This window comes from Escherichia sp. XD33 (assembly GCF_019375075.1).
In the GTDB taxonomy this organism is placed as follows: domain Bacteria; phylum Pseudomonadota; class Gammaproteobacteria; order Enterobacterales; family Enterobacteriaceae; genus Enterobacter; species Enterobacter flexneri_A.
Map to the genome: position 1 here is coordinate 1 of NZ_JAENDM010000036.1, position 44013 is coordinate 44013.

Annotated in this window: 41 protein-coding genes, 3 tRNA genes and 4 pseudogenes; 19 read left to right on the top strand and 29 right to left on the bottom strand. The window is 47.0% G+C overall.

Annotation, left to right across the window (positions count from 1 at the left end):
* The 8 genes and pseudogenes from K0778_RS18130 to K0778_RS18165 form a co-directional block, all read right to left on the bottom strand.
* Nucleotides 1-122 (bottom strand): annotated as a pseudogene (locus tag K0778_RS18130) (IS3 family transposase); the annotation flags it as partial.
* Nucleotides 92-435 (bottom strand): annotated as a pseudogene (locus tag K0778_RS18135) (IS1-like element transposase); the annotation flags it as partial. The pseudogenes K0778_RS18135 and K0778_RS18130, both read right to left, overlap by 31 nt.
* Before the next feature lie 86 nt (nt 436-521).
* Nucleotides 522-1277, bottom strand: a complete 756-nt coding sequence (locus tag K0778_RS18140) for a M48 family metallopeptidase (RefSeq protein ID WP_001290572.1) — start codon at nt 1275-1277, stop codon at nt 522-524.
* Entirely contained in the window at nt 1274-4558 is a 3285-nt protein-coding gene (locus K0778_RS18145; protein ID WP_029404125.1) for a type I restriction endonuclease subunit R, read from the bottom strand. Before K0778_RS18145 ends, K0778_RS18140 begins: the two co-directional genes overlap by 4 nt.
* Nucleotides 4559-4627: 69 nt before the next feature.
* Nucleotides 4628-6490, bottom strand: a complete 1863-nt coding sequence (locus tag K0778_RS18150) for a cold shock domain-containing protein (RefSeq protein WP_223952824.1) — start codon at nt 6488-6490, stop codon at nt 4628-4630.
* The gene (locus K0778_RS18155) at nt 6435-7118 is read right to left on the bottom strand and encodes a YecA family protein (RefSeq protein ID WP_023564282.1); all 684 of its coding nucleotides are present in this window, start codon (nt 7116-7118) and stop codon (nt 6435-6437) included. Before K0778_RS18155 ends, K0778_RS18150 begins: the two co-directional genes overlap by 56 nt.
* Complete coding sequence (locus K0778_RS18160; RefSeq protein WP_088540968.1) at nt 7115-8347, bottom strand: restriction endonuclease subunit S; 1233 nt, start codon at nt 8345-8347, stop codon at nt 7115-7117. Before K0778_RS18160 ends, K0778_RS18155 begins: the two co-directional genes overlap by 4 nt.
* Nucleotides 8337-9860 carry a type I restriction-modification system subunit M gene (locus K0778_RS18165; RefSeq protein WP_113418562.1) on the bottom strand — a complete coding sequence of 508 codons (1524 nt, stop codon included), beginning with the start codon at nt 9858-9860 and terminating at the stop codon, nt 8337-8339. The genes K0778_RS18160 and K0778_RS18165 overlap by 11 nt, the downstream gene beginning before the upstream one ends.
* Before the next feature lie 306 nt (nt 9861-10166).
* Here K0778_RS18165 and K0778_RS18170 point away from each other — a divergent pair, with 306 nt between their 5' ends.
* The 6 genes from K0778_RS18170 to K0778_RS18195 all read left to right on the top strand — a co-directional run bounded on the left by K0778_RS18170 (nt 10167) and on the right by K0778_RS18195 (nt 17933).
* The gene (locus tag K0778_RS18170) at nt 10167-11399 is read left to right on the top strand and encodes a hypothetical protein (protein WP_113418564.1); all 1233 of its coding nucleotides are present in this window, start codon (nt 10167-10169) and stop codon (nt 11397-11399) included.
* A 506-nt stretch (nt 11400-11905) separates the two neighbouring features.
* Complete coding sequence (locus tag K0778_RS18175; protein ID WP_001734868.1) at nt 11906-13036, top strand: hypothetical protein; 1131 nt, start codon at nt 11906-11908, stop codon at nt 13034-13036.
* Nucleotides 13037-13179: 143 nt separating this feature from the next.
* Nucleotides 13180-14307 carry a site-specific integrase gene (locus K0778_RS18180; protein ID WP_032174631.1) on the top strand — a complete coding sequence of 376 codons (1128 nt, stop codon included), beginning with the start codon at nt 13180-13182 and terminating at the stop codon, nt 14305-14307.
* Between the two features lie 150 nt (nt 14308-14457).
* Complete coding sequence (locus K0778_RS18185) at nt 14458-14658, top strand: AlpA family transcriptional regulator (protein WP_000281555.1); 201 nt, start codon at nt 14458-14460, stop codon at nt 14656-14658.
* On the top strand, nt 14648-15286 hold the full coding sequence (locus tag K0778_RS18190; RefSeq protein ID WP_000256731.1) for a hypothetical protein: 639 nt from the start codon (nt 14648-14650) through the stop codon (nt 15284-15286). The genes K0778_RS18185 and K0778_RS18190 overlap by 11 nt, the downstream gene beginning before the upstream one ends.
* 46 nt (nt 15287-15332) lie before the next feature.
* Nucleotides 15333-17933 carry a hypothetical protein gene (locus tag K0778_RS18195; RefSeq protein ID WP_001752625.1) on the top strand — a complete coding sequence of 867 codons (2601 nt, stop codon included), beginning with the start codon at nt 15333-15335 and terminating at the stop codon, nt 17931-17933.
* A gap of 48 nt (nt 17934-17981) precedes the next feature.
* On the opposite strand, the gene K0778_RS18200 is transcribed toward K0778_RS18195, so the two are convergent.
* Nucleotides 17982-18308 (bottom strand): hypothetical protein, encoded by a 327-nt coding sequence (locus K0778_RS18200; protein WP_000280683.1) that lies wholly within the window; start codon nt 18306-18308, stop codon nt 17982-17984.
* Nucleotides 18309-18687: 379 nt separating this feature from the next.
* On the opposite strand from K0778_RS18200, the gene K0778_RS18205 reads away from it, so the two are divergent.
* Together K0778_RS18205 and K0778_RS18210 are read left to right on the top strand one after the other, a co-directional pair.
* Complete coding sequence (locus K0778_RS18205; RefSeq protein WP_000515817.1) at nt 18688-19590, top strand: YafY family protein; 903 nt, start codon at nt 18688-18690, stop codon at nt 19588-19590.
* Nucleotides 19591-19651: 61 nt separating this feature from the next.
* Entirely contained in the window at nt 19652-20470 is an 819-nt protein-coding gene (locus tag K0778_RS18210) for a DUF726 domain-containing protein (RefSeq protein WP_000710651.1), read from the top strand.
* 610 nt (nt 20471-21080) lie between these two features.
* Here K0778_RS18210 and K0778_RS18215 read toward each other — a convergent pair.
* The 4 genes from K0778_RS18215 to K0778_RS18230 form a co-directional block, all read right to left on the bottom strand.
* Nucleotides 21081-21515: a DUF2787 family protein gene (locus tag K0778_RS18215; protein ID WP_153449111.1), complete on the bottom strand. Its 435-nt coding sequence runs from the start codon at nt 21513-21515 to the stop codon at nt 21081-21083.
* Between the two features lie 72 nt (nt 21516-21587).
* On the bottom strand, nt 21588-22121 hold the full coding sequence (locus tag K0778_RS18220) for a hypothetical protein (RefSeq protein WP_000045627.1): 534 nt from the start codon (nt 22119-22121) through the stop codon (nt 21588-21590).
* 25 nt (nt 22122-22146) lie between these two features.
* The gene (locus K0778_RS18225) at nt 22147-22518 is read right to left on the bottom strand and encodes a hypothetical protein (protein ID WP_223400808.1); all 372 of its coding nucleotides are present in this window, start codon (nt 22516-22518) and stop codon (nt 22147-22149) included.
* Nucleotides 22519-22895: 377 nt separating this feature from the next.
* Entirely contained in the window at nt 22896-24098 is a 1203-nt protein-coding gene (locus K0778_RS18230; protein ID WP_001721489.1) for a site-specific integrase, read from the bottom strand.
* An 80-nt stretch (nt 24099-24178) separates the two neighbouring features.
* Here K0778_RS18230 and K0778_RS18235 point away from each other — a divergent pair.
* Nucleotides 24179-24919: pseudogene (locus tag K0778_RS18235) on the top strand (hypothetical protein).
* Between the two features lie 241 nt (nt 24920-25160).
* On the opposite strand, the gene K0778_RS18240 reads toward K0778_RS18235, so the two are convergent.
* From K0778_RS18240 to uvrY, 6 genes are all read right to left on the bottom strand, one after another.
* Nucleotides 25161-25247 (bottom strand) — tRNA-Leu (locus K0778_RS18240).
* Between the two features lie 12 nt (nt 25248-25259).
* Nucleotides 25260-25333 (bottom strand) — tRNA-Cys (locus tag K0778_RS18245).
* 54 nt (nt 25334-25387) lie between these two features.
* Nucleotides 25388-25463: transfer RNA gene (locus K0778_RS18250), tRNA-Gly, on the bottom strand.
* Between the two features lie 151 nt (nt 25464-25614).
* Nucleotides 25615-26163, bottom strand: coding sequence for a CDP-diacylglycerol--glycerol-3-phosphate 3-phosphatidyltransferase (gene pgsA / locus K0778_RS18255; protein ID WP_001160187.1), 549 nt, complete (start codon nt 26161-26163; stop codon nt 25615-25617).
* 56 nt (nt 26164-26219) lie between these two features.
* Complete coding sequence (uvrC, locus tag K0778_RS18260) at nt 26220-28052, bottom strand: excinuclease ABC subunit UvrC (RefSeq protein ID WP_161997271.1); 1833 nt, start codon at nt 28050-28052, stop codon at nt 26220-26222.
* Nucleotides 28049-28705, bottom strand: coding sequence for a UvrY/SirA/GacA family response regulator transcription factor (gene uvrY / locus K0778_RS18265; protein WP_000611336.1), 657 nt, complete (start codon nt 28703-28705; stop codon nt 28049-28051). Before uvrY ends, uvrC begins: the two co-directional genes overlap by 4 nt.
* 141 nt (nt 28706-28846) lie before the next feature.
* Between uvrY and K0778_RS28360 the strand changes: the two are divergent.
* The 3 genes and pseudogenes from K0778_RS28360 (at nt 28847) to yecF (ending at nt 29388) form a co-directional block, all read left to right on the top strand.
* A pseudogene (locus K0778_RS28360) lies at nt 28847-28963 on the top strand (transcriptional regulator).
* A gap of 37 nt (nt 28964-29000) precedes the next feature.
* On the top strand, nt 29001-29177 hold the full coding sequence (yecU, locus tag K0778_RS18270; protein WP_000590344.1) for a protein YecU: 177 nt from the start codon (nt 29001-29003) through the stop codon (nt 29175-29177).
* Complete coding sequence (yecF, locus tag K0778_RS18275) at nt 29164-29388, top strand: DUF2594 family protein YecF (protein ID WP_000106474.1); 225 nt, start codon at nt 29164-29166, stop codon at nt 29386-29388. Before yecU ends, yecF begins: the two co-directional genes overlap by 14 nt.
* Nucleotides 29389-29455: 67 nt before the next feature.
* Here yecF and sdiA read toward each other — a convergent pair whose 3' ends face one another.
* The 8 genes from sdiA to K0778_RS18315 form a co-directional block, all read right to left on the bottom strand.
* Nucleotides 29456-30178: a transcriptional regulator SdiA gene (gene sdiA / locus K0778_RS18280; RefSeq protein WP_001154273.1), complete on the bottom strand. Its 723-nt coding sequence runs from the start codon at nt 30176-30178 to the stop codon at nt 29456-29458.
* A gap of 229 nt (nt 30179-30407) precedes the next feature.
* Nucleotides 30408-31160, bottom strand: coding sequence for an L-cystine ABC transporter ATP-binding protein TcyN (gene tcyN, locus K0778_RS18285; protein ID WP_001272994.1), 753 nt, complete (start codon nt 31158-31160; stop codon nt 30408-30410).
* Nucleotides 31157-31825 (bottom strand): cystine ABC transporter permease, encoded by a 669-nt coding sequence (tcyL, locus tag K0778_RS18290; protein WP_001158220.1) that lies wholly within the window; start codon nt 31823-31825, stop codon nt 31157-31159. The genes tcyN and tcyL overlap by 4 nt, the downstream gene beginning before the upstream one ends.
* Nucleotides 31826-31839: 14 nt before the next feature.
* Entirely contained in the window at nt 31840-32826 is a 987-nt protein-coding gene (gene dcyD / locus K0778_RS18295) for a D-cysteine desulfhydrase (RefSeq protein WP_001128215.1), read from the bottom strand.
* Between the two features lie 104 nt (nt 32827-32930).
* Nucleotides 32931-33731 (bottom strand): cystine ABC transporter substrate-binding protein, encoded by an 801-nt coding sequence (tcyJ, locus tag K0778_RS18300; RefSeq protein ID WP_001295643.1) that lies wholly within the window; start codon nt 33729-33731, stop codon nt 32931-32933.
* An 87-nt stretch (nt 33732-33818) separates the two neighbouring features.
* Nucleotides 33819-34370 (bottom strand): flagella biosynthesis regulatory protein FliZ, encoded by a 552-nt coding sequence (gene fliZ / locus K0778_RS18305; RefSeq protein WP_001373604.1) that lies wholly within the window; start codon nt 34368-34370, stop codon nt 33819-33821.
* A 45-nt stretch (nt 34371-34415) separates the two neighbouring features.
* Nucleotides 34416-35135: an RNA polymerase sigma factor FliA gene (gene fliA, locus K0778_RS18310; RefSeq protein ID WP_001087467.1), complete on the bottom strand. Its 720-nt coding sequence runs from the start codon at nt 35133-35135 to the stop codon at nt 34416-34418.
* Between the two features lie 163 nt (nt 35136-35298).
* Entirely contained in the window at nt 35299-36984 is a 1686-nt protein-coding gene (locus K0778_RS18315) for a FliC/FljB family flagellin (protein WP_000079746.1), read from the bottom strand.
* A gap of 265 nt (nt 36985-37249) precedes the next feature.
* Here K0778_RS18315 and fliD point away from each other — a divergent pair, with 265 nt between their 5' ends.
* The 4 genes from fliD to amyA all read left to right on the top strand — a co-directional run bounded on the left by fliD (nt 37250) and on the right by amyA (nt 41021).
* Nucleotides 37250-38656, top strand: coding sequence for a flagellar filament capping protein FliD (fliD, locus tag K0778_RS18320; protein WP_000146784.1), 1407 nt, complete (start codon nt 37250-37252; stop codon nt 38654-38656).
* A gap of 24 nt (nt 38657-38680) precedes the next feature.
* Entirely contained in the window at nt 38681-39091 is a 411-nt protein-coding gene (gene fliS / locus K0778_RS18325) for a flagellar export chaperone FliS (protein ID WP_000270663.1), read from the top strand.
* Entirely contained in the window at nt 39091-39456 is a 366-nt protein-coding gene (gene fliT / locus K0778_RS18330; RefSeq protein ID WP_001015023.1) for a flagella biosynthesis regulatory protein FliT, read from the top strand. The genes fliS and fliT overlap by 1 nt, the downstream gene beginning before the upstream one ends.
* A 77-nt stretch (nt 39457-39533) precedes the next feature.
* Nucleotides 39534-41021, top strand: a complete 1488-nt coding sequence (amyA, locus tag K0778_RS18335; protein ID WP_001245699.1) for an alpha-amylase — start codon at nt 39534-39536, stop codon at nt 41019-41021.
* Between the two features lie 33 nt (nt 41022-41054).
* On the opposite strand, the gene yedD is transcribed toward amyA, so the two are convergent.
* Complete coding sequence (yedD, locus tag K0778_RS18340) at nt 41055-41468, bottom strand: lipoprotein YedD (RefSeq protein WP_001295642.1); 414 nt, start codon at nt 41466-41468, stop codon at nt 41055-41057.
* A 186-nt stretch (nt 41469-41654) separates the two neighbouring features.
* Between yedD and yedE the strand changes: the two genes are divergently transcribed.
* The 3 genes from yedE (at nt 41655) to K0778_RS18355 (ending at nt 43870) form a co-directional block, all read left to right on the top strand.
* On the top strand, nt 41655-42860 hold the full coding sequence (yedE, locus tag K0778_RS18345) for a selenium metabolism membrane protein YedE/FdhT (RefSeq protein ID WP_000118901.1): 1206 nt from the start codon (nt 41655-41657) through the stop codon (nt 42858-42860).
* Nucleotides 42857-43090, top strand: a complete 234-nt coding sequence (yedF, locus tag K0778_RS18350) for a sulfurtransferase-like selenium metabolism protein YedF (RefSeq protein WP_000789493.1) — start codon at nt 42857-42859, stop codon at nt 43088-43090. The genes yedE and yedF overlap by 4 nt, the downstream gene beginning before the upstream one ends.
* A 108-nt stretch (nt 43091-43198) precedes the next feature.
* Complete coding sequence (locus K0778_RS18355; protein ID WP_000334599.1) at nt 43199-43870, top strand: SOS response-associated peptidase; 672 nt, start codon at nt 43199-43201, stop codon at nt 43868-43870.
* A 39-nt stretch (nt 43871-43909) separates the two neighbouring features.
* Here the strand turns inward: K0778_RS18355 and K0778_RS27740 are convergent.
* The coding region (locus K0778_RS27740; RefSeq protein ID WP_249539887.1) for a hypothetical protein at nt 43910-44013 on the bottom strand (104 nt) is incomplete at its 5' end.

The following is a 44013-nucleotide window of genomic DNA, read 5'->3' on the forward strand; positions in this document are numbered from 1 at the left end:
ATATAGTCCGTTATTGCGTGAGCTGCATCGCTGAAGCTTACATAGCCCGTCGCCGGCACCCATTCGTTCTTCAGACTCCTGAAGAAGCGCTCCATTGGGCTGTTATCCCAGCAGTTTCCGCGCAGACGATGACGTCACTGCCCGGCTGTATGCGCGAGGTTACCGACTGCGGCCTGAGTTTTTTAAATGGCGGAAAATCGTGTTGAGGCCAACGCCCATAATGCGGGCGGTTGCCCGGCATCCAACGCCATTCATGGCCATATCAATGATTTTCTGGTGCGTACCGGGTTGAGAAACGGTGTAAGTGAACTGCAGTTGCCATGTTTTACGGCAGTGAGAGCAGAGATAGCGCTGATGTCCGGCGGTGCTTTTGCCGTTACGCACCACCCCGTCAGTAGCTGAACAGGAGGGACAGCTGATAGAAACAGAAGCCACTGGAGCACCTCAAAAACACCATCATACACTAAATCAGTAAGTTGGCAGCATCACCGACAAATGAGCCCATTGGAATAAGTTAGAAACTACATATCTGCCAACAACATCCCAGCCATACCATCCAGTCGCTTCTTAACCTTTTCCCAGCCCGGCATAACCTGCCCCATCAGACGGTAAAACTCCTCGCTGTGGTTGTGCTCAGCCACATGGCATAACTCATGTAGCAAAACATAATCGATACATTCTGAGGATGCCTTAACCAGCCATGGATTCAGGGTCAGACAGCCTTTTGCTGAACAGTTGCCCCATTGCGTTTGCATCGCCCGCAGACGTATCGGAGGACGCTCACTGACCCAAAGGGTCTGCGGAATCAGTAAATCAAGCCTGCGCTGAAAAACATCTCTGGCACGTTCCCGATACCATTCAGCCAGCAAGGCTTTAATCTTTTCTGCCGATTTGTGTCTGACAGTCACTTCCAGACGCCCACGCAACATTTTCACTCGTTGCGGCACAGTAGCGTCTTCTGTCACTTTCAACTGATATTGCTTACCGAGATAATAATGGCTTTCTCCGCTGACATACTGACGCGGAACAATGTGTGTCTGTTGCTCCCTGAAATCACGCAGTTGCTGGTATATCCAGCGCCCTCTTTTTTTCAGCGCAGACAACAGCTCGTGCTCCGGTGTTTCTGGAGGTACAGAGACAATAACCCGGCAGTCCGGATGCACCTTGATGAGCACCCTGCCCTTTACGACCTGACGCGGAACACACTGTACGACGATGACCTCATCACCATAGACAATGCGTAACGCTTTCATTGATGGCGATTCTTTTTCACTCATGATTTCATCAAACCAACGCGCAGTATCTGGATGATGGTTTCCACAATACGGTTAACCTGATTCATTCCGGCACCAATTTCCCGGCAGGCCGTAAACAGCAGTGGTAGCAGACTTGTCTTAACGACTTTCTCAATGTCCTGGGGGTTCAGGGAGTTTTCTGCCACCGCTTTGACGATAATGTTGTCCACTTCAAAAGCCAGCTTGGTCCACTTATCCTGCACCTGAACGTCGTTTACCGCAAAAACCTCAGGTAGCTCTTTTTTAAATACACCGTAATACGCCTGAGCATGCTTGTTTACCGCCAGTGCATCCGGGATATCGCTGAGCTTACGGGCTTCAACCTGTTCTTCAAATTCACGGAACAAAAGGTACTGTTTCAGCGGATGGTCAAACAGTTTTTCAGCCTCTTCGATAGCCATACGCAGGAGTTTTGAAAATGCCTCCTGAGCATACGGGTCATCACGCAATTCCTGCTCAATCATCTTCGTCACGCGGGTTTTAATGATGTCGGTTTCATTGCGGGTTTTGTTGCTGTCCCACTCTTCGGGCTTTTCGCTCTTGCCCATTTTACCGACTTCATACACCCCATCCGGTTCACGAACCTCAACGCCGGTGACATGCTTATCCAGCAATTTTTTCACCTGCTCAGCGTAGTCGTCATAATTGACCTGCTCTCCACTTACCTGCATCGCCCACTGGCGAAGGCTGGACATCTGTTTTACGGTTTCTTTATAGAGATTTCGGTCTTGTTCCGTAAAGCTCTTGTCGGTGAAGAAGGTGGCGGACTGCAGTGCCACTTTCAGGCATCCGGCAAAGGCCGTTAACGCCTCGAAGAAATCATCACGGGTTTTCTGATGGATATCGACCATCTCTCCGTCACGTTCTTCCATTTTAGGCACCAGTACCGCACGTAACTGCTCAGTATCATTTTTGTTTTTAACACCGGCAAATATGGCCCACAGCTGGTTATATAGATGCGGCAGACGCTTGTATTCAGAGCTCATGGCGCTGTACAGCCCGTCAATATCTTTGATATCGTATCCGCCCTGAGTTCGGGAGGCGAGGTCCTGATATTTGCCGATAGTCGTGTCCAGCTCAGCCAGAATACCGCGATAATCAATCAGCAGACCGAACTTTTTTAGTGGATGCAGTCGGTTCACCCGCGCAATCGCCTGGATAAGGTTGTGGGACTTAAGCGGCTTGTCGATATACAGCACGGTATTCTTCGGCTCATCAAACCCGGTGAGCAGTTTATCAACGACTATCAGCAATTTGAGCTTCTCATCGGTATCGAAACGACTGATGATATTGCGGGTATACACAGACTCATCCTGCGTGCCGACATTATCCTTCCACCATTTCGTCACTTCCGGCAGTTTGCTTTCATCCACCTCAGTATTCCCTTCCCGGGTATCCGGCGGGCTGATAACTACTGCTGACTCAAACAACCCGGCTTCATCAAGATACTTTTTATATTTGATGGCGGAAATCTTGCTGTCGCAGGCAAGCTGGCCTTTCAGCCCCTCATCAATATTCTTCGAGAAGTGTGTGGCGATATCGAGTGCGATCAGCCGGATGCGGTCATCTGCACTGTAGACCTCACCTTTACGGGCATATTTACGCTTAAGGTCGGCTTTTTGCGCTTCGCTTAACCCATCGGTAATACGATCAAACCAGGCATCTATTGCCCGATCGTTAACCTCAAGGTCGGGAATACGTTCTTCATACAGCAAAGGTGTAACGGCTTTATCTTCTACCGCTCGCTGCATGGTATAAGCGTGGACAATCGGTCCGAATTTATTGGTGGTCTTGTCTTCTTTTAGCAATGGCGTACCAGTAAATGCCACAAAGGCGGCATTCGGCAGGGCCAGTTTCATTCGCACATGGTTCTCCCCCCCCTGGCTCCGGTGTCCTTCATCAATCAGAACGATGATATCGGGGCTGGTATTGACGCATTCAGGAAGTTTTGTCGCTGAATTAAATTTCTGGATTAGGGTGAAAATGATGCGTTCTTTACCGGAGCCAATCTGTTTCGCCAGCATCTGCCCGGATGTTGCCATTGCATTGGCTTTGTCTTTTTTCCCGGCCAACTCGCCGCCGGATGCAAAGGTATTGCTGAGCTGTTCTTCAAGATCGATACGGTCCGTCACCACCACGATACGACACCGCTTCAGGCTGTCATGAAGAATCAGCGCCTTGCTGAGGAACACCATGGTGTAAGATTTACCTGACCCCGTGGTATGCCAGATCACCCCACCTTCCCTGCCCCCGTCTGGTCTGCGGGTACTGATGCGTTCCAGCAGTCTTTTTATCCCGAACACCTGCTGATAGCGGGCAACAATTTTTCCGGTTTTTTTATCAAACAGGGTGAAGAAGCGGGTCATCTCCAGCAGACGTTCCGGTGAAAGCAGACTGATGAGCAGCTTATCCTGCCCGCTGACTGCCAGTTCCCCCCCATCGATTAACTGTTGATACCATTTGAGATCGACTGAAGGACGATGATCAAACAACGCATGAATTTGTTCAGTCGATAACTTATGGTTGCGCAGCGCATACATCTGCGCGTAAGTAATATCTTCTTCGCGCCATGCCGCCCAGAATTTCATTGGTGTATGACAGGTACCGTAGCGCCCGTCATGCCCGTTAATCGACAGTAATATCTGGCTGTAAGCAAACAGCTGCGGGATTTCGTCGTTGAGCTGATTGCGGATACTCTGGGATATCCCTTCGTCAATGGTTGGCCCTTTCTTGCCGTGACCCGCCGGGCTTTTCGCTTCAATGACGGCCAGCGGGATACCATTCACAAAACACACAATATCCGGCCTGCGGGTTTCGACACCGCCTGACCGCAATACCGTAAATTCTTCGGTAAAATGGAACTGGTTATTTTCCGGATGTTCCCAGTCGATCAGCGCAATGGTGGGGTTGACCTTCTTGCCATCGACAAACTCCGTGACGGTGATACCGTAGAGCAGATGGTTATACATCCGTTCATTGGCTTTGAGCAGCCCTTCATTCAGCGCCGGAGAACAGACCTGTGATATCAGGTTATCCAGTGCTTTTTCCGATAACTGGCAGGTTTTGCCACCCGCCATAAAGGAACGCTTCGACAGCTCTTCACGCAGAACCGGACGCAGCACCACCTCATCCTGTTTATAGCCCCGGTAATCCATAATCTGTTTCGGAGATAAAAACGTCCAGCCGAGGCTGGTCAGTAACGTCAGTGCCGGAATTTTGGCGCTGTATTCTTCCTGGAATTTAGGTTGGTAGTGCTTATCCACCCGGTAATCCTTCTTGGCTAAGAGGTGAAACTGTATGTCCTTACGGACATACTCAAAATGAACGAAGACTTATGATGAAAAGAACGGCGAGTCCCGATAAAGGCGATTGTACTTGACCTGTTCTGTTTCGCCCTTGTTTACATTACCAAATTTCTCCTGATGCGTCGTACAGCAGGAACCACAGGATGCACAAATAAATCGTCCTTCTGAACATTTTTCATGCAAATCCCTGGCGTCAATTATTTCGCTGCATTTGTAACCAATACAGTGATTAATGTAATGCCCGATACCAAACTGTTCGCACGAATGACTGGCACATTTAAAGACGGTCAGGCGATACGCGGCCTGGAAAGGTTTTTTCACAAATCCTTTCGACTTTGTATCCCAGACGCTGACTTCCACACGAGCATATTTCATATCTGGAACCATCAGCACCCCACAACTTCGGCAATGCAAGCGGGAATGTAATTCTCTGATACGATTGAAATACCCAGCCAGTTTAATTGGGAAATCCCGCTTAGAAGGTTCGCCTGCAATCAGATAGGTCATGCCATAGTGGGCAAGCCAGTCATAAATAGTGAAGTCGATGTAATCCCGACTGAGGTCGGGTAGTACCTGCGGATCATGGCAGATTTTCGAACGACAAAGGAATTTTTTCTCTATCGTTCCGTCAGGTTGTTTTGCATTCCAGTGAAATGCCTCACAGGATAATTTTAAATTCCGGGAACGAATTTTCAATGAGCTACACTGTGGGAACAATTTGAAAACAGAAGGATGGCTTACCGGGATTTTACCCGACAACACTCCCTGCCATATCTCATGCAGAATAATACTCAGAACGGACTGTTCATCGTTACGCCCAATCAGCGGTAACAATTTACTCAGAATAAAGTATTCAGGGTCAGAAGAAATTTCAGTATTCGACTCAATATCATTAACAAAACTGAAATCTTTCCTGAACATCTTCTGTTTAATCAAATACTTATTGACAAAAGGACTAATCACGGAATGTTTATAAAATTGCTCTCTCGATGAGAATTTCTGCTGATAGGCATCACGGACAAATGGTTGTATATCCATTTTATTTTTCGTGAAACTACGTCGAACAAAATTCTCTATATCATCATGCCGATGTTCAAGAATCCGCTCGCTGCTTATACAATCGTAAAATGCCAGGTAGAGAATAGCACTTATAGATATATGGCTGAGTAATTCATTGATGATGTCCGATGTTGAAGCCCCCTGGCAATCCGTAGCCGCAGAACACCTTTTCACCCAAACAGCGAACTGATCAATGTTATTATCGATAAATGACGAAGGCATGACCGCAGGAGATATTTGTTGTGCGGTCAAATCATCAAAATTCTTATCAGAGGCGAAAAGTGCAAACTGGTTATCGTAGTTACGTGATTTTAAAAATAGCGGCAAGACTTTTGTAGCAGCTATATCACTGGTAACTAACCGAATTATAGCCCTTTCGCCAAAGGACTGAGTGAGAAAATTAATAACGCAGTCACGATAACGCCAACGAGCGAAATCAACGCCCTCCTCAATAATAGCCCGGAGATATTCAATAAGGAGCTCAGCCGTCTCATCATCTGTTTTATCAAGAATGTGAACATTAAAAGCCGTAGGCTTACCATTTTTACCTGTACCTTCCCTGAACAGCACCGGTGTATTGTCAGCGGGTGTATAGTTCCGGCTTATCTCATTCTTATGAAAAAACAGCTCATTACCATTCTCTGATAAGAGAAAGCCAAAGTTATTCTCCCGATCCGTTTTGCTGTTGTAGCCTCCGAACCAGAGAACATTTCCCATGTACCACCGGGAACGATCCAGATTGTTCACTGCCATGAGCAAGCCCCCTTCCGCTTTGTCAGTGCAGGCAGCACTTTTTAAATTTTTTACCACTGCCACACTGACACGGGTCATTACGACCGGGCAGTTTTTCTGCCCCCTTCACGGGAACAGGCCGGGATGATGCCTCTGACATTCTCACCGACAACCAGTGCTGGTAAAGCGCCAGTGCCGCAGGCTGAATGAGAGTAATACTCTGTTCAAATTGAACAGGTGACATTTTCTCAACCACTGGGAAGTTCTTTTCGATACCATGAAGGGCTATCGCCTCCAGCGAGGGACGTAAGGCCTCTGGCAAGGCTGACCAGTCATCCAGAGACCGGCCTTTCATATACCCGAAACACCACTCTTCGACGATTGTATATGTCTTCCCCTTCACCTCACGTCCATTGAAAATCGGTTCAAACTGTTCAGGGGCCTCATACAGGCAGCCAGCGATATCGTTCATATGCTGAAAACACAGCCCCACAAAACGCGTCATCTCTTTTTCAGTGGTCCAGTGAGGGTAGTAGTCACCTCGCCCCCAGATAGCACTAAGCCAGGTATTAGGGGGGATCATATTCGGGCCAGAGACAATCGCTGTCAGAAAGCCATCCAGCTCAGAGAAACAGAGCACAGAGTCATCATTGCCGTATTTCAGCAACACCTCTTCCAGCCAGTCGATTTCCCGGTCAATCAGCGGCCCGCTTTTCGTCAGTTTCATTCGGCAACCGCCTCATCGACCTTAACACGACGTTTGCCAGTCAGTAGCTGCTGCATCAGGGCTTTTTTCTCATCTTTCAGGCAGGCGAGTTTTTTCTCCAGCGTGGTGATTTCGGCGTCAGCAGCGGACAGGACGGCGGAGATTTTTTGTTGTTCTTTCAATGGTGGTAGGGGCACATGAATCTGGTTGAATTCTTTCCAGCGGAGGCTTCCTCTGCGGTCAACAGAGGCATTAGTTGCTGCACCAAAGATTTGCTTATAGTGGTCCGTTTTGAGTACCGCGTACAAATATGAGTTGTCAACTTTAGTAGGCGATGCACGAAAAACTACATAAATCGGGCTAACGATACCAGTATCATAAAGGTTCTGTAGGCCAATCGAGCCTTCTTCTATATGGTTAGACGGAAAACCAAAACAACCACGATGGATCAACCGGTAGCCAGATAAGTCATCACTATAAACTTTCTTGTTAAAGTATTTCAGAGAATCGACAAAACCGTCATACTTGGAGCATGAGAGTACCGGATGATCTACAGCGGCTGAATTCTTCTCGCTAACTTGAGTACATATTTCCTTGATGGCTGGATAATCCCAATCTTTCGGGATCGAGCCATAGCGAGTAATCTTAAATTCATAGCTACCAGCGGGCAATCCCAAGCGCTTTTTCCCGGTAAGCAATTGCTGCATCAGGGCTTTTTTCTGCTGCTGACTGTTGGTGAGAAGCTTTTCCGTCACCGAAATCGCCTTATCCCAGGTTGACAGGATTTGGGCCATTTTCTTTTGTTCAGCAACAGGCGGGGTAAGCACAAATTGATTATCAATGTCTTTTTTTTGAACATGTAATAATGTTGATTTGAAACCATGAGCCTGCGCTTCAATTTTTTGAGTTATATGCAATAAAGCTAAATACAGCCAGTGTCCATGAACATTTTCATTTGCAAATACCTTGTAGATATGCTGATTCAAAACACCTTTTGGCCCATTCCAAATGAAAGGACCGAAGGATACACCTTTTGTACCTGCCCAGGAAAATAGTAACTGCCCTGGTTCAACCAACCATTTATCCTGAGGAACACCTGAAAAATAGTTATAATTATCGCTTCCATTCAAATTTTGAATTCGAATGATAGGGAGACCTTGTGTATCCCACTCATGTGGCTTGAAACTATTACCATTTTGTAACTTACAAATATCTGACACTTGGAGAAGCGTCCACCCCTTAGGCACCATAACCCAACTCCTTCAGATAACCCGCCATCTCAACTTCCAGCTTCGCCAGTTCCACCTTCAGTTGCTCACGCTCTGCTCGCACCGCCACCAGGTCAATCTCATCCTCTTCTTCAAAGGTATCGACATAGCGCGGAATATTGAGGTTGTAATCGTTGTCCTGAATTTCCTTCAGGCTGGCAAGATAGGCGTATTTCTCGACGTTATCGCCATCACGGTAGGTCTTGACGATTTTCTTAATGTTTTCTTCGCTAAGCTGGTTCTGGTTTTTACCTGCCTTGAATTCACGGCTGGCATCGATAAACAGCACCTTGTCATCAACTTTCTGCTTTTTGAAAATCAGAATCGCAGCCGGAATCCCCGTACCGTAGAACAGTTTTTCCGGCAGACCAATTACCGCATCCAGCAAATTTTCGTCGATCAGTTTCTGGCGAATTTTACCTTCGCTGGAGCCACGGAAAAGCACACCGTGTGGCACAACTACGCCCATACGGCCAGTTCCCGGTTTCAGGGTTTCGATCATATGCGAGATAAAAGCGTAATCTCCTTTAGTCTTCGGCGGTACACCGCGACGAAAACGGCCAAACTTATCGTTCTCGGCCTCGTCATGGCCCCACTTATCGAGGCTGAACGGTGGGTTAGCGGTCACGATATCAAACAGCATCAGGTCGCCATTTTTATCGAGCAGCTTCGGGTTACGAATGGTATCGCCCCACTCGATTTTATGGTTGTCTTCCCCGTGCAGGAACATATTCATTTTTGCCAGCGACCACGTAGAACCGATCGCTTCCTGACCGAACAAGGCATAGTTACGACTATCATGCCCGGAGATAATTTTACGCCCACACTTCATCAATAATGAACCGGAACCACAGGCTGGATCGCAGATGGTATCACCCGGTTGCGGATCGAGCAGTTCTGCAATCAGGTCCGAAACTTCCGGCGGGGTATAGAACTCCCCGGCTTTCTGCCCACCGCTGGCGGCAAAGTTTTTGATCAGGTATTCGTAAGCATTGCCGATAACGTCCAGCGTACCTACACGGCTTGGCTTCAGGTTGAGATCTTCACCGGCGAAGTCTTCCAGCAACTGACGCAGGATAGTGTTCTTCTGTTTTTCTTCACCCAAGCGGTCAGTGTTAAACGAAATATCCTGGAACACGCTTTTCCCGGCATCTTTCAGTTTGGTTCCGTTGGCTTCTTCGATTGCATGCAGAGCCTGATCGATACGCTCACCGTTACCCGGCTCATGGCGGCGTTCGTACAGCGCATAAAAGCTGGCACTTTTTGGCAGTACAAAACGCTCGTTGGCCATCATCGCTTCAATCAGTTCCGGCGCATCGCCATACTGTTCTTTGTATTCGTCATAGTGATCCTGCCAGACATCTGAAATGTACTTGAGGAACAGCATGGTAAGGATAAAGTCTTTATAGGTATCAGCACTGATGGTGCCACGGAACGTATCACACGCGGCCCACAGGGCTTTGTTGATCGTGTCCTGACTGATTTTGTCGTTCATGAATCATCCTGGTCTAAAGAAAAAGCTAGCGATGCAGGGCTTTGCATCTTAAAAATTGCGGTAAATGATACCGTAAGATGCCTCCCCTGACACGCCAATATCGCAGCATTCAGGTTTGCATCATCCCCGTAATATCGACATGAGACAGACTGACACAACCTGGCTCGTCACTCGCTAAAAACCAATTATCTTAGTAAGATAGCATCCATATTAGCCATGGTGTAAAACTGCCGTTGGGGTAATGATGATCCATATATCACCCGTTCTGGTGTGTGGGGCTGACATGATCCATAATCGGCAACGTTGATGCCCTTTGATAGTAATGATGACCGTCAATGTGATTCCCCTGCTGACTGGAGGTCTCCGGATAGAATGAGTATTGCCAACTGCGCTATCGGCCCACTTTATGATGAGCAAATAAAAAAAACACTTATGTATGCTGACCATAAATTCAAGCGGCTAATGAATACACGAATGTCGTTACTCGAACATTTATCACCCCACTATCACTTATCTTCCATGTTCAGCTATGAGTTGGAGGGAAGAGTTTTTCGGATTAAATTGATCAAGCCTGAGATTAAATTATCTCGCCAGCAGTTGATCTTCTCCTCACTCTTTTTAGAGCAAGATTTTCTAAAAGAATATAAAAAACACATCTCAAATACTCTACAAAAAACAATCAAACAGTGCATTAAAAAATACAAACAAAAAATCAAAATCGAGCCTTCTATTTTAGATTACATATCAGCGTCACCCCGCAATACGTCGAGTTATGTATTACATGAGATAGTTTCTCAATGTGAACATTGCGATGAAATTCGCAATATTAAAAATGATATATTGCTTGATGAACTAACGTTGAATGGCCGGATCACTAACATTTCAAAATACATTAAAAATAGTCAAGATAAAATCGTCGAACATATAGAGTTCTGGACTCATAAACTTGTCAATATAAGTCGTAAGAATCGTCACATTTTCAACAGCACCACAATCTCTGGCAGAAAACCCAACATCACTGGTGTTTTACTTTGCCTTTCAGAATTGATAAGCAATCTGCATATTTACCCAACTGCAATTAATAATATAAGTAACGCCATAATTTTAAGCATTGTATACTCTGTACTTCAACATCTTCAATCCGGAAGAGAAACAGAAAAAACCAAAACCTCTCCAGCACTGGATTTTATCCCCACCATCATCGCACCTCATGCTTTCTACCTGGCGAAACGCGAAAAATCCTCTCAATATAAATACATTGAAAAAGAATATCTTCTCGGCCAGTTACTTATATTTTTGATGTATAAAACAGTTTACTACTCGACTCATAACATCAGGGTAAGCCATAAGCACTTCTATAACGATATAAAACCAAAATTAATGGCATTAAAAAAAGAAAGCTTATTAAGCACCAATTTCATGAAAAATCGAAGTGAGATTAGAGGTGAAGTCTTTGGTGATGTTGGTAGTATTGAGGCTGATTTGAGGGAAATCAGCACACTGATTCATCGGCGGAAGGCATTATTTATTTCCTTTTAACTTTAAAACGATAAAAACAAATGAGAGACTGAATAAATATCAGCCTCTCACATAGTTAATAAGTTTCAACTTTAATATCTGAGAAATCATTCTATCTGGGCCTTGTGGACATTAATCCTCCTGGCAACATACGACTCAAAGTTTCAGCCTTGTATAGCCATCATAAATAGTACAGGATTGGGTGCTGCTCGCATGTGTCATTCTGGTATTAATACTGATCATCAGGGGTAACTTGTATGTAATTTAAAAACCATCATATCTCAAATCTCACAATGCTCATATTTTAACCATAAAAACTAACCGATTTACACCCGCCACACACCGTCATAACTTATTGTATTTAAATAGCTACAAGCCTCTAACCCACTAATTACACCATTAAATGTAAGCCATATCCTTACGCAGATTCAAGCTTACCCCTGCTGCCATTCACGTTTTAGGATTACCTCGCTAACACGACATGCTACTTTTTAAATCAGTGTAATAATTCAAACGAGGATAAAATTATGTTCGAGAAAATGAAAAACAATGTAACCCGTATACCGGGGAATTTAACCAAACTTAATCAATACCAAAAAGACATTGATCACCTGTCTAAACTATTTTCTGAACAGCAATTACTGGAACTAATGACGACTACCGAATCCGATCAAATATTGCAAATGAAGCCTGCTGTAGATATTCTTCATGTACTATCTCCATCAGCATCTACTGCTAAGCATATCAATTTTTTTCAGCACGTCCCAGTGCTCGAACAATGGTTAAAAAAGGAGTGCACTGCCTTTAATTTACTGGCAGTACATTTCTATTCACAGCAATCCCGTAAAAATGTAATTCCGAAAGAAATCTGTATGCTACTGGATGCATTTATTAAAACTGAACTTTCATCTGCGGTTAATGGTAATAATAATGCCGAACTCCTTTCTTGTTTTCAAAACACGCTGGATAAAATGTGCAATACACTAACATTTATAGACCACACAGTTACGGAACAATCAGGTCAAGTAGCAATGCTTGATTTCAGCGCAAAAATGCATGAATATACTGTTGAAATCAGGACCTTTTTGAAGTCTGAATACTGGCTAAACAAACTACCTAAGGATATTAACATTCCATCCATTGACCTATCCTGGCTTGTGTTTTGTTACTTTTGCTCTGAATATCTTTTTGTATTTATTCAAACAACGCTCAATACAATGAAGGCAGGAAAAATCATTCGTGATAACTACCTTTATCATCCTAAAATGATTGCATTGATCATTTTATCTATGCTGCCTTATGAAGTCATTCATAACGATGGATCACTGAGTGAGTTTAAAACGCCTTTAACCAGCCCTGATGAGTTCATAATCAAATCTATTTGCATTAAAGGTAAGCAAAACACTACAGGGCATAAAAAAGATATAGAACAATTGCTTCGTAAGACATATATCTATATTGCATTACTCTTAAACCCTGAGTGGGCACCATCTTCCAAGGAGTTGATTTCCTTTTTATCAGGAAAGTCCACAGTGATAAGTGGTTCACTCAACTTCCAGTCAACCTCCAGTGGTCTGGGTGTTCAAACAAACAATATCACTCTTCTTAAGAATGAGGTTTACTTCGAAAAAATAGCGAACAAGATCATGAAACTGTAGTTTCTTAATATAATGGCGACATGGAATTGTGTTGCCATTATATCCGAATCTGCGTTTTTTCACCTGATGAACTGTGAAAGCTGTAACTGGCAGACTATAACCTCACATCGTATTTTTCCAGTGTCATTTACAGGAGAAATACGATGCCTATTCTGGATCTGCGTTTCAGCAACAAATCACTTCACCAACTTCCACATCCCCTCACGGGTTGTCAGGAATACCGTGATATTCACTGCCAAAACCTGCGTGCTCTGGTGTATCCCAATCGGATCACGCTGGCCTTTCGTGCCACTATAAACAATCAGCGTATATATGAAACCCTGGGTCAGTTCCCTCAGCTCTGCGTTGAGGATGCCCGTCAGCATGTGATGAAACTGCTTGCTGATAAAAATCGTCTTGCGGTTCAGTCCCGTCGATTCACTGTGGAACAGGCCATCAATGACCTGTGGCTACCGGATTTGCAGTTGTATAAAAAGAGTCCTCAGTCAGAGTTGTCAAAACTCAACCTCTACGTTCGCCCGTTCTGGGGCAAGCGGCAACTTCGCGACATCACGGCAGGAGAACTGGAACAATATGCTGCTGGCTTACGGGAAAAATTACGTCCGTCAACAGTAAACCGTATCCTCGCAATATTGTCCAAAATATGCTCTCTGGCAGTACGTGCTGGATGGATCACGCATTCCCCGATGACACATGTCCGCTATCTGAAAGAAAATAACATTCGCTATCGCACACTGTCAGCGACAGAAATCCCGCGCTTTATTAACGCGGCAACAGCGCTGCAAACACCGGCAGCTGATTCTATATTGCTTGCTCTTTATACGGGGATGCGTATTGGTGAGGTATGTACCCTGAAATGGGAGTACTGGCACCCGGATATGCATCAACTCATACTGCCTGATACAAAGTCCGGACACCCTTTCACCTGCCCACTTGCACCTCCAGCCATTGCAGTTGTCCAGTGCCAGCAGGACCTGATGCTCAGCAAAACTTACATTTTTCCGCGACTAACCGACAATGCCCGCCCTCTGGCATATCCGCGTGCAACCTTTGCCCGTATTTGTCGGGATGCCAACATTGATAACCTGCGGATGCATGACCTGCGCCGTACCTTTGCCACCCGGGTACTACAGGCGACCGGGGATATTGCAATCGCTTCCCATCTGCTAAATCACCATTCACTCACGGCGACCCGTCGCTACGCTTTTCACAATGCAGCGACATCACACGCAGTGGTTTCTCAGGTCATAGAAAGTTATGACACAAAATGAACCTATGATCTGTGATTCGTGATTGATGCAACACTCGTTTAAGGACGGTATTGTCATTGCATGCTTCTGCAGGGCCCTGCATTAAGTCATCACAGAATGTGGATTGATATTAAATCCGCGTGGCTTCTTATTCTCTGAAACCGGAGGTTTATGTATTTAACCATTAAGCAGTTCGCAGAAAGATTTAATCTTTCTGCATCCACGGTTGCGTCAGATATATCGCGCAACCCCGGAAAACTCCCGCCCTTCATCAGAATTGGGCGGGCTATACGATTCTCTCTTGATGATATTGTTGAGTGGGAAAATGCACATCGTCAAAACAAACTTAAAGGTGATATAAATGGTTACTAAGAACACAGCAAATAATGCTAATAATGCACTGAACATTCTTCCTGAAGCAGCAAACACAGCTGTAGACAACGATGAAAAATATCTGTCCTTTGCATTAGTTCTCGCTATCACGATTATGGACAACTTAGTAAAGCTCATCGGCACAGATGGCTTCGTACTTTATACCTACACCCTGCAGGACACGGCTACTGCTCGTGCTGTTTTTAATGAATTAGCCAGGCGTCTCAAAAATTTCAATCGTCAGGAGGAAGTCTACACCACCGATTCCCTCACCTTTCGAATGAAATACATTTACGGTGTTACCCTGTTCGAACATGATAGTAAATCTATCCTTAACCTCTTTGATAAGAAGGGTTATCCGGTATTGAGTGAATCAGGAGAACCCGGTTCTCTTGATGATATGTATCTTGACATTCAAGCCCGATTACATGGCGGCTACGCCTCAAAAAAGTTTCTTCATTTACATGAACATTGTCTGTTATCTGCACACGTTACCCCGTCTGTGGAAAAGACGCAACGCGGTATCCTGATTAAAGTAGGCAGGAAACTCGTTTCCTTTATCCATGTAGATGATGAATCACACAAAACCGATATTTTCAAATCTGTAGTAAATGTTATTAAATCTTGATTCTTTATGCCGGGACACAGCTCCCGGCATTTTTTCGGAGTTAACTATGAGCAATAATTTGCAGGACATCCTCGCTGCCGCCTCGGGGTATCAGTCCGTGACTTCAGAGCCAGCGCTCAATCGTAAAAGACCTAAAACGCTTGATGATTATCCTGTGATACCACCTGCATCAAAAAAAGTATCTGTTATTTCAAGTGACCTGACACTCCATATCGGTTTTGATACCGAATATGTTTTCAACCCTGAAACACGACAGAATGATATTCTGTCATATCAGAGTTATGTTGTCTTACCCGATAATACAGGTATATCGAACATTATCTATCCACCTGACTCACAGAAAAAATCCCGGCTGTCTTTTAAGGAATTTCTCTGTCAAACGATTACACCGCTTCTTGAAACGGGTGTGATTACAAAATGGCCCGGTATTATTAATATATATGCGCATTTCATTCGTGCGGATATCGCCTCCTTTGCCAATTTCTGGTCAGACTACAAAATTCTTTTGAAAGGAATACGCGGTACTGTCAGCAGCTTCAAAAATCGTTACGGTATCGATTTTGATGAACAGCAGGAACGTCGCGTAAAGACTGAACAGATAATGTTTGACAAACGAACTTCCCCTCCGCGTTGCAGTAACGTAGCTTTCATCGATACACTGCTTATCACTCCCGGGGGTATGGGTCTGGCTGAATGTGGTGAATTACTGGGTCTTCCCAAACTCACCATTCCTGCACCTTATTCCATAACCAATATGCGTGAATATCTTCTGGGCGACAGAGCAGGGTTTGAAGCCTATGCTCTGCGGGATGCCGAGATTGCGGTTCGTTATGCTTTACAGGTTCGCAATTTTTGCGCCCGGGAGCTGATGATTGATCGTGTCCCCGCCACCATCGGGGCGATGGCAGTTTCACGGTTCACCAAAACACTTAAAGAAAACAATATGTCTCCTGAAGTCTGCCTTGGGACACACATTAAAACCCGTGAACTCTGGCTCACGGAGAAACAGGCATTCCGGACGATTAAAAACCCCGCCAGTGTTCCTTCAAGAGAGTTGTTTGAAACGTTCCCGATCAACTGTTACCACGGCGGACGCAATGAGTGTTTTATGATGGGGGTTACACCGTCTGATCACTGGTATGACTACGATCTGGCTGGAGCGTATACCACCGGGCTATTAGATATCCTCACACCCGATTACGGGAACATCCGCCTCAGTAAAAATCCGGACGATTACTGTGGGCATGTAATGGGATTTGCGCTTGTCACATTTCGGTTCCCGGAATCAGTTCCCTATCCCAGCCTGCCGGTTCGGACCGATCAATATGGGTTATTCTTTCCATTAAGTGGCGAATCATGGGCAACGGCACCTGAAATCGAACTTGCTCTGTCGCTCGGGGCAGAGATGACGATCCATAATGGGATCATCGTCCCCTGGATCTGTGACACCTCCCCACATAACAGCGAATCAACATCGGTGTTTCTTCCCTTTGTTCAACAGGTCCGTGAGAACCGTAATCGCCATATTAAAGGTTCTCTGGAGGAGAAATTCTGGAAAGAAATTGGCAACTCGCTTTATGGTAAACTTGCTCAGGGCCTTCGCGCCAAAACCGCCTTTGATACAGCCCGTGGATTAAACAGATCCCTCCCACCATCATCGGTTACTCAGCCATTCTTTGCTGCGCATGTGACGGGATTTATCCGGGCCGTTGTCGGGGAACTCATGAATGCTTTGCCTTCTGATTCATCGGTTGTCAGCGTCACAACCGATGGCTTTTTGACAAATTGCCCACTTGACAAGATAAACATGAGCGGTCCACTGTCTTCCCGCTTCCAGTCGCTGTGCGATATTGTTGATCCGGGTTCATCAATGTTGACATGTAAGCATGAGGTCAGCCAGCTTATCGCCATGAAAACCCGGGGGCAGTTAACCTATAGAGCTATTCAGGGAAAACCGGTTGTTCATGCCAGGGCTGGCGTCAAACCTCCTGCCGATATTCCACGCAGTGACTATAACGACTATATGGTAGATCTTTACCTTAATCGTTTACCCGGTCAGACGTTATCCCGAAGTACGTTGATATCAACGCGTGAGATGTGGCTCTCGGAAAGCGATCTGGTATCCCGGGAACAGGATATCCGTCTTAATCTGGAATTCGATTTCAAACGCCAGCCCGTACGGCCCGCCATGAATGAAGGGCATCTACTGATGTTTTCCCGCCCGTGGGATAATATGGAAGAGGCTCTGCAGCAGCGCTCTCTTTTCGACGACTGGCGGCAAACGCATACACTGAAGACCCTGGCTGACTGGGATGACTGGTGTGATTTTCTCTATTGCCGGACGGTGTTTTCTGATATGAAACTAAAAGTCGGAAGCAAACGTAGTGATGATATTTTAGTCAGACTATTTCTCCGGGCGCTGACTCAGTGCCAATGGGGGCTGATGCTGAAAGATAAAAAAAGTTATTCCTGTAAAGAGGTTGCTGAATGGCTGACGTCAGAAGGCTATTCAGTAACGGTGACTGATGTAAAAAATGCGGTAAGAGCAAAAATACCCCAAATGAAATTTAGTTCTGTAACACCGCGAATGAAGTCACTGATGGATATCATAGCCCGTAAATATCCGACATTCTGTCTTCCAGTCTGATAACCGTTAAATCTCCCCCAACTCCTTTAACAGAAGTTGGGGGCTTAATCACAGGCAATCGGCATCAAAACAGTGAAATAACTGCCGCGCGTCAGGATGGCCATTTACATGATAGATCCGCATGGCATGACAGGTGATACTCTGGAGATTAGCCGCCAGCCTTTTCCCCATATTCACCAGTATGCCGTGTGGTATTTTACTGCTTGTACTGTTTACTGTCAGAGTAAAACAATTTGTTTCAACGCTGACCTCAATAAAATCATTTCCAAATAATGTACCGACAACCTGCCTGATTGTTTCTTCATAATCTGTCAGATCAATGACATCACGCCATCTCGCATTTACGAGTTGATACTTTCTGATATGTAAATACATAGAACCACCTTTATGTTATTTCAACTAATATGATGTTCTCCGACATTATGAAAATATTAATCATCATTGTAATTGCTGATAACCTCTCTAACCTTCGGATCTTACGTTCCCCCCTGCCTCTCCGACTTGATGGCAAAAGTGCATGGTCAAATATGCAGCAAAAACATGTCATGTACAGGTCAGGATGATAATTATCACCCTGAACGTAAAAATACACATGGACAGGATGAGTCCACATGTTATTCGATGATTCCAGCAATGTTTTAATATATTGATAATTAATGAGTTAATTTTTTTCTCCGTCACAGTAAAAGTGGACTCATCCTGTCCGTTACTTTGCTGAAAATATCCTCTTCGCTGGCATTAATCGGATAAACGAATGGGTAAGCACGATAAACTTGGATATCGACTCGGATTGATATTAACTCGCCTGAACAATGGTGAGTCACTAGCCGTCCGGGAGTTATCTGAGGAATTTAACGTTTGCGAAAAAACTATCCGTCGTGATCTTACTCAGCGCCTGTCCTATCTTAATCTGATTCGACAAAATGGTCGCTATCGCCTGTCTGACGGTGTTCTCGGTCAACGCAGCAATGCTGATTTACGTCATTTCACGCGCATCCTGGGTATTGAAGGGCTGTTCCCTCGCTGGGATGACAGACTACTGAGTATTTTGTTAGGTAACACGAAAAACAACCCGTTTCTGATAAAACAACGTCCATACGAAAACTGCGGATCATTCATGTCAATTCTGAATGTATTATCCGATGCCATCCTGTCACAGAAGAAAGTAAATTTTAATTACAAAGATAAAGAGTTTCGGGCTGTTGAGCCATACAGACTGGTTAATGACAACGGATTGTGGTATCTCGCTGCCGCCCATGACAGTACATTAAAAAGCTTTGTTATCTCATCTGTCAAAGACGTTTGCATGAGTAATATCTCTTTCAGGATAATCCCCGAAATTAATGAAAAAATAGAAAAGACAGATGGTATCTGGTATAGCGAAGACCTTATCGAAGCTCTTATTTCAGTTTCCGCACATGTTGCTCCGTGGTTTACCCACCGTCATCTATTGCCAGGACAGGAAATAATTCATACTTCCCGGTCTGGCGATTTACTGGTGATATCACGTGTAACACACACAGATCAGATAATGCCTTTAATGAAATACTGGATACCGGATGTCGAAGTAATACAACCGGCCTCAATCCGTCAACAACTTGCTGAAGATATACAATCCGCACTGAAACGTTACACCCAGCCAAGTAACGCCCCGTAATGACACGGATAATATAATTTTCATTGAGTGCTATTTTTGTAAGCTAAAAAATGGAGTTACCATGAAAAAATGCCCGGTTCTTCTTGTTGTATCAGGGTTTCTGACCGAAAATGATATATCATGGTTTAACCGAATTAAAGCAGGGTGTGGCCTTGATGTCAGATACTATAAATGGGAATCGGCAAATCTACTATCCATATTAAGTTCTGACATAGCGAACAAGTGGGGGTTATATACTCTCTTCCCCCTGAGAACATCTCCTTTATTGTCATCAATCTCCATTCCATTTAAAGCGCGTCAGGCCTGGTATAATGCAACGAAAGCAGCAGTTAATAACAGAGAAAAATTAGCACACGTAATAAACGAGATATACGTTAAAGAAAAGCGTAATGTGATCATAATGGGTCATTCTTTAGGGACTCGATTAATAAACAATACATTACCCTATATTAAAAATGATAATATTCTCTTAACAATCTCTATGGCCGGAGCCACCCCAATAACAAGTTATACAGAGAACATAATGAAAATGGCTTACGGTTCAAAAATGGGGCATTTAAATATCTACAGTGAACATGATAAAGTACTTAACACGATATACCCTCTCGTAGAGTCAGTAACGCCAATTGGGGTTCGGGAGGTGAGATTCAGACCTGCTCGGATAATCAACTGGAAGTGGAATATTGGTCACACTGAATATATTACTTCAAACAGGATTGATTCATTAACACACTGGTTAAATGTTACCTGTGCCGATTTAGCTGATCCAGCCCTAGAAATCACTGACGACGACATGAAATCATTTCATGATATTATTAATCTTGCAAATTCAACACATCATAAAAACACTGTCGCACCTAAATTAATATCATTTGAGTAGTTAAAAAAAGGTTGCATTATAACGGGAGTATATATTTACTCCCGTTAATTTTCATATTTTATAGTATTGATATGGATTCGATTAAAAATTTCGTCTAACTCGTTCCCTTATCAAACTTGCCAGCCTTACCCTTCCAGGTGAAATAGTTTCCGTTACAGTTTCAACTCTCAACAAATCACGCTGTCCGGTTCGGCGACTGACCGCGAAACGCTGACATATATCATTAACCGATACCGTATTACCGGTATACAGTTGAAGTAATATCCAGCACAGCCTTTCTGCTATCCTTTCACCGCGAGTTTTATACATCTGTAAAACCTTCAGTTATCGTCAACGATGACATAGCCCACCTCAAAACCCACATAACTAACTGTATTCATGAACATTTATTACCGGTGTAATACTGTCGTTGGGGTAATGGATTAACCGTTATCACCCTGCTACAGGAGAATGCTCCATAGGGGGCAAAAACCACGAGGGATCTGAGATCCCCCGTGTCTGCACTTGTTTATGCGAACAGCCAGGAAAAAGAGACATCATCTCCATGCTGTGATGCACGCCACATGCAGTAGATTACAAAGCCGCCCGCTTTCTTCCTGTTCATAACGGGTCAACAACTTTCCACAGTTACCGTTACCCGGTAAATCCCCATAGAGAGATACTCCATAAAATTACGCTCCCACAGGGACCAGAGTTCATTCCTCTCTGCTGCCAGTGAAATATCCCCAATCAGATAATGGAAGACATAATTCCCCGACCAGCAAAAATCAATTTCTTTTTCCAGCTCAGGGTAGACACGCCCCATATAACTAAATTCTGTGACATAATCAAAATACCATTCATTATTCTTACGGACAAACCGTATTTCAACGGGATGAAAGCCCCCGGATTCTGCACTGTAGTCCGGATAACGGAAATTAATAACCACTGCCTCAGTTATTTTTTGTAAAACCTGATTTGCCAGAAGAGTAGTAATATGCTGCTGAAATTCTTTAGTAACAGGCAGAGTTAATCCTGCCTGTTTTAAGGCATATTGGGTTTGCATAATAAATTTTCCTTTAGAAAGTAAATAGCGGTGTGTGGTGATTTCTGGTTGTATAATAGTGCAGGAAATAAATTAATCCTCTGTAATCTTTTCCTGGCTACTGATCGTATTAAGTTTATTCAACCGCTCCCTCCAGTCCGGGTATAATACATGAGTAAATAACTTCTCTGGATGTGCCTCCAGCAGACATATATCCGGGGAGCGTAAAACAGCAGCCAGAAAACCTGCATTGTTGGCGCTTGCCCCTTTGAATAACGGCCTGAATACTCCGGATGAGAAGCCGGTAGCAGGTTGTGTTTCCAGAACGGTTGCAATCTTTGAAAGTGAGATCCAGTCCTTAGAGAACAACCCTCCACAGCCATTTGCCACCAGACGAAGATAAAGTTCATTGTCCACCTCTGATATCGCCAGTTGCCATGTCAGCATACCACTTGCCTTAGGACTGATTTTTTCTGCCTGGCCTGTTTCAATGAGCAACTGATAGTCTTTTACATCAGATAATGTTTGTTCATCTGCACTGAGATTTTCATGAATAACCTCTGCCTCATTTTTAATCTCCTTCGAAACTGACTCAACATTATTTTTAACTAATTTTGATTTACTCATTTTGCGTTCCTGGTTTTGCTTGTGTTTAATAGCGTGATTCGGCCATAGAAATTAATAAATCAATACCCTTCAGAGGGCAATCGGGGTGAAATAACAGATAAATACCGTTCCCGTTATCTTCCGTAACAGAAAGCATCAGGTAATAGTCATCTGTCAGACGGACTACAAATTCTGGATTTGCAATTAACTGATGAATCACATTTAATACCTGCGCTTTAATATCTTCAGGTACATCATCGGGCTCGACATATATTAATGTCACCCCGACTTCATCCCAGAAACTCATTGCAGAGTATTCATCTTCAAATGGGAGTACCAGCTCTGTTTTCAACAGACTCATTACTGACTCCGGAAGAGATAGTGATGGCAGACTTTGCCAGTTAGCGATAAACTTCATTAATCAATCCTTATAAGTAAAAAACCCCGATACGTTTTAAGTATCGGGGTTACATAGACAGGCTCAAGAATCTGGAATTTCCTTCAGTGGTCATCTATATTCTTTCATAATATCCACAATCCTTGCAGATCAGCACTGGCGCATTATTCCTTTCACGCTGTTCAAGGAATCTAAAGAGACGTTGTATCGCCCTGATGATTTCTTTAAGCAATTCTGGTAATTGCTCCGGGCTAATATAACCGGATGTCAATGTCAGAAACCGGTCATCGCGAGTCACCTTTGCTATATTTCCGGCAGTTTCTGTGACTGTATTCCGACAACCGCACTTAGGGCACTTTAACGGCATAATCATTCTCCACGTTTAAGAGATGCAAAAATCACTGTTCTTTACTGGTAGCTACGGGGGGTAAAAGAAGGTCGGTAACACCCTGCCCGGTCTGACGCATTCGCTCTGGTGTCAGTTTTGCGTAGCGCTCCGTACTCTGAATACTGGCATGCGCAAGCTGGGCTTTAACGTCATACAGACTGTACTGTCCGCTGGAGACAAGTAATGATGCGACGGAATGGCGCGTAGTGTGGAAACAGACTTCACTTTTATCTATCCCGCACTCTGCCAGTATTTTTTCATAGGCCCACCGGGGTTCTGATATTGGTTTTCCATTATCTTTTACGGCAAACAGATAGGGGTTGCTGCCAGCCCGTGGGATCGAATCAATAATGGATAATGCAACATCACTGAGATACACAGTTCTGCTGCGACCATTCTTAGTATAAGGAATGAATAACGACCTGTTATCCCGATCAATATGTTTGTGCATGACATTCAGCATTTCTGATTTGCGTGTACCGGTTAACAGCAGCATGGCTATCAGTCCCCCGGCTGCCTTATTGGGGTATCGTGCCGCAGCGTCGAGGATCCTTCTGATCTCATCGGCGTCAAAAAAGCGCGTCCGCTGATTATTCTCCTTCAGCAAAGGGATCTTATCGGCTTCATTCTTCTCTAAGACATCCTGTCGTAGCGCATAACGCCCCATAGTTTTCAGAATAGCCAGTGCCCTGTTACAGGTAGACGGTGCATACTGCTGGCCGTGAATACGACCCTCAAGCATGTCGAAAAGCACCTGCTGGATTTCCCGGGCCCTGAGATCGCAGTAACGTATCTTTCCCAGACGAGGTTCAATGTATTGCGTGAAACGCTGAACATCCTTATCCCAGGACTTTTTATGGCGCTTGATGAACGGAACATAGGTCTGGTGAAAAAACTCACTAAGCGTTGGCATCGCACGATAATTATCGCGCTCTGCCTTGGGGTCATTTCCAAGTGCAATCGCCTCCTTATGACGGCGAGCTATCTGGCGAGCTGTCCCCACATCAATTTCAGGGAATCTGCCAATACTGATACTTTTTTTGGTACCGTGGAATGTGTAGCGCAGGAGGAAACGTTTGTTACCCGTTCGACCTGAGAGACATTTGAGGCCAATAACTTCGGTATCAGATACCTCTAGCTCTGTAGATCTGGTATCTGTGTTTGCCGGAAGGGCTTTGATGGATGAATTGGTGAATCGGAAGGATTTTTGCATATTTATCCTCATGTATCTGATTGATATCATGGAGATAATATATATCTGAAGGTGTTTTTATTACGGGGCAGGATTGAAGAATGGAAAGGCTATTAGACGCGTACAAACGGATATTACAGGAAGTTGACGCCCAGTAATTTAACCTGAATGAAAATAAATACTCAGGCGTATTTTTACCCGTACCCTTTGAAGAATACTGGCACTCACCGGTAAAAATCATGCTGGTTGGACGTGAAACCGCTGGCTGGAATACGCTGAATGGTAAGAATACGATATCACGGGTGTTGGGACTTATACCTGACGTCACCATCGGGCAGGTGGTTGAAGAAGCTGTAGATCGTTACAGGAAACATCTTCCGGTACAAAATTATGGCACCGCCAACCTCAAATCACGTAGCCGCTTCACGCAATATCATTTCAGGCTGGCCCGGGAGCTTAATATTCTTCCCCAGGCAATCGTGTATGCCAATCTACTGGCGTGGGATTACGACGGACTGACCCCTCTCAATCGCCCTCAAAATGAAGTGCAGGAAGTCATATTAGCCTCGCTGAAGCTACTGGCGGTACAAATTAAACACCTTGAGCCTGATTTCATCATCTTTGCATCTGGAGCCCGGAGAACAGACTACATCATAAAACAGGTGCTTACTGAGCTAAGCGGCTATGAGACTTCTTCAGTCATTCCGGGGAAGCTATGGGAGTTCAAAACAGGTAATGCAATCTGTTTCAGAATTGCCCATCCACGGGCTATGCGCGGACACCAGAAGTACAGAGATGAGGTGATTGCACGAATTAAGCAACTTTGTACTCAGGGTGGCTAGAGCATTACAGCTTGCTCAGCAGGCCCCCCTTCCCGGAAGCGTACCGGAAAACAGGCAAAGCGGCCTGGTTCTCTATGCTGGAGGCGACACGTTCGATTCGTCATTGCCAGGCTGGAGATTGCAGCTCATCGCACCCCGTGAGCACAGGATATGCACAGGACATGAATTTCAGGCACAAAAAAACCACCCGGAGGTGGTTTCACGACACTGCTTATTGCTTTGATTATTCTGATGTTTCCCATGGTACCCGGAGTGGGACTTGAACCCACACAGCGCGAACGCCGAGGGATTTTAAATCCCTTGTGTCTACCGATTCCACCATCCGGGCTCGGGAAGAAAGTGGAGGCGCGTTCCGGAGTCGAACCGGACTAGACGGATTTGCAATCCGCTACATAACCGCTTTGTTAACGCGCCAAATTCTTCAGGCCTTTCAGCCAGACATCCGCTTGAGGCCGATGTCTTTTAAACTGGAGCGGGAAACGAGACTCGAACTCGCGACCCCGACCTTGGCAAGGTCGTGCTCTACCAACTGAGCTATTCCCGCATTCATCAAGCAATCAGTTAATCACTTGATTTTATTATCGTCTGGCAATCAGTGCCGCCGTTCGATGCGTTGCATTCTACTTACCTGGCGCGATGAGTCAACGATATTTTTCACCACTTTTGATCGTTTGCTGAAAATTGCACCGAAACGATCACTGATCAAGCAAATCTGCACGCGCAGCGCTCAAATATTGCAACATTGACCACAGAGTCAGTACCGCAGCCACAAAGAAAAGTGCAATACCGGCGTACTCAACCCAAATGTTCGGACGCCACAGCAGCCAGGCCAACGCCACCATCTGGGCCGTAGTTTTCACTTTCCCAATCCAGGAGACAGCCACGCTACTGCGTTTACCCAACTCCGCCATCCATTCGCGTAGCGCAGAAATAATAATTTCACGGGCGATCATCGTTGCCGCCGGTAAGGTCACCCACCAGCTGTGATAATGCTCGGTTACCAGCACCATGGCGATAGCCACGAGAACTTTATCTGCGACAGGGTCAAGGAAAGCACCAAACCGGGTACTCTGGTTCCAGCGGCGTGCCAGAAAACCATCGAACCAGTCAGTCACCGCCGCGACGCAGAAAATGAGCGCGGCGGCAAACGGCGACCAGGTGACAGGCAGATAAAAGACCAATACAAAGAATGGGATAAGGATGACACGGAACAGTGTAAGCAACGTAGGGATATTAAATTGCATAATGACGGGTAACTATCTGTTGTCAGTAAGATTACCCCTATGTTGCTACAGAGACATCAATGTTTCAACGACCAGAAGATCTTTTCTGCCAGACCTTGCGAAATACCCGGCACTTTTGCAATTTCCTCGACGCTGGCGTTACGTAAACCTTGCAAACCGCCCATATATTTCAACAACATTTGCCGACGTTTTGGCCCGACGCCTTCAATGGTTTCCAGGGAACTGGTATTTTTGACCTTCGCCCGTTTTTTACGGTGCCCGCCAATCGCGTGATCGTGTGATTCATCGCGAATATGCTGGATAACATGCAGCGCGGGAGAATCTGGCGGCAAACTGAATCCCTCACCTTCCGGCTCAAAGAACAGCGTTTCCAGCCCAGCCTTACGATCTGCTCCTTTGGCAACGCCAAGTAGCAGCGGATGATTTTTATCCCATGAGACATCCAGTTCGGCGAAGACATTTTTCGCCTGCGCAAGCTGGCCTTTGCCGCCGTCGATAAGGATCACATCCGGGATCTTACTGTCGTCAATGGCTTTACCATAACGCCGACGCAGCACCTGATTCATCGCCGCATAATCATCGCCCGGCGTGATGCCAGTAATGTTATAGCGCCGATACTCCGCACGCAGCGGGCCGTTAGCATCAAACACCACACAGGAAGCGACGGTTTGTTCGCCCATGGTATGGCTGATGTCAAAGCACTCCATCCGCTTCACTTCTGGCAATTTCAACACGCTGGCAAGCGCGGTCAGCCGCTGGTGAACGGTAGATTGCTGCGAAAGTTTGCTGGTTAAGGCCGTCGCCGCATTGGTGCGCGCGAGTTTCAGATAACGCGCTCTATCGCCACGAGGTTTGGTTTGAACATTAATCTTGCGTCCCGCCAGTTCTGAAAGGGAATCGGCGAGCAGCGTTTTATCGCTAAGATTAAAATCGAGCAGGATCTCACCCGGTAAGGTGCGCATCTGGCTGCCTTGTAAATAGAACTGACCTACGAAGGTTTCCACCACCTCGCTCAGTTCCGTACCGCCAGGCACTTTCGGGAAATAGCTACGGCTGCCGAGCACTTTGCCCTGACGAATGAACAATACGTGGACACAAGCCATGCCCGCATCGAACGCCACACCAATAACGTCAAGGTCGTCGCCGGTATTGGAAACAAACTGTTTTTCGGTGACGCGTCGCACCGCCTGAATTTGGTCGCGAATACGTGCCGCTTCTTCAAACTCCAGATTCTGGCTGGCAGTTTCCATACGGCTAATGAGTTGCGTAAGCACCTGATCATCTTTGCCAGACAAAAACAGGCGCACATACTCGACCTGCTGAGCGTATTCTTCTTCACTCACCAGTCCTTCAACGCACGGTCCCAGACAGCGCCCTATCTGATATTGCAGACACGGACGCGAGCGATTGCGATAAACACTATTTTCGCACTGGCGAATGGGGAAAATCTTTTGCAGTAGCGCCAGTGTTTCACGTACGGCATAGCCATTCGGGAACGGGCCGAAATATTCACCTTTGGCATGCTTTGCACCACGATGCATCGCCAGACGCGGGTGGGTATCGCCACTCAGGAAGATAAAAGGATAAGATTTATCATCGCGTAGCAAAACGTTGTAACGCGGCTGATAGAGTTTGATGTAGTTGTGTTCCAGCAACAGCGCTTCGGTTTCTGTATGAGTAACCGTTACATCAATTTGCTGGATCTGGGTGACCAGCGCTTCGGTTTTGCGCGAAGCGAGGTTGCTACGGAAATAGCTGGAAAGCCGTTTTTTCAGGTCTTTCGCTTTGCCGACATAGATAACCGTACCACCAGCATCGTACATGCGATAAACGCCTGGCTGGCTGGTTACGGTTTTTAAAAACGCTTTTGCGTCAAACTGATCACTCACTGACTTGATAATGTCTCCGCATTACACAGACCATGGCGAATTGCCAGGTGAGTCAGCTCAACATCGCCATGAATGTTTAGTTTACTGAACATACGATAGCGGTAGCTGTTCACCGTTTTCGGACTGAGATTGAGCTGTTCTGAGATCTCATTGACCTTCTGGCCATTGGTGATCATCAGCATAATCTGCAATTCACGTTCAGACAAACTGGCAAATGGGCTTTCTGTTTTTTCTGGTTCGATCTGGCTTAACGCCATTTGTTGAGCGATGTCAGAAGCAATGTAACGCTGCCCAGAATAGACAGAACGAATCGCACTCACGACTTCCTGCGGAGCCGCGCCTTTGCTGAGGTAGCCCGCAGCACCGGCCTGCATGACTTTCGCTGGTAAAGGGTTTTCTGTATGGACGGTAAGCATGATGATTTTGACATCAGCTGTGGAACGCGCGATTTTACGCGTCGCCTCAAGACCGCCAATGCCCGGCATACTCATGTCCATTAGCACCACGTCAACGGCATTTGTCCGGCACCACTTAACGGCGTCTTCACCGCACGATGCCTCACCGACGACTTTTATACCCTTTATATCTTCCAGAATGCGTCGTATCCCTGCGCGCACCAGTTCGTGGTCATCAACAAGTAGAACGTTGATCAAAGGAATATCTCCAGAAATAGGGATAACGCTACTGATAGTTAGTCATTCGTATATTAGCGGTTTTTATTGCAACTTTGAAACGTTAAAAATGGTGGGTATTCGATTTTTCTCTCGTTTTTGTCAATTCGATTGTCCACAGTTATGGTCACGCCCGTCACCAACGGCTGACCGGGTCGTTTCACAGTAAGCCCTGCGACGAAATGTGACAAAAATTACCTTTATTCAGCAAAAATGAAAATCAGCCCGCTGAATATGTAACATTAATTAACCCAAACAATACGGGCAAAAAACATTCATGATAAAAATATTTATTGGTCATTATATTAACGCATTTAATAGCACCGTTGACGATACGCTCAAAAAACAACCACTGCTATTTTTAGCAAAGCTTATGGTATACTCCGCCGCCTTAACATTTTTCACCGCAAATTTTCATTGCAACATGACGAGGAAAATAAATGAGTACGCCTGATTTTTCTACTGCCGAGAATAATCAAGAACTGGCAAATGAAGTCTCCTGCCTGAAAGCGATGCTGACGCTGATGCTGCAGGCGATGGGACAAGCTGACGCGGGCCGCGTGATGTTAAAGATGGAAAAACAGCTTGCGCTGATCGAAGACGAAACCCAGGCTGCAGTATTTTCCAAAACGGTTAAGCAAATTAAACAAGCCTACCGTCAGTAATATAAAACCGGCTGAGAGCGTGCCTTTCAGCCGGTTTTTGCATCTGGCACGCAGAACAGAAAAGAGATCAAATTAAGCCAGTAGCGGCCGCGTAACAGGCAACCTGCGTCTTATTTGGTGCATTAATTTTTTTCTGCATGTTTTTCTGGTGGAAATTGACCGTATTCTCAGAGATTGACAAAATCATCGCTATCTCTGCTGATGTCTTCCCTTCCGCCGTCCATTTCAAAATTTCTTTTTCGCGCTTGCTGAAATTCATCTCTGGCGTCATCACTATTTCATCATTTAAACGCATCAGAGCCATCAGACTTTCGCGCACCAGTAACTGCATTTTTAATTGCAGTTCATCACTAAGAATGGGTATTTCGCGCGCGCTGCTACGGGAAAAGGACAAAAAGCCCAGCGCCCGGTTTGGCAGCATTAAATACTGAGTGACACCGCGGCGTAAACCATGTGCGCGCGCGGCTTCCCATAACGGCTGTGCTTCGCTGAATAAGTCATCATTCCACATTAAATGGCCCTGACTAAAGTTTTCAGGGTTCAGCACCGGATCAATTGCGAGAAAGTTTTTTGCCTGATAATAACTAACCCACGCCTCAGGGTAATTGGTGTAGAAAGCCACTTTAGGTCGCGTGAATGGTACCGGGTGGCGAACACATAACGAATAGTAATCGTACTCTAGCTGCTGAGCCTGAAGCTCTATTTCATGGTAGACCTCTTCTGCGGCCTCCATCCTCTGAAAACGCAACAGCATCGTGCGACGCCAGCTGAAAAAATCCGTATCCTGCATAGTAAACCGCAACGCCCCTGAGAGTGAGTATCATTTATAATGATAATTCAAACTATCACATAAATAAGATTTATATATAATTTATATTATTCAGGCAATGAATTACTTTTGCAAGCCATCGCATTCTCTTATGTTATTAATGAGTTATGCTGATTTGTTAAGCTGTTTTATCACGCTTGAAATGGCGTCCCGCCCCGACAGGTGAATCGTCGGGGCTGATTTTTTCTTATTATTGCAGCAGAAACTTCTCGAGGAACTGGCGGGTGCGAGGCTGCTGGGGATCGGCAAATAACGCTTTTGCTGCCCCCTGCTCGACTATCCGCCCCTGGTCCATAAAAATCGCCCGGTCCGCAACATCCCGGGCAAAGCTCATTTCGTGCGTCACAATCACCATCGTGCGCTTTTCCTGCGCCAGCTGACGGATGGTGTTCAGGACTTCGCCCACCAGCTCTGGATCCAGCGCCGACGTTGGCTCGTCAAACAAAATCACCTCAGGACGCATTGCCAGCGCACGTGCAATCGCAACACGTTGCTGTTGACCGCCAGACAAACGACGTGGATAGCTGGTTTCTTTACCGGCCAGCCCAACTTTCGCCAACAGCTCGCGAGCGCGCGCCGTGGCCTCTTCTTTCGGTTCGCCTTTGACGATCACCGGCCCTTCAATAATGTTTTCCAGCACCGTACGATGCGGAAACAAATTAAAGTTCTGGAAGACAAACCCGACGTGCTGACGCAACTGGCGAATCAGCGATTTTTGCTGACTTAATGAACGTGCAGTATCAATAGTGATATCGCCAACGGTGATAGTTCCCGCTTCCGGTTGTTCCAGCAGATTTATGCTGCGTAGCAACGTGGTTTTGCCGGAACCACTCGGACCGATAATTGCCACCACTTCGCCAGGCTTTACCTCAAGGTCGATACCGTGCAGCACCGTCTGACCGTGAAATTTTTTCACCAGGTTCTTAACTTCAATGGCACTCATTTTGGTTCTCTCTCCTGGCGATTAAGTTGATTCTCAAAATGGTTCTGCAACGTCGATAATACTGTCGCCATGATCCAGTAGATGAGCGAAGCCGCCAGGTACATGGTGAACACCTCCAGCGTGCGCGAGGTAATCAACTGCGCCTGACGGAACAGCTCCGGCACCTGAATTGTCGCGGCCAGCGACGTATCTTTTACCAGGCTGATAAAGCTGTTCGACAGCGGCGGCAACGCCACCCGCGCCGCCTGTGGCAAAATCGCGCGACGCATAGTCTGCCATGGCGTCATACCAATACTGGCAGCTGCTTCCCACTGACCTTTATCAATAGAAGAAATGGCGGCGCGCAGCGTTTCGGCAGCATAGGCGGCAGTGTTGAGCGACAGACCAATCATTGCTGACGGAATGGGATCTAATTCGATACCAAACTGCGGCAGGCCGTAATAGATCATAAACAGTTGTGCGATGAGCGGTGTACCACGAAAAATAGAGATATAAAAACGCGCCAGCCAGCGCACGGGCCAGATTGGCGACAGGCGCATCAGCGCGAGAATAAACCCGAGCAGTAAGCCAAAAAACATGCCGCCGATACTGAGTTGCAGCGTATACCCAGCCCCTTTCAGCAGGAACGGCAAGGAATCAATAACCAGTTGTATACTTTCTTGCATGAGCGTTCCCGGAGCTAAACGTGGGGATGATAGGCGAACAGCGCAGGCGCACCGCCGGTATGAATAAACAGAATCGGCCCTTCATCTTTGAAACGTTTCTGACTGATACCGTCAATCAGACCCGCCATCGCTTTTCCGGTATACACAGGATCAAGCAGAATGCCTTCCAGCCGCGCCAGCAATTTCACTGCTTCCATGCCTTCGTCGTTCGGCACGCCGTAGCCAGGTGCAAAATAGTCATCCCAGAGTAAAATTTCCGCTGATGCGGTCAGCTCCAGTTCTTTCGCAATCGCCTGTTGTAGGTTAACCACTTTCGGCAATTGATCGGCAACGGAACGCGACACGGTCACGCCAATCAGTTCGCTTTCAGGCATCAGGTGTTCCAGCCCAACAGCCAGTCCGGCGTGAGTTCCGGCACTGCCCGATGCGACCACCACCGACGAAATATTAACCGCCCCTTCACACTGTTGCGCGATTTCCAGCGCACTCTCCACATAACCCAGCGCGCCCAGAGCATTAGAACCGCCAACCGGAATGACATACGGGCGAAAGCCTTGTGCTTCGACTCGCGTCGCCAGCTCTTCCAGTTGGGCATTGGGATCGGTCAGTGCGTCGCACATTTCAATCTGGGTATTGAACAGATCCAGCAACAAACGATTGCCGTTGGTTAAATAGTTTTCTGCGGTTGTACCAATAGGATTTTCCAGCAGCGCCACGCAGTGCAGACCGAGTTTCGCAGCGACTGCGGCAGTCTGGCGCACATGGTTAGACTGGATCGCCCCGGCAGTAATCAGCGTATCGGCACCTTCACGCAGAGCATCTGCCGCGAGAAATTCCAGCTTACGTAATTTATTGCCGCCCATTGCCATGGGTGTGACGTCATCCCGTTTGATGAAAATTTCCCGTCCAAGATAATCAGAAAAGCGCGGCAGATATTCGAGCGGCGTTGGCGCGCCGATAAACTCCAGCCGTGGAAAACGGGTTAAATTATGCAGTGGCATAACAGCCTCCGATGTATGTTGTTGTGATTTTCTTATTATGCACGCTGAAAACGCGTAAATAAAAAAGGCGCTAGTGAAAGCGCCCTTTTTTGTCATTATACTGATTATTTGGTCACATCAGCACCAAACCATTTTTCGGAAAGAGCTTGCAGAGTGCCGTCTTTTTGCATTTCCGCAATTGCATCATTCACCGCTTTCAGCAGGTCTTCATTTCCTTTACGCAGCGCCACGCCAGACTCCTGACGGGAGAATGCTTCACCGGTTACTGCCAGCGTATCGTTGGTTTTCTTCACCAGATCCAGCGCCGCCAGACGATCAACGAGGATCGCATCGATACGGCCTACGCGCAGATCCTGATATTTGGTCGGGTCATCATCATAGGTACGCACATCGACGCCCTGAACATTCTGACGCAGCCACTCTTCATAGTTGGTGCCCAGACCGACACCCACTTTTTTGCCTTTCAGATCAGCAGCCGTTTTAATGGTGCCTTCGTTACCTTTTTTCACCAGCGCCTGAATACCAGAAATGGTGTACGGGGTAGAGAAATCGTATTTTTTCTTGCGCTCGTCAGAAATGGTGACCTGGTTAATCACCACATCAATGCGTTTAGAGTCCAGCGACGCCAGCATACCGTCCCATTTGGTCGGTTTTAGTGACGCCTCAACGCCAAGATGTTTTGCCAGCTGTTGGGCAAATTCCACTTCAAAACCGGTTAATTTGCCGTCATCCCCCTGAAAACTGAACGGCGGATAAGTGCCTTCCAGCCCTACCAGCAGCGTGCCGCGCTCTTTGACTTTATTAAGCAGACCTTCATCTGCAAAACTTTTAACGCTCATGCCCGCAACCAGCGCCACGGCCATCACACCCATCAATGCCTGACGTCCCAGATGTGCTAATTTCATATTCACCCCGAATGTTGTTATGTCTGTTTGCAGTGTAGAGCCATTGTTTGTAAACACAAAAACAACTCCGCTACATCTTATTCTTATTTAATATATATCAGAAGCAGGCTGGCTGGAGGATTTCTGCACAAGTCCGGTACACGTTTGACGCTGATAGTGTTGATACTTCCGTAATGCGATGCGGTAATTGTTGGTGCTGGTGGTGGGCAGCCACGGGGCGAGGATTTCATCAAGGAAACCGTCCTGCAGCGGATCGAGGGAAATATTTTGCTCGTGTAGATGATTCCCCAAACGGCGCAAACGAACGACATATTCACGCACCGTACCTGGGCTCATTTCAGTTTGCTCAAAAAGAAATTGCTTAAAGCCGATAATATCGAAAAAATCACTCTGCGTTTTGCAATGTAAATCACCGCAAAATCGGCACAATGCCGCCCATGATTTTTGTTCCGTTTGCCAGCCATTTTCATCAAGCAGCGCGTCCAGGCGGGAAATCTCGATTTTATTCACTATTTTGCCGTCGCGAACGAGGGTAATGCGATCGAGTAATTTACGGCAATGCGCGCAATGAGTCTGGCTGTGTTTAAAGTCTTTAAGATAGCGGCTTAATGGCCGTCTTTTCAGGTGCTGCACCATCATTAAGAACTCCTGGTAGTCAAAATTAAAGTGCGGCATTTACTGACGTTATAACTTACCCAGTTTAGTGCGTAACCGTTTAATGGCCTGGCTGTGTAACTGACTGACCCGCGATTCCCCGACCTCCAGCACCGCGCCAATCTCTTTGAGATTCAGCTCTTCCTGGTAATAGAGGGTTAATACCAGTTTTTCGCGCTCCGGCAACGTTTCGATAGCTTCCATCACCCGCTGGCGCAGATTACTGTCCAGCAGTTGTTGTAGCGGGTTTTCTCGCTGATGATCATCAGTAACCAGTTCGATGCTATCGCCGTGCTCTTCGCGCCACTCATCGTAGGAGAAGAGCTGGCTGTTATTGGTGTCGAGCAACATTTGGCGATAATCGGCAATATCGATCCCTAAACGTTCCGCTACCTCAGTTTCCGTGGCGTTGCGGCCAAGTTCCTGCTCCAGTTGCCCTATTGCCTGTGCCACTTCACGCGCGTTGCGTCGCACGCTGCGCGGCACCCAGTCACGGCTGCGAAGTTCATCCAGCATAGCGCCACGGATACGCTGCACTGCGTAAGTTGTAAATGCCGTTCCTTGTAGGGCGTCATAGCGTTCGACGGCATTAAGTAACCCAATGCCGCCCGCCTGTAGCAGATCGTCAAGTTCCACGCTCGCGGGCAGTCGAACCTGCAGGCGCAATGCTTCGTGACGCACCAGCGGGACATAACGCTGCCACAGCGAGTGTTTATCCATTACACCTTCAGCGGTATAGAGTGAATTCACGATAAACAGCCCTGCGTTATATGAGTTATCGGCATGATTATCCGTTTCTGCAGGGTTTTTAATCGGACGATTAGTGGGTGAAATGAGGGGTTATTTGGGGGTTACGCAAAAAGCCAATTGTAAAAAACCCCGCCGGAGCGGGGTTTGAGAGGCATTCAGGCGATTAACCCTGCAGCAGAGACAGAACCTGCTGCGGTACCTGGTTGGCTTTTGCCAGCACGGAGTTGCCTGCCTGCTGGATGATCTGCGCTTTCGACATATTGGACACTTCGGTCGCATAGTCGGCGTCCTGAATACGGGACTGCGCTTCAGACAGATTGGTAGTGGTGTTGTTCAGGTTGGTGACTGCGGAATCCAGACGGTTCTGGATAGCACCCAGGGATGAACGGAATTTGTCGATCTGGCTGATTGCGTCGTCCAGAGCGGCCAGCGGGTTAGCTGTAGCTTCTGATTTACTTGTAGTTTCTGTAGTCAGAGAACCATCCGCCGCCGCATAAACAGCAGCGCCTTTATCATCATAGATATTGCCATTCGCAAATTCATGATAAGTTTCTGTAACAGTGGCTTTGTCATCAGTAGTTAATTTACCACTAGCATCAACATAAACATTTTTAGCATCAGCAGTCGTTTTTACTGTGTTATTAGTAGCTACAGCGTAAGATTCTGCACCATTTACTACGGTATAGGCCTTACCTGTCAACTCATTAGTCATTGCAGCGGCTGAAATAGATGCGCCAGTGATATCTACAGTGCTGTTCACTTTATCAAGGGTGACAGACATGCCGCTATCGAAGTCAATCCTTGTATCATCAACTGAATTAGCACCAGTAAGGACATCATTCAATGTTGCCTGAGTTAAAGTATCAGAGCCGTTCTTAGTCAAATTACCAGTGGAATCGATATATAAAGCTTTACCATCAGTATCAGTAATTTTCCCATCTTTAGCGATGTTTACTTCTTGAGCAGAACCATCGATGGTGATTTTTGCAGTATTCGTATCTGTACCAAAAGTACCTTGCAGGCTGGACGCGGCACCAGCTACTGCAGCCCCCGTAGAATCAAAGGTATAGGATTTAGTGCTATCGTGATATGTATAAGCACTTGTTGCAGCAATCCCTAAACCATTACCAGTACCGGTGTAATTGATTGTGCTGCCATCTTTAACTGCTGCTAGTACGTTTACTGCAGTTGCCGCATCGAAATTAGTCGTAGTTGATTTAGTCCAAGTACTATTACCATTTGAATCCACAACGCCTTGTGTAAAACCGGCGGTAGTCAGATTTGCATCCGTCGCTTTAGCATTATCAACCGCTGCTTTGCCATTCACGTTAAAACCAGTCAGTTTCAGCGTAGAAGAGTCAATCTTCTTCAGGTCGATAGTGATGGTCTGGCCATCGTTCGCGCCAACCTGAATTTTCATGGAACCGTCTTTTGCCAGTACGTTCACGCCGTTGAACTGGGTCTGACCGGATACGCGGTCAATTTCGTCCAGACGGGATTTAATTTCGTCCTGGATAGAGTCCAGGTCAGACTGGGAGTTGGTACCGGTGGTTGCCTGAACGGTCAGTTCACGCACACGCTGTAAGTTGTTGTTGATTTCGGACAGCGCGCCTTCGGTGGTCTGCGCAACAGAAATACCGTCGTTGGCGTTACGTGCAGCCTGAGTCAGGCCTTTAATGTTAGAAGTAAAACGGTTAGCAATCGCCTGACCTGCGGCGTCATCCTTCGCGCTGTTAATACGCAAGCCAGAAGACAGACGCTCGATAGAACTCGACAGCGCAGACTGGTTCTTGTTGATATTATTTTGAGTGATCAGCGAGAGGCTGTTGGTATTAATGACTTGTGCCATGATTCGTTATCCTATATTGCAAGTCGTTGATTACGTATTGGGTTTCCACCCGTCGGCTCAATCGCCGTCAACCCTGTTATCGTCTGTCGTAAAACAACCTTTAGAATTTTTTTCACAAACAGCCATTTTTTGTTAGTCGCCGAAATACTCTTTTCTCTGCCCCTTATTCCCGCTATTAAAAAAAACAATTAAACGTAAACTTTGCGCAATTCAGGCCGATAACCCCGGTATTCGTTTTACGTGTCGAAAGATAAAAGGAAATCGCATGGCAAGTATTTCATCGCTGGGAGTCGGGTCAGGTCTGGATTTAAGTTCAATCCTTGATAGCCTCACCGCCGCGCAAAAAGCGACGCTAACCCCTATTTCAAATCAGCAATCGTCGTTTACCGCTAAACTTAGCGCCTACGGTACGCTGAAAAGCGCGCTGACAACTTTCCAGACCGCCAATACTGCATTGTCTAAAGCCGATCTTTTTTCCGCCACCAGCACTACCAGCAGCACCACCGCGTTCAGTGCCACCACCGCGGGTAACGCCATCGCCGGGAAATACACCATCAGTGTCACCCATCTGGCGCAGGCGCAAACCCTGACCACGCGCACCACCAGAGACGATACGAAAACGGCGATCGCCACCAGCGACAGTAAACTCACCATTCAACAAGGCGGCGACAAAGATCCGATTACCATTGATATCAGCGCAGCTAACTCGTCGTTAAGCGGGATCCGTGATGCTATCAACAACGCAAAAGCAGGCGTAAGCGCAAGCATCATTAACGTGGGTAACGGTGAATATCGTCTGTCAGTCACATCAAATGATACCGGCCTTGATAATGCGATGACGCTCTCGGTCAGTGGTGATGATGCGCTACAAAGTTTTATGGGCTATGACGCCAGTGCCAGCAGCAACGGCATGGAGGTTTCGGTCGCCGCCCAAAATGCGCAGCTGACGGTCAACAACGTCGCCATCGAGAACAGCAGCAACACCATCAGCGACGCGCTGGAAAACATCACCCTGAACCTGAACGATGTCACCACGGGCAACCAGACGCTGACCATCACTCAGGACACCTCCAAAGCGCAAACAGCGATTAAAGACTGGGTGAATGCCTATAACTCGCTAATAGATACCTTCAGCAGCCTGACCAAATACACCGCCGTAGATGCGGGAGCTGATAGCCAGAGTTCTAGTAATGGCGCACTGCTCGGCGACTCCACGCTGCGGACGATTCAGACGCAGTTGAAGTCGATGCTGAGTAATACCGTCAGTTCTTCCAGCTATAAAACGTTGGCGCAGATTGGTATCACGACCGATCCCAGCGATGGCAAACTGGAACTGGATGCCGACAAACTCACCGCTGCACTGAAAAAAGATGCCAGCGGCGTAGGTGCATTGATTGTTGGCGATGGTAAAAAAACCGGCATCACAACCACCATCGGCAGCAACCTGACCAGTTGGCTTTCGACAACGGGCATTATTAAAGCCGCTACCGATGGCGTTAGTAAAACCCTGAATAAGTTAACTAAAGACTACAACGCCGCCAGCGATCGCATTGATGCGCAGGTCGCGCGCTACAAAGAACAATTTACCCAACTGGACGTTTTAATGACCTCGTTAAACAGCACCAGCAGCTACTTAACGCAGCAGTTCGAAAACAACAGTAATTCCAAGTAATCATTATTCATCGGGAGACAGGTCATGTACGCGGCAAAAGGCACCCAGGCCTATGCACAAATTGGCGTCGAAAGCGCCGTAATGAGCGCCAGCCAGCAGCAGCTGGTCACCATGCTATTTGATGGAGTGCTGAGCGCACTGGTTAGAGCGCGCCTGTTTATGCAGGACAACAATCAGCAAGGCAAAGGCGTCTCTTTGTCAAAAGCGATCAACATCATTGAGAACGGACTGCGGGTGAGTCTTGATGAAGAGAGCAAAGACGAACTAACCCAAAACTTGATTGCTCTTTATAGCTATATGGTCAGGCGCTTGCTGCAAGCCAATTTACGCAACGATGTCTCCGCAGTCGAAGAAGTGGAAGCATTAATGCGCAATATTGCCGATGCCTGGAAAGAGTCGTTACTCTCCCCTTCTTTGATTCAGGACCCAGTCTGATGAACCACGCACCGCATTTGTATTTCGCCTGGCAACAACTCGTCGAAAAAAGCCAGCTCATGTTACGCCTGGCAACAGAAGAACAATGGGACGAACTCATCGCCAGCGAGATGGCGTATGTGAATGCGGTGCAGGAGATTGCACATCTGACTGAAGAGATTGACCCGTCCACCACGATGCAGGAGCAGCTCCGCCCGATGCTGCGCCTGATTCTCGACAACGAAAGCAAGGTAAAGCAGTTATTACAGATTCGGATGGATGAACTGGCGAAACTGGTCGGTCAGTCATCGGTGCAAAAATCGGTGTTAAGTGCCTATGGCGATCAGGGCGGCTTTGTGCTGGCTCCGCAGGATAATCTCTTTTGAATCTGAATGAGTCGATGGCTCGCGAATAATCCGATTACGGCTACGCTTCTAATGTTCCCCTTGAATGGAGTCGAAGAATGCGTAATCCCACGCTGTTACAATGTTTTCACTGGTATTACCCGGAAGGCGGTAAGCTCTGGCCTGAACTGGCCGAGCGCGCCGACGGTTTTAATGATATTGGTATCAATATGGTCTGGTTGCCGCCCGCCTATAAAGGCGCATCGGGCGGGTATTCGGTCGGCTACGACTCCTATGATTTATTTGATTTAGGCGAGTTTGATCAGAAAGGCAGCATCCCCACTAAATATGGCGATAAAGCACAACTGCTGGCCGCCATTGATGCTCTGAAACGTAATGACATTGCGGTGCTGTTGGACGTGGTAGTCAACCACAAAATGGGCGCGGATGAAAAAGAAGCTATTCGCGTGCAGCGTGTAAATGCTGATGACCGTACGCAAATTGACGAAGAAATCATTGAGTGTGAAGGCTGGACGCGTTACACCTTCCCCGCTCGTGCCGGGCAATACTCGCAGTTTATCTGGGATTTCAAATGTTTTAGCGGTATCGACCATATCGAAAACCCTGATGAAGATGGCATATTTAAAATTGTTAACGACTACACCGGCGAAGGCTGGAACGATCAGGTTGATGATGAATTAGGTAATTTCGATTATCTGATGGGCGAGAATATCGATTTCCGCAATCATGCCGTGACGGAAGAGATTAAATACTGGGCGCGCTGGGTGATGGAACAAACGCAATGCGACGGTTTTCGTCTTGATGCGGTCAAACATATACCGGCATGGTTTTATAAAGAGTGGATCGAACACGTACAAGAAGTTGCGCCAAAGCCGCTGTTTATTGTGGCGGAATACTGGTCGCATGAAGTTGATAAGCTGCAAACGTATATTGATCAGGTGGAAGGCAAAACCATGCTGTTTGATGCGCCGCTGCAGATGAAATTCCATGAAGCATCGCGCATGGGGCGCGACTACGACATGACGCAGATTTTCACGGGTACATTAGTGGAAGCCGATCCTTTCCACGCCGTGACGCTCGTTGCCAATCACGACACCCAACCGTTGCAAGCCCTCGAAGCGCCGGTCGAACCGTGGTTTAAACCGCTGGCGTATGCTCTAATTTTGTTGCGGGAAAATGGCGTTCCTTCGGTGTTCTATCCGGACCTCTACGGTGCGCATTACGAAGATGTCGGTGGTGACGGGCAAACCTATCCAATAGATATGCCAATAATCGAACAGCTTGATGAGTTAATTCTCGCCCGTCAGCGTTTCGCCCACGGTGTACAGACGTTATTTTTCGACCATCCGAACTGCATTGCCTTTAGCCGCAGTGGCACCGACGAATATCCCGGCTGCGTGGTGGTCATGTCGAACGGGGATGATGGCGAAAAAACCATTCATCTGGGAGAGAATTACGGCAATAAAACCTGGCGTGATTTTCTGGGGAACCGGCAAGAGAGCGTAGTAACCGACGAAAACGGTGAAGCGACCTTCTTTTGCAACGGCGGCAGCGTCAGCGTGTGGGTTATCGAAGAGGTGATTTAAATTCATCCCCGGCGGCAAGCCGGGGAGATTTCATTACGGCAGTGGCGTCGGTAACGGCGCTTTATCCAGCGCAGCGGCACACTCTGCCGTCGGGCGATCCACACGCTCCATCGTCATACCATCGTACTCAATGGTGTTACCGTCACGCTCAACCTCGTACAGCTCACGTTTTACGGTAACGTTAGTGAGATCATCTGACATCAATGTCAACTTGCCCGGCACGGCAATCACCCGCTGCCACTGACGGCAATCCAGGGTATCGCCCTCTTTAGTGACAATCAGGCTGCCTATCGCTTCCGGACTGACCAGCGCACGTTGCGGCCCTTTGGTCTGCCAGTAGCCCGCCAGCCAGTCCGGCGCGGGGGTTTTCACGACATTGTTATAGTTTTCGACTTCGGCACAGCCCGCCAACAACATGAGCGCGCCTGCAATTGCGAGTTTTTTCATCATTCGTCCTGCATGAGAAGAAAAGAGGATTGTGGCATTAAAGCCCTGATGTCGCCAGCCTTTCCAGGTTCAGAGAGAAATTTGATCTAACTATTATTTTTGTGAATTATTACCCCGAAAATAAATTTGCATGATGTATGATTCGCGACTCTTGTTTCAAACCTTCTGAGTTCAGAGGCTACATTCATGTCATGGCAGCAATTCAAACACGCCTGGTTGATTAAATTCTGGGCACCCATCCCTGCGGTCATCGCGGCGGGTATTCTCTCCACTTACTATTTTGGCATTACTGGCACCTTTTGGGCTGTCACGGGTGAATTTACCCGTTGGGGCGGCCAGCTCCTGCAGCTGTTTGGCGTCCATGCTGAAGAGTGGGGTTATTTTAAAATTATCCATCTGGAAGGATCGCCATTAACCCGCATCGACGGGATGATGATCCTCGGCATGTTTGGCGGCTGCTTTGCCGCAGCGCTGTGGGCCAACAATGTCAAACTACGCATGCCGCGCAGCCGTATCCGCATTATGCAGGCCATTATTGGCGGTATTATCGCCGGTTTTGGCGCGCGTCTGGCAATGGGCTGTAACCTGGCGGCGTTCTTTACCGGCATTCCTCAGTTCTCGCTGCATGCCTGGTTCTTTGCCATCGCCACTGCCATTGGTTCATGGTTTGGCGCGCGCTTTACCCTGCTGCCCATCTTCCGTATTCCCGTGAAAATGCAGAAAGTTTCTGCCGCCTCACCGCTGACGCAAAAACCGGATCAGGCGCGGCGTCGTTTTCGTCTCGGGATGCTGGTCTTTTTCGGCATGCTGGGCTGGGCGCTGCTCACGGCGATGAACCAACCCAAACTGGGGCTGGCAATGCTGTTTGGCGTCGGCTTTGGTTTACTGATTGAACGTGCGCAAATCTGCTTTACTTCGGCGTTCCGCGATATGTGGATCACCGGACGTACCCACATGGCGAAAGCAATCATTATTGGTATGGCGGTGAGTGCCATCGGGATCTTCAGTTACGTACAGTTAGGTGTTGAACCCAAAATCATGTGGGCGGGACCAAACGCGGTAATTGGTGGTTTACTGTTTGGTTTTGGCATCGTGCTGGCAGGCGGCTGCGAAACCGGTTGGATGTACCGCGCGGTAGAAGGTCAGGTGCACTACTGGTGGGTCGGTCTGGGCAATGTGATCGGCTCAACCATTCTGGCGTATTACTGGGATGATTTCGCTCCGGCGCTGGCCACCGACTGGGACAAAATCAACCTGCTGAAAACCTTTGGCCCGATGGGTGGCCTGCTGGTGACATATTTGCTGTTGTTTACTGCGCTGATGTTGATTATCGGCTGGGAAAAACGCTTCTTCCGCCGTGCGGCACCGCAGACTGCTAAGGAGATCGCATGAAAAATATCATTCCTGATTACCGTCTTGATATGGTGGGTGAACCCTGCCCTTATCCGGCAGTCGCAACCCTTGAGGCGATGCCGCAGTTAAAAAAAGGTGAGATCCTGGAAGTGGTGAGCGACTGTCCGCAGTCGATCAATAATATTCCACTGGATGCGCGTAATCACGGCTATACGGTGCTGGATATTCAGCAAGACGGGCCAACCATTCGTTATTTAATTCAGAAGTAATCCCTCATTCCCGCTGTGGCCAACAGCGGGAACATCGTTACCTCTGTATCACATAGATTTTACCCGCCCCCTCTCCTATTCTTTTCAGTATGATCTCAGGAGGTTTCTATGTGTGGACGCTTTGCCCAATCCCAAACGCGTGAAGATTACCTTGCGCTTCTCGCGGAAGATATTGAACGCGATATTCCCTACGATCCCGAACCCATTGGCAGATACAACGTCGCGCCGGGAACCAAAGTTCTTCTGCTCAGTGAACGTGATGAACACCTTCATCTGGATCCGGTTTTCTGGGGATATGCTCCCGGATGGTGGGATAAACCGCCGCTGATTAACGCCCGCGTAGAAACTGCGGCCACCAGTCGTATGTTTAAACCGCTCTGGCAACATGGTCGGGCAATCTGTTTTGCCGATGGCTGGTTTGAGTGGAAAAAAGAAGGCGACAAAAAACAGCCTTATTTTATCTATCGCGCTGATGGACAACCTGTTTTTATGGCCGCGATAGGTAGCACACCGTTTGAGCGCGGTGACGAAGCCGAAGGATTTTTAATTGTCACTGCAGCAGCAGACCAGGGTCTGGTAGATATTCATGACCGCCGCCCGCTGGTTCTGTCGCCAGAAGCTGCACAGGAATGGATGCGGCAAGAGATTGGCGGTAAAGAAGCATCAGAAATTGCTACCAACGGCTGTGTGCCAGCAAACCAGTTCACCTGGCACCCGGTATCGCGCGCGGTAGGTAATGTCAAAAACCAGGGCGCGGAGTTAATTCAACCTGTTTGTTGACATCCTCCACGCCCTGAAGGACGAGGATCCCTGCTACGTTCAGGCTGTCGCCTGAATCATTTCGGTGGGTTCCTGCTTCAACGGGCGGCCTGACTGCACCATCTCTCCACAGGCAAGAACGGCGTGTCCCGCCGCTAAAATGT

Coding starts and splice junctions, on each gene's coding strand:
- K0778_RS18140 (WP_001290572.1), bottom strand. CDS start 1,277: ATGAGTGAAAAAGAATCGCCATCAATGAAAGCGTTACGCATTGTCTAT.
- K0778_RS18150 (WP_223952824.1), bottom strand. CDS start 6,490: ATGACCCGTGTCAGTGTGGCAGTGGTAAAAAATTTAAAAAGTGCTGCC.
- K0778_RS18155 (WP_023564282.1), bottom strand. CDS start 7,118: ATGAAACTGACGAAAAGCGGGCCGCTGATTGACCGGGAAATCGACTGG.
- K0778_RS18160 (WP_088540968.1), bottom strand. CDS start 8,347: ATGGTGCCTAAGGGGTGGACGCTTCTCCAAGTGTCAGATATTTGTAAG.
- K0778_RS18165 (WP_113418562.1), bottom strand. CDS start 9,860: ATGAACGACAAAATCAGTCAGGACACGATCAACAAAGCCCTGTGGGCC.
- K0778_RS18170 (WP_113418564.1), top strand. CDS start 10,167: ATGCCCTTTGATAGTAATGATGACCGTCAATGTGATTCCCCTGCTGAC.
- K0778_RS18175 (WP_001734868.1), top strand. CDS start 11,906: ATGTTCGAGAAAATGAAAAACAATGTAACCCGTATACCGGGGAATTTA.
- K0778_RS18180 (WP_032174631.1), top strand. CDS start 13,180: ATGCCTATTCTGGATCTGCGTTTCAGCAACAAATCACTTCACCAACTT.
- K0778_RS18185 (WP_000281555.1), top strand. CDS start 14,458: ATGTATTTAACCATTAAGCAGTTCGCAGAAAGATTTAATCTTTCTGCA.
- K0778_RS18190 (WP_000256731.1), top strand. CDS start 14,648: ATGGTTACTAAGAACACAGCAAATAATGCTAATAATGCACTGAACATT.
- K0778_RS18195 (WP_001752625.1), top strand. CDS start 15,333: ATGAGCAATAATTTGCAGGACATCCTCGCTGCCGCCTCGGGGTATCAG.
- K0778_RS18200 (WP_000280683.1), bottom strand. CDS start 18,308: ATGTATTTACATATCAGAAAGTATCAACTCGTAAATGCGAGATGGCGT.
- K0778_RS18205 (WP_000515817.1), top strand. CDS start 18,688: ATGGGTAAGCACGATAAACTTGGATATCGACTCGGATTGATATTAACT.
- K0778_RS18210 (WP_000710651.1), top strand. CDS start 19,652: ATGAAAAAATGCCCGGTTCTTCTTGTTGTATCAGGGTTTCTGACCGAA.
- K0778_RS18215 (WP_153449111.1), bottom strand. CDS start 21,515: ATGCAAACCCAATATGCCTTAAAACAGGCAGGATTAACTCTGCCTGTT.
- K0778_RS18220 (WP_000045627.1), bottom strand. CDS start 22,121: ATGAGTAAATCAAAATTAGTTAAAAATAATGTTGAGTCAGTTTCGAAG.
- K0778_RS18225 (WP_223400808.1), bottom strand. CDS start 22,518: ATGAAGTTTATCGCTAACTGGCAAAGTCTGCCATCACTATCTCTTCCG.
- K0778_RS18230 (WP_001721489.1), bottom strand. CDS start 24,098: ATGCAAAAATCCTTCCGATTCACCAATTCATCCATCAAAGCCCTTCCG.
- pgsA (WP_001160187.1), bottom strand. CDS start 26,163: ATGCAATTTAATATCCCTACGTTGCTTACACTGTTCCGTGTCATCCTT.
- yecU (WP_000590344.1), top strand. CDS start 29,001: ATGATAAAAATATTTATTGGTCATTATATTAACGCATTTAATAGCACC.
- yecF (WP_000106474.1), top strand. CDS start 29,164: ATGAGTACGCCTGATTTTTCTACTGCCGAGAATAATCAAGAACTGGCA.
- sdiA (WP_001154273.1), bottom strand. CDS start 30,178: ATGCAGGATACGGATTTTTTCAGCTGGCGTCGCACGATGCTGTTGCGT.
- tcyN (WP_001272994.1), bottom strand. CDS start 31,160: ATGAGTGCCATTGAAGTTAAGAACCTGGTGAAAAAATTTCACGGTCAG.
- tcyL (WP_001158220.1), bottom strand. CDS start 31,825: ATGCAAGAAAGTATACAACTGGTTATTGATTCCTTGCCGTTCCTGCTG.
- dcyD (WP_001128215.1), bottom strand. CDS start 32,826: ATGCCACTGCATAATTTAACCCGTTTTCCACGGCTGGAGTTTATCGGC.
- tcyJ (WP_001295643.1), bottom strand. CDS start 33,731: ATGAAATTAGCACATCTGGGACGTCAGGCATTGATGGGTGTGATGGCC.
- fliZ (WP_001373604.1), bottom strand. CDS start 34,370: ATGATGGTGCAGCACCTGAAAAGACGGCCATTAAGCCGCTATCTTAAA.
- K0778_RS18315 (WP_000079746.1), bottom strand. CDS start 36,984: ATGGCACAAGTCATTAATACCAACAGCCTCTCGCTGATCACTCAAAAT.
- fliD (WP_000146784.1), top strand. CDS start 37,250: ATGGCAAGTATTTCATCGCTGGGAGTCGGGTCAGGTCTGGATTTAAGT.
- fliS (WP_000270663.1), top strand. CDS start 38,681: ATGTACGCGGCAAAAGGCACCCAGGCCTATGCACAAATTGGCGTCGAA.
- fliT (WP_001015023.1), top strand. CDS start 39,091: ATGAACCACGCACCGCATTTGTATTTCGCCTGGCAACAACTCGTCGAA.
- amyA (WP_001245699.1), top strand. CDS start 39,534: ATGCGTAATCCCACGCTGTTACAATGTTTTCACTGGTATTACCCGGAA.
- yedD (WP_001295642.1), bottom strand. CDS start 41,468: ATGAAAAAACTCGCAATTGCAGGCGCGCTCATGTTGTTGGCGGGCTGT.
- yedE (WP_000118901.1), top strand. CDS start 41,655: ATGTCATGGCAGCAATTCAAACACGCCTGGTTGATTAAATTCTGGGCA.
- yedF (WP_000789493.1), top strand. CDS start 42,857: ATGAAAAATATCATTCCTGATTACCGTCTTGATATGGTGGGTGAACCC.
- K0778_RS18355 (WP_000334599.1), top strand. CDS start 43,199: ATGTGTGGACGCTTTGCCCAATCCCAAACGCGTGAAGATTACCTTGCG.